Origin of the sequence: Streptomyces sp. NPDC051020 (assembly GCF_040683105.1) — a bacterium.
Lineage (GTDB): Bacteria > Actinomycetota > Actinomycetes > Streptomycetales > Streptomycetaceae > Streptomyces.
Map to the genome: position 1 here is coordinate 26,668 of NZ_JBFBCG010000026.1, position 57,671 is coordinate 84,338.

The window sequence follows — 57,671 nt, forward strand, 5'->3', positions numbered from 1 at the left end:
CTGTGGTCGCGTTCGCTTCGCTTCCGCTGCGGGCAGGTGCCGCCTTCGTTCCTCAGGCGCCCCCTACCCTCCGCTGCAGCTCAGCTCAGCCGCTCGGGCCTGTGGTCGCGTTCGCTTCGCTTCCGCTGCGGGCAGGTGCCGCCTTCGTTCCTCAGGCGCCCCCTACCCTCCGCTGCAGCTCAGCTCAGCCGCTCGATGACCATCGCCATGCCCTGGCCGCCGCCCACGCACATGGTCTCCAGACCGAACTGCTTGTCGTGGAACTGCAGGCTGTTGATCAGCGTGCCGGTGATCCGGGCGCCGGTCATGCCGAAGGGGTGGCCGACGGCGATGGCGCCACCGTTGACGTTGACCTTCTCCAGCGGCAGCCCGAGGTCGCGGTAGGAGGGGATCACCTGGGCGGCGAACGCCTCGTTGATCTCGGCCAGGTCGATGTCGTCGACGGTGAGGCCGGCACGCTTCAGCGCCTGCTTGCTCGCCTCCACCGGTCCGTACCCCATGATCTCGGGGGAGAGACCGGAGACGCCGGTCGAGACGATCCGGGCCAGCGGGGTCAGACCCAGCTCGCGCGCCTTGGTGTCGGACATGATCACGAGCGCGGCGGCACCGTCGTTGAGCGGGCAGCAGTTGCCCGCGGTGACCAGGCCGTCGGGGCGGAAGACCGGCTTCAGACCCTGCACGCCCTCCAGGGTGACGCCCGCGCGCGGGCCGTCGTCCCGCGACACGACGGTGCCGTCGGGGGTCGTCACCGGGGTGATCTCGCGCGCCCAGAAGCCGTTCTTGATGGCTTCCTCGGCGAGGTTCTGCGACCGCACGCCGAACTCGTCCATGTCCTGACGGGTGACGCCCTTGAGTCGGGCCAGGTTCTCGGCGGTCTGCCCCATCGCGATGTACGCGTCCGGGACGAGGCCGTCCTCGCGCGGGTCGTGCCAGCCCGCGCCGGTCTCCTCGGCGCGGGCGGCGGTACGGGCCTCGGCCTCGGCGAAGAGCGGGTTGTGCGTGTCCGGCAGGCTGTCCGAGTTCCCCTTCACGAAGCGGGACACCATCTCGACACCGGCGGAGATGAAGACATCGCCCTCGCCGGCCTTGATGGCGTGCAGCGCCATGCGGCTGGTCTGCAGCGAGGACGAGCAGTAGCGGGTGACCGTACAGCCGGGCAGGTGGTCCATGCCCATCTGCACGGCGATGATGCGGCCCAGGTTGTTGCCCTGTTCGCCGCCGGGGAGGCCGCAGCCGAGCATCAGGTCGTCGATGTCCTTCGGGTCCAGCTCGGGGACCTTGGCCAGCGCGGTCTGGATGATCGTGGCGGTCAGGTCGTCCGCCCGCAGGTCCTTCAGCGACCCCTTGAAGGCCCGGCCGATGGGGGAACGGGCAGCAGAGACGATCACGGCTTCGGGCATCACGCGGCTCCATGAGGGCTGGAAGGCTGTCTGGGCTGAGCAGGACCGAGCGGGAGGCTCGACAGGCTGAGCGGGACTCAGTGGGACTGTCTGGGAAGTTACCCGTACGTATCGCCGAGGTCACCCGGCAGGCTGTGTGATGCGGGCCTCTTTTCTAAGCGACCGCTCAGGCGGTCCGGGGTGCAGGGTCCGTGCCCGCGTCCCCGCCTGCGCGAGGGTCCCTGTCCAACGGCACGTCCGGGCGCTTCCCGTCCAGGTGCTGGATCTCCGGGGGCTGGACCTCCGGCTGCCGGCCGTCCAGGTGCCCTGTATCCGAGTGTCGTACAGCCGGCTCCGGGTGCGGCTCCGTGGCCGCGGGCAGACGCCGGCGCCTGCGGTGCTTGAGGAGAGCCCACGGTGCCCGCGCCCCCGTGACCTCCGTACCGGCCTCCTGGGCCGCCTGGGACGCTGCCTTGGCCACCGGCAGCATGTCCTCACGCCGCGACCCGTCGAGACGGTCGGACTCCGGCCACAGGCCCAGCACGGCGCACAGGGTCGGCAGCAGTGCCATCGCCGCCGTCGCGTACCCCTCGGCCGACGGGTGGTAGTTGTCCGGGCCGAACAGCTCGCGCGGATTCGCCTCGAACTCCGGCCCCAGCAGGTCGCCCAGCGATACCGTTCGCCCGCCCTGCTCCACCGATCCGATCGTCTGTGCCGCCGCCAGCTGACGGCTCGCCCGCCGGGCCAGCCAGCGCAGCGGCTGGTAGACCGGCTCGATCGTGCCCAGATCCGGGCAGGTGCCGACGACCACCTCCGCACCCGCCGTACGCAGCCTGCGCACGGCGGTGGTCAGGTACCGCACCGACTGGGTGGCGGGCATCCGGTGCGTCACATCGTTCGCCCCGATCATGATCACGCAGACGTCCGGCGGACGGGACGTGTCGGCCAGCAAGAGCGAGACCTGCCGCTCCAGATCGTCCGACCGGGCCCCGGGCTGCGCGACGTTCCGCAGATCCACCGGTCGCTCCGACACCGCCGCGAGCCCCGAGGCGAGCAGCGCCCCGGGCGTCTGCCCGGCCCTGCGCACCCCCTGGCCGGCCGCTGTCGAGTCACCGAGCAGCCCGAGCCGCAGCGGCTCCGCAGGCCCGGTGAACGCCACCCCGTACCGTCCGTCCGCACTGGGCGGAACCGGCGCGATGCCGCCTCCCACGTGCCGCTTCGCCAGCTGGACCTCCGCCACCAACACGCCTGCCGCCGCCGCGCCGAGCAGCCCGATGCTGCCGCCGCCGTAGGCCGCGCCCGCCGCGATCCGCCGTGCCACCCTTGCTCTCGACACAGTCCGGTCCACCTCCTCGTTGCCGTACCGCCGTACTTACAGCTAACTGCCCCGTAACGACCGTCGCCCAATCGCTTCGCCCAATCTCACGCCCGTACGCATACCCTGGCCGCACCATCTCGGAGACCCCGGAGTAACACGGTGCAATTTCACGATTCGATGATCAGTCTCGTTGGCAATACCCCGCTGGTGAGGCTGCGCAGTGTCACGGCCGGCATCCAGGCGACGGTGCTGGCCAAGGTCGAGTACTTCAACCCGGGCGGTTCGGTGAAGGACCGGATCGCCCTGCGGATGATCGAGGCCGCGGAGGAGAGCGGCGAGCTGAAGCCCGGCGGCACGATCGTCGAGCCGACGAGCGGCAATACGGGCGTCGGCCTGGCGATCGTCGCCCAGCAGAAGGGCTACAAATGCATCTTCGTCTGCCCGGACAAGGTGTCCACGGACAAGATCAATGTGCTGCGCGCCTACGGCGCGGAGGTCGTCGTCTGCCCGACGGCCGTTGACCCCGAGCACCCGGACTCGTACTACAACGTCTCGGACCGGCTGGTCCGGGAGACGCCGGGTGCCTGGAAGCCCGACCAGTACTCGAACCCGAACAACCCGCGCTCGCACTACGAGACCACCGGCCCCGAACTGTGGGAGCAGACGGACGGCAGGATCACCCACTTCGTGGCGGGCGTGGGAACCGGTGGCACGATCACCGGCACCGGCCGCTATCTGAAGGAGGTCAGCGGCGGCTCGGTCAAGATCGTCGGCGCGGACCCGGAGGGCTCGGTCTACTCCGGCGGTTCCGGTCGTCCGTACCTGGTCGAGGGCGTCGGCGAGGACTTCTGGCCGACCGCGTACGACCGGACGGTCACGGACGAGATCGTCGCCGTGTCCGACAAGGACTCCTTCCAGATGACCCGGCGGCTCGCCAAGGAGGAGGGGCTGCTCGTCGGCGGCTCCTGCGGCATGGCGGTCGTGGCGGCCCTGGAGGTCGCGCGGCGCCTCGGACCGGACGACGTGGTCGTCGTGCTCCTCCCGGACAGCGGCCGCGGCTACCTGAGCAAGATCTTCAACGACGAGTGGATGGCCGACTACGGCTTCCTGGACGACACGGGCACGTCCGCCCGCGTCGGCGACGTGCTCGACTACAAGGACGGTCCGCTGCCGACGCTCGTCCACATGCACCCGGAGGAGACCGTCGGGGAGGCGATCGACGTCCTGCGCGAGTACGGCGTCTCGCAGATGCCGATCGTGAAGCCGGGCGCCGGCCACCCGGACGTGATGGCCGCCGAGGTCATCGGTTCGGTCGTGGAGCGGGAACTGCTGAACGCACTGTTCGCGCAGCGCGCCTCGCTCACCGACCCGCTGGAGAAGCACATGTCGCCGCCGCTGCCGCAGGTCGGCTCCGGCGAACCGGTCGAGGACCTGATGTCGGTGCTCGGCAGCGCGGGCGGTGCCGACGCGGCGATCGTGCTGGTGGAGGGCAAGCCGAAGGGCGTCGTGAGCAGGCAGGACCTGCTGGCGTTCCTGGCGAAGGACGCGGGCCCGAAGCAGTAGGGAGCGATTCGGGGCTTCGCGAAAACGGTACGAGCACGACACGTACGCGCAGCACCGGCTTAACACGGCTCCGGCACAGTGGTGGGTGTCGGCAGGGAAACCCGCCGGCGCCCAAGACGGCGACGCGGACTACGGAGCGGCTCCCGGACCTCCACTGTCGCCAGGACGCGCGCACCCGGCCCTGACCCGGACCCGCGTCCCTCGCGGGGACCGCCGTAGTCCCGCCCCCTGGGAAACCAGGGGTGCGGCGATCCCCGCGACATACCTCTGTGCGCGTCCACCTGTTCGACGCGCTGGGCTCCCTGTCCGGCGACGACATCGCCGCGAGGTGCGTGCCCCAGCCCCGTGACACTGCCCCCAATTGCCGGTCGGTCAGTCCTCCCAGTCGGACTTCGTGCGCTCCTCCGAGCGCCGGAACAACGGCCGGCTGCGGGCGGCCTGGGCGACATTCACCCCGACGATCCCCAGCCAGGCCACGACGAGCCCGTTGATCCCGGCGTTCGTGACCCCGATCGCGGACAGCGGGATGGCCAGGATCAAGGAGATGACCCCGAGCCCGAACCGCTCACCGAAGTTCCCCATCGGCGGCTGTGGCGCCCGGGCCCCCCGGGCGACCACAATCTGCTGTTCGGCGAGATGCCGCCGCACCCGCCGGTCGAGCGTGACGTCGAGACGCTGGTCGACCTTCTCCAGGAACGAGTCGATGAGCGCGGACTCGTACTCCGGCCCCAGTTCACTGCGGGCCTGCAGGGCGGCATTGAGCTCACTCTTGAGCTCCGGGTCGCGGGCTTCCATATATCTACGGTACGAAGCGGAGGGGCCCGGGGCAGTGGGGCTAACCCCCCTCTTTGAAGCGCGGAGCCGCTCAGCAGGTGTGGACGCGGGGCGGGTCGTGGGCGGCGATCGCCGACGCGACGACGACGATCGCGAGCAACGGCACAGTGGCCGGCCGACCGGCCGGGCTCAGGCCGCCGGGACCCGGTCCGTCGGCATGATGGTGGCAGCCGGGACGTGGGTGGTGTCGCGGCGGGCGAGCAGCCAGTACAGCAGGGCCGGTACGAGCAGGCCGATCATCCAGGAGATGTCCGCGCCGCCCAGCGGCTCCACCAGCGGGCCGGTGTAGAAGGTCGTCGCCAGGAAGGGGAGCTGGGCGACGATGCCGACTGCGTAGACCGTCAGTGCGTCCCAGCGCCAGGCGCCGTAGCGGCCGTCCGGGTCGGACAGGGCCGGGATGTCGTAGCGCTCGCGCGATATCAGGTAGTAGTCGACGAGGTTGATCGCCGACCACGGGGTGAAGAAGGTCAGCAGGAACAGCAGGAAGTCCTTGAACGAGGCGAGGAAGGTGTCCTTGCCGAGCAGGGCGACCGCCGTGCCCGCGATCATGATCACGGCGATGTATGCGGAGCGGCCGCGCTGCGACAGCGCCCGCTGCCCGCGGAAGCCGCTGATTCCGGTCACCATCGACATGAAACCGCCGTAGGTGTTCAGCACGTTGATGGTCAGCTTGCCGAGCGCGATCACGAAGTAGAGCAGCGAGGCGATCAGCCCGGTGCCGCCCAGCGAGACGACATAGCTGACCTGGTCGTCGAGGAACGCCTCGCCCGCGGATGCCGCGACCAGCACGCCGAAGGCCATGGACCACTGGGAGCCGAGCGTCGTGCCGGCCAGCGTCCACCAGAAGGTGGCGCGGGAGCTCGTACGGCGCGGCAGGTAGCGCGAGTAGTCGGCGACGTAGGGCCCGAACGCCAGCTGCCAGGACGCCGCGATCGACACCGCGAGCAGGAACATCGGCAGGTCGAAAGCGCGGTCGGCGAGGGCGGCGCCGAGATCGATCCGGTCCAGCAACCGGATACCGAGATAGATGAAGGCCAGCGCGCAGACCACACTGGCGACCCGGCCGAGGACGTGGACGACCCGGTAGCCGATCACCGCCATCAGTGCGGTGATTGCGGCGAAGACGAGGATGCCGGCGGTCTGCCCGAGGTGGGTGAGCTCGCCGACCGCCTGGCCGGCCAGCACGCTGCCGCTGGCGAAGAAGCCGACGTACATCACGACGACCAGGAGCAGCGGCACGACCGCGCCCCGCACCCCGAACTGTGCCCGGCTGGAGATCATCTGGGGCAGACCCAGCCTGGGGCCCTGCGCCGAGTGCAGCGACATCACCGCTCCGCCGAGCAGATTGCCCACCAGCAGGCCGATCAGGGACCAGAAGGCGCCGCCGCCGAAGATGACGGCGAGTGCGCCGCTGACCACCGCGGTGATCTGGAGGTTTGCTCCGAGCCAGAGCGTGAACTGGGAGAACGCGGTGCCGTGCCGTTCGTCGTCCGGAACGACGTCGATCGAGCGGCGCTCGACGAGGGAGTCGGCCATCGGGGATTGCTCCTTTTCTCTTACTTCTCTGCCAGGCCCTGCGCCGCGGCCCAGTCGTGCGCCACGTCCTCCGGGTCCTTCTTGTCCTTGTCCACCAGACGGTTCAGCTCCGTCCACCAGACGGTTCAGCTCCGTGATGTCCTTGGTCGTGAGGGTGGCGCCCATGCGGGCCAGTGCCGTGCGGACCGTGGAGTCCGCCGCGCGGTCCGCGATCAGGGGGACCACGTGCTGGCCGGGGATCAGGTTCTTGGGGTCGGTGAGGACCACTCAGCCCTCGGCGGTGATGTCCGTGTCGGTGGTGAAGAGGTTGGCGACGTCCACATCGCCCTTCTGCAGGGCTCCCTTGCCCCGGCTGCATATAGTCATGCAGAGTTCCCGTTGACTGAATAGGTTGTCAATGCCCTGGGGTAAAACACTGGTGACAAAATCCCGAAAGGCGGGACTGAGTGTCCGGATGAGGAGTGTTCGCGCATGATGTCGTCCCACATGGTGGACTCCTCGCCCTTCGGTGGCTGGGCCGCGGACCACGCCGTCTCCCTCGTCGAGCTCGACGGAGAGACCCTCCCCGTCGCCGATGCCGTCCGGATGGCCCGCGGCGCCGCCCGGCCCGTGCCCTGCGCCGGGGCGATGAAGCGGGTCGACCGGTCCTGGGCGGCCGCCCGGGAACTCGCCGCGACCGGGCGGGTGTACGGGCGATCCACCGGGGTCGGCGCCAATCGCCACGAGGAGGCCCCGACCGAGGCCGCCGACGCGCTCGAACAGGTCCTCGCCATCGAGATCAACGCGGCCGCCGAGAACCCGCTGATCTGCGTGTGCGGCGCCTACCGGCAGATCGTCGCCTGTGAACTCGTCGCCACCGTAAGGGCGTTGCTGCTGCGCGAACTGCGGCCCGATCCCGGCCTGCCGGTCGGTCGGGCGTTCGAGCTGGCCGATTCGCTCCTTGAAGGGGAGCTCGCGGACCGGCCGCTCACCGATGATGTGAAGGCGGCGGCAGGGGAGCTGCTCGACCGCTGCACGGACCTGTGGAACACCGATCTCACCAGCACCAGCACCAGCACTAGGGGGACAGTATGAACGGGAGCAGCCCGGCTGCGCGGTTGCAGCAGCTCTTCGAGGGGCACCGGCTCACGCCCACGCAGCGGCGGATCGCGCACTCGATGGTGCGCAGGGCCGGGGACGTCCCGTTCCTGTCGAGTGTGGAGCTCGCCGAGCTCGCCGGGGTCAGCCAGCCGTCCGTCACCCGGTTCGCCGTCGCGCTCGGGTTCGACGGATATCCGGCGCTGCGCAGGTATCTGCGGGAGGTCGCGCCGGGCGCCGTCGAGGGGGGTGCGGGCACCGCCGCCGACACGTACAACGAGTACCAGCAGGCCGTCCGTGCCGAGATCGAGAACCTGCAACACCTCGCCGAACTCCTCGCCGACCCCACTCCGGTCGAGCGGGCGGGGCGGCTGCTCGCCGCGTCGCGTCCGCTGCCGGTGCTCGGGCTGCGCGCCGCCTCCTCGCAGGCGCGGGGCTTCGGCTACTTCGCCGCCAAGGTCCACCCGGACGTGCGAGTGCTCGACGAGGGCGGCACCATGCTGCACGACCGGATCGACGCCGCGCGCCGGGCGGGGGCGAGCGCGCTGGTCTGCTTCGCGCTGCCGCGCCATCCCAAGGAGGTCGTGGACGCGCTCGCGTACGCCCAGGAGCAGGGATTGGCCGTGGTGTCGGTCGCCGATTCGGCGTTCGCCCCGGTGGCCAAACACAGTGACCTGCTGATTCCCGCGGCCGTCGGCACCGGACTCGCCTTCGACACGGCGTGCGCGCCGATGCTGCTGGGGCGGGTGCTGCTGGAGGCGATGTGCGACGACCTGCCGGACGTGCAGGCGCGGCTGGAGGAGTTCGACGCGCGGGCGGCGGCGCGCGGGCTTTTCGTGGAATGAGGGCGTGACGCACGGGATGTGGCTGCCGGGCTGCCCGGCGGGGTGAGCGCCCGGGGGCTGTCGAGGGCACCCGGGGGATCGGGCGGACGGTCGTGCCGACGCCGGGGCTGAGGCCGGGCGGGCTGTCGTCGGCGTCCGGACCGTGATCGCTTCCGGCACTGGCGGACTCGGAAATTCGCCGGCCGGGAACGGCGCCGCGGAGGCGAGTCCGCCTGCGCCGGGCACGGGGGCGGCCGGGCGGGTGTCCGGTGCTGAGGGAAGTCCGGCGGGTGGTCGGCATTCCTCGCCGATTCTCAGACACCGCTCAGATACGGTCGTTAATCTGCGCCCCGAGAATCAGCATCGATGGCTGTCGAGAGGGGTACGGACGTGGGGCGCGGAGCGCAGTCGCTGGCGAGGGTGGCGGTGATCGTACGGGCCGGAGCCGTACCGCTGTGGTGGTCGGGGCTGCTCGCCGCCGCCGTCAGTGCGCTTGTCCCGGGGCTCACCGGCCGCCGGATCGGACTGCTTGCCGGAGCCGCGCTCTTCCTGATCACCGCGGTTGTGGTGGCGCTCGCGCGCGGGCGCAGGTACGCGGAGCTGGCGAGGGCCGCCACCCGAGCCGGGCGGACGGATTTCCTCCAGGACCGGGCCGTGACCGTACGCAACTGGCGGCGTGGGCACCGGTGGTGGCTGCTGGGCGGGTTTCTCGTGGCGATCGCCGGTGGATTCCTGCTGCCCGGCGCTGGTGGGCTGACGCTTGCGGGTGCGGGGGCCGGCCTCTGGGCCAAGTCCGTCCGGATCGGGCAGCGGGAGCGGAGGGACGACGTCCTGTACTGGGTGCGGACCGACTGGGTGGAGAAGGGGCGGCCGACGGGCAAGCGGGTCGCGGCGTACCGGACGACCGGGCCGGTGGCGGGCGACGCCGCGCCCGGCGGGGCGCGGCGTCGCTGAGCGCGTCCCGCGGAGGTCAGACCTCCAGTTCGGCCTCGATCCGCTTCAGCTGGTGGCGGGCCATTGCCAGGTTGGCGCGGCTGCTGTCCAGCACCAGGTAGAGGAAGAGACCGTTGCTGCCGCGCGCCTTGAGCAGCCGGATCAGGTGGTACTGGGCGCCGAGGGTGATCAGAATGTCCTCGATCTCGTCCTTGATGCCGAGATGTTCCATGGTGCGGAGTTTGGCGCGTACGACATCCGTGTTGCCCGCGGCAGCGACCTCCAGGTTGAAGTCCTTGCCGCCGCCGAGGGTGCCCAGCGCCATGCCGCTGGTGTAGTCGACGAGTGCGACACCGACGGTGCCCTCGATGGACGTCATTGCTTCCTTGAGTGACGCTTCGGTGTTGGCCATGAGTGCTCGTTTCCTTTCCTTGCCGGCCGAGGTGACCAGCTCCGTTTTCTGGCGTTCCTGGTGCTACGTGCGGTGCGGGAGGGGGCCGGGGGGTGGGTCCGTGGGCGCGGGGCATACGGCGGCGGCGCGGGTTGTGCGGTGCGTTTCAGTGCGGTGTCGACCAGTTCGCCGATCCGGGTGCCCGCCCGGCGGCCTTCCAGGTGGAGTCGGCCGACGTTGATCCGGTCCTCGGCCAGGAGTGTGAGGACGGCGGAGGAGCCCGCCGCGTACGTGGCGATGTAGCCGGTCTCGCCACGTACGAGCAGTTCGCGGAAGCCGCCCCGGGCGACCGCGTCCCACCAGCCGTCGCGGTGCAGGGCACCGCTCGCGGTGAGCAGGATGTCGAGGCCGGGTGTCGAGGGGCTCTCGGCGTGCACGACCTGGCCGTCGGCGAGGTACAGCGTGCCGCGGTCGCGCATCAGGGCCCCGGTGGCGCGCTCGGCGGCGAGACGCTGGAGCATGGGGGAGAGGGCGGAGGCTGCTCTCACGGGGAAGGTTCTCTCGGATGAGGTTCTCGCGGGAGGTGTTCTCTCGGGCGCGGCGGCTCTCATGCCAGGACCAGCCGCTCCGCCATCTCGCCCAGCCTCATCCGGGCCAGCGCCAGGTTGCCGTCGGAGCGGTCGAGCCACAGATGCAGGAAGACGCTGCTGTCGAAGGCCGTCTCGACGAATCGGATGATGTGGTAGTCGGCGCGGGTGGTGACGATGACGTCTTCCACCGGCGGCGCGGCGCCCGTCGCGGTAACGTCGTTCCCGCCCGGGCCTGTTAAGGGTTCCGGGACGGAGAGGGTGAACACGGGCTGCTCCGCCGCCATGCGCGCCACCTCGGCCGTCTCGGCGGCGGTCGCCTCGTGATCGCCGTTGGGCGAGTCGCCGATGGTGCCTAGGGCGAGACCGCTCGTCCAGTCGACCACCGCGGCGCCGCGGGCACCGGGCAGCCTCATGACTTCGAGCAGGCACTCGTCGATTCCGGGCACGCGGGCTCCCTCCCGACCTGATGTGCGGCTGTGACCGAGAGGTTACGCAACGTGCCCGCCTCACGTGGGAGTTCTGGCATTTTCCATTGGTACATGCGGAAGGCGATCGGAAACGGTCGGACCCGCTGCCGCCCCTGTCATGTTCTGTCCGCGTTCGGTGCCGCATCCCGTCTTCGGGGGCAGGTCTTTCGGGCGCGCCTGTTGACTACAAGTATTCAGAACAGCAGGATGTGAATAGAAGTAACGCAGTCGCGAGGAGGCATTGCCATGTCAGGACCCCGCCCCGTACGGGCACCGCGCGGTACCGAACTGAGCGCCCTGGGATGGCAGCAGGAAGCCGCCCTCCGCATGCTGCAGAACAATCTCGACCCCGAGGTCGCCGAGCACCCCGACAAGCTCGTCGTCTACGGCGGCACGGGCAAGGCGGCCCGCGACTGGCGTTCGTTCGACGCGATGGTGCGCACGCTGCGGACGCTCAAGCAGGACGAGACGATGCTCGTCCAGTCCGGGCGCCCGGTCGGTGTCATGCAGACCCACGAGTGGGCGCCGCGCGTCCTGATCGCCAACTCCAACCTGGTGGGCGACTGGGCGAACTGGGAGGAGTTCCGCCGCCTGGAGGCGCTCGGGCTCACCATGTACGGCCAGATGACGGCCGGCTCGTGGATCTACATCGGTACGCAGGGCATCCTGCAGGGCACGTACGAGACCTTCGCCGCCGTCGCCGCCAAGAAGTTCAACGGGACGCTGGCCGGGACGATCACTCTGACCGCCGGACTCGGCGGCATGGGCGGCGCCCAGCCGCTCGCCGTGACCATGAACGACGGCGTGGCGATCTGTATCGACTGCGACCCGCGCGCCATCGAGCGCCGCATCGAGCACCGGTACCTCGATGTGCGCGCCGACTCCCTGGAGCACGCGCTCCAGCTCGCCACCGAAGCGCGCGACGCGCGCAAGCCGCTCTCCATCGGTCTGCTCGGCAACGCGGCGGAGCTGCTGCCCCGGATGCTCGCCGAGGGCGCCCCGATCGACATCGTCACCGACCAGACCAGCGCGCACGACCCGCTCGCGTACCTCCCGATCGGCGTCGACTTCGACGACATGGCCTCGTACGCCGCCGAGAAGCCCGCCGACTTCACGCAGCGGGCACGCGAGGCGATGGCCAAGCACGTCGAGGCGATGGTCGGCTTCATGGACGCCGGGGCCGAGGTCTTCGACTACGGCAACTCGATCCGCGGCGAGGCCCAGCTCGCGGGCTACGACCGGGCATTCGACTTCCCCGGGTTCGTCCCCGCGTACATCCGGCCGCTGTTCTGCGAGGGCAAGGGCCCGTTCCGCTGGGCCGCGCTGTCCGGCGAGGCGTCGGACATCCACAAGACCGACAAGGCGATGCTCGAACTCTTCCCGGAGAACGAGTCGCTGCACCGGTGGATCAAGATGGCCGGCGAGCGCGTCCACTTCCAGGGGCTGCCCGCCCGGATCTGCTGGCTCGGCTACGGCGAGCGCGACCGCGCCGGTGAGCGGTTCAACGACATGGTGGCCTCCGGCGAGCTGGCCGCACCGCTGGCGATCGGCCGCGACCACCTGGACTGCGGGTCGGTGGCGTCCCCGTACCGCGAGACCGAGGCGATGCTCGACGGGTCCGACGCGATCGCGGACTGGCCGCTGCTGAACGCCATGGTCAACGTGGCGTCCGGCGCCTCCTGGGTCTCCATCCACCACGGCGGCGGCGTCGGGATGGGGCGTTCCATCCACGCCGGTCAGGTGACCGTGGCCGACGGTACGAAGCTGGCGGGCGAGAAGATCCGCCGGGTGCTGACGAACGACCCGGGGATGGGGGTCATCCGGCACGTCGACGCGGGGTACGACATCGCGGAGTCCGTTGCCGCGGACAAGGGTGTGCGGGTTCCCATGACGGAGGGGCAGTGAGCCTGCCGGGCGGAAGCGGTTCGGTGGGCGCCGAGGGTGTCCCGGCGCCCGCCCTCCCCCATGGTCCGCAGGGACCGGAAGGGGCCGGGCAGCCGTCCTTCCAGGCCATGTGGAAGGAACTTGCCCCCATCGGACGCCACTCCGAGAGCGGTGGGTACCGGCGATACGCCTGGACCGGTGCCGATGCCGACTGCCGGGTCTGGTTCCGGGAGCAGGCCGAATCGCGTGGGCTCGGGTACGAGGTCGACCGGAACGGGAATCAGTGGGCCTGGCTCGGGGATCCGCTCGGTGACGACGCCGTCGTCACCGGGTCGCACCTCGACTCCGTGCCCGACGGCGGTGCGTTCGACGGGCCGCTCGGCGTGGTCTCCTCCTTCGCGGCGTTCGACGAACTCCGCCGCAGAGGAGCCGATTTCACCCGGCCGTTCGCCATCACCAACTTCGGCGACGAGGAAGGGGCCCGGTTCGGGCTCGCCTGCGTCGGGTCCCGGCTCGCCGCCGGGCAGCTGACCGTCGAGAAGGCGCACCGGCTTCGCGACGGCGACGGCATCACACTGCCCCAGGCCATGGAGGCGGCCGGGTACGACCCCGACGCCATCGGCCCGGACCCCGAACGGCTGGCCCGCATCGGCGCGTTCGTCGAGCTCCATGTCGAGCAGGGGCGCTCCCTCGACCTCACCGGCGACCCGGTCGGTATCGCCTCCGCGATCTGGCCGCACGGCCGCTGGCGGTTCGACTTCCGGGGCGAGGCCAACCACGCGGGGACCACCCGGCTCGTCGACCGGCGCGACCCGATGCTCACGTACGCCGAGACCGTGCTGGCCGCCCGCCGCGAGGCGGAGCTCACCGGCGCTCTCGCTACCTTCGGGAAGATCGCCGTCGAGCCGAACGGCGTCAACGCCATCCCCTCCCTCGTCCGTGGCTGGCTCGATTCGCGCGCCGCCGACCAGGACACCCTCGACGCCGTCGTCACCGGCATCGAGCGGGCCGCCCGGGAGCACGCCGAGCGTGCGGGCATCGATCTCGATGTCGTACGGGAGTCCGTCACGCCCGTCGTGGAGTTCCAGCACGCCCTGCGTGACGAACTCGGCAAGATCCTGACCGGCCGGGGCGGCGGCGACGCGGGCCGCGCTGTGCCCGTCCTCGGCACCGGCGCCGGACATGACGCGGGTATTTTGTCCGCTTCGGTCCCTACCGCCATGCTGTTCGTACGGAACCCCACCGGGATCTCGCACTCGCCGGCCGAGTACGCCGCCGAGGACGACTGCACCGCAGGGGTGATCGCACTCGCCGATGTACTGGAAGGCCTCGCGTGCAGCTGACAACGACACCGACGGGCGCGCGGCGCACCGCCACGTTCTGGATGTCCCACGCCTGGCTCGGCACCCATGTCGAGCCGGGCGTGACCCTGGACGTCGCCGACGGGCGGATCGCCGGGATCCGCACCGGCGTCGACGCCCCGCCGCCGGGCGCCACCGTGCTGCGCGGGCTCACGGTGCCCGGTCTCGCCAACACCCACTCGCACGCCTTCCACCGCGCCCTGCGCTCCACCGTCCAGGTCGGCTCCGGCACCTTCTGGACCTGGCGCGAGCTCATGTACCAGGTCGCGTCCCGGCTCACCCCCGATACGTACTACGACCTGGCCCGTGCCGTGTACGCCGAGATGGCGCTGGCAGGCATCACCGCGGTGGGCGAGTTCCACTATCTGCACCACGCGCCGGGCGGAGCCCCGTACGCCAACCCCAACGCGATGGGCGAAGCCCTGATCGCCGCCGCCGACGCGGCCGGGATCCGGATCACCCTGCTGGACACGGCCTATCTCGCCGCCGGATTCGGGCAGCGGGCCGGCCAGTACCGGGAGCCCGACCGGCACCAGCTGCGCTTCTCCGACACCACCGCGGACGCCTGGGCCGAACGCGCCTCCCTGCTCAAGGGCAGCGACCACGCCCTGATCGGCGCGGCCGTCCACTCCGTACGCGCGGTGCCCGCCGGGCAGCTCGCGACCGTGGCGAAGTGGGCCGAGGAGCGGCAGGCGCCCCTCCATGTCCACCTCTCCGAACAGACCGCGGAGAACGACGCCTGCCAGGCCGCCCACGGCTGTTCCCCCACCCGGCTCCTCGCCGACCACGGGGTCCTCGGCCCGCGCACCACCGGCATCCACAACACCCACCTCAGCAGTGAGGACATCGCGCTGCTCGGCGTCTCGGCCACCGGCACCTGCGTGTGCCCCACGACCGAACGCGACCTCGCCGACGGCATCGGACCCGCCGTCGCCCTGCAGCGCGCCGGCTCGCCGCTCTCCCTCGGGAGCGACAGCCACGCCGTGATCGACCTCTTCGAAGAGGCCCGCGCGATGGAGCTCAACGAGCGTCTGCGCACCCATACCCGCGGCCACTGGACGGCGGCCGCACTGCTGCGCGCCGCCACCGTCGACGGGCACGCCGCCCTCGGCCGGTCCGACGCGGGCACCCTGGAACCGGGCGCGCTCGCCGACTTCACCACCGTCGCCCTGGACTCCGTCAGAACAGCGGGACCGGTGCCCCGACTGGCCGCCGAAGCAGTCGTATTCGCCGCCTCCGCAGCCGATGTGCGTCATACGGTCGTGGCAGGCCGGCACATCGTCCGCGACGGGCAGCACACGCTCGTCGAGGACGTCCCCGCAGCACTCGCCTCGGCCATCGCCGTCCTGCACGGCTGACCCCGGACCCTCGCAAGGAGAGCAGTCCCCCGATGACGACGACCGCCATCACCAACATCGCCAGTCTGGTCACCAACGACCCCTCCCTCGGTGACGGTTCCCCCCTGGGCCTGATCCTGGACGCGGCCGTCGTCATCGAGGGCGACCGAGTCGTCTGGACCGGTGAATCAAGCAAAGCACCCGCCACTGACAACGCCATCGACGCGGGCGGCCGCGCGGTGATCCCGGGATTCGTCGACTCCCACTCCCACCTCCTCTTCGCGGGCGACCGCACCGAGGAGTTCAACGCCCGGATGTCCGGCCGCCCCTACTCCGCGGGCGGTATCCGCACCACGGTCGCCGCCACCCGCGCCGCCACCGACGACGAGCTGGACGCCAACGTCGTCCGCTATCTCGCCGAGGCGCTCCGCCAGGGCACCACCACGTTCGAGACCAAGTCCGGCTACGGGCTCACTGTCGAGGACGAGGCCCGCGCCCTGCGCATCGCCGCCCGCCACACCGACGAGGTCACCTACCTCGGCGCCCACGTCGTCCCCCCGGACTACGCCGACGATCCCGCCGGGTACGTCGACCTGGTCACCGGGCCGATGCTCGACGCCTGTGCCCCGTACGCCCGTTGGGTCGACGTGTTCTGCGAGAAGGGTGCGTTCGACGGCGACCAGGCCCGCGCGATCCTGACCGCGGGCATGGCCAAGGGCCTGCACCCCCGGGTCCACGCCAACCAGCTCACCCACGGCCCCGGCGTCCAGCTCGCCGTCGAGCTGGACGCCGCCTCCGCCGACCACTGCACGCACCTCACCGACGCGGACGTCGACGCCCTCGCCCAGGGCAACACCGTCGCCACACTCCTCCCCGGCGCCGAGTTCTCCACCCGCGCGAACTGGCCCGACGCCCGCCGCCTCCTCGACGCGGGCGCCACCGTCGCGCTGTCCACGGACTGCAACCCAGGCTCGTCGTTCACCTCGTCCATGCCCTTCTGTATCGCCCTGGCCGTACGCGACATGGGCATGACTCCGGACGAGGCCCTCTGGTCCGCCACCGCGGGCGGCGCGGCGGCCCTGCGCCGCACGGACATCGGCCGCATCTCCCCGGGCGCCCGCGCGGACCTGGTCCTCCTCGACGCCCCCAGCCATGTCCACCTCGCCTACCGGCCGGGCGTCCCCCTGGTCCAGGCGGTCCGGCAGCGCGGCGAGCGCGTCCTCTGAGCGATATCTCCGGCCGCGCCCCCAAACCGGAAGAACCCGACAGAGCCCGTCAACCATGCGGAAGGACCTGCCCTTTGCCGGGGCAGGTCCTTCCGCACGTGGTCCCGCGAGGGCGCGGGTGAGCTTCTCCAGGAGGCCGGATCATTCCTCCACTGTCAGGCCCTTCCTGAGCTTGACCAGCGTCCGGGAGAGCAGCCGCGAGACATGCATCTGGGAGATGCCGAGTTCGTCGCCGATCTCCGACTGCGTCATATTGGCGACGAAGCGGAGCGAGAGGATCTTCCGGTCGCGACCGGGCAGCGAGGCGATCAGCGGCTTCAGGGACTCGACGTACTCGATGCCTTCGAGTCCGTGGTCCTCGTAGCCGATCCGGTCCGCCAGCGCGCTCTCGGTCTCGTCCTGCTCGGCCTTGGCGTCGAGCGAACTCGCGGTGTACGCGTTGCTCGCGGCCATGCCTTCGACGACCTCGTCGTCGGTGAGTCCGAGGCGGTCGGCGAGTTCGCTCACGGTGGGCGCCCGGTCGAGCTGCTGGGCGAGTTCGTCGCCCGCCTTGGCCAGGTCGAGCCGCAGCTCCTGCAGCCGGCGCGGGACGCGCACGGACCAACTGGTGTCGCGGAAGAATCGCTTGATCTCGCCGATGACGGTCGGCATCGCGAAGGTCGGGAACTCGACGCCCCGGCTCAGCTCGAACCGGTCGATCGCCTTGATCAGGCCGATGGTGCCGACCTGGATGATGTCCTCCATCGGTTCGCTGCGGGAGCGGAACCGTGAGGCGGCGAACTTGACCAGGGCCAGGTTCAGTTCGACGAGTGTGTTGCGCACGTACGCGTACTCGTGGGTGCCCTCTTCGAGGGATTCGAGCCGCGCGAAGAGTGTCTTCGACAGTGCTCTGGCGTCCGTTGCGCCCACTTCGTCGTACGGCGGGATCTCGGGGAGTCCTTCGAGACCGTCGCTGCCCTTGGCGCTGCTGATGTCGCTGATGCTGCTGGTGCTGCGGCGCGGAGCGGGTACGGCGACCGCGGCAGGGGAGTCTGATTCGGTCAGTCCCTGAGGACATGCTGACGTCGCGACGTGGGTACGCGGTTCGTCGAGCCGGGGTGACATGGTCTCCTCCATCGTTCTCGGCATATGGCTGCCGATGCCATGCGTGTTCCTGCGGTGAAGCGGCGCCTCCAAAGCCGGTCGTGTTTCGGGTGTCCCTCTACCCTTACCTGGTCCTGACGTGCGGATACAACCGCCAATTGAGGCTATATGTCCGGTTTGTTGGGGTCTTCGGCTACCGTGTGCCGCACGGAACGCGTAGTGTTTTACGAACGTCAGCGACAGCTACACACGCAACCGCACGCGCCATCGCAGAGGGTGACGCACACGGTGACGCAGGCAGTGACGAACGGCGAAGAGGGACGGGCATGGACCGCCAGACGGTCGGCAGTGCGAACCGGGGTCGACTTCAGGTCGAGGTCCGGACCGAGGGGCGCAGTGAGGTAGTGACGCCGGTGGGTGAGTTGGATCACCACACCGCCGATCTGCTCCGCGAACCCCTCGAGGGTGCGGTCGAGCAAGGGCGGACCCGCCTGGTGGTCGACTGTTCGCGACTCGAATTCTGTGATTCCACCGGGCTCAATGTGCTGCTCGGTGCCCGCCTCAAGGCGGAGGCGGCCGGGGGAGGGGTCCATTTGGCCGGAATGCTGCCGATGGTGGCGAGGGTCTTCGAGATCACCGGGGCCGAGGCGGTCTTCACCGTCCATGACTCCCTCGAATCGGCGCTGGACACCTGATCGTGGCCCGGAGCGCAGCCTCACCCGTCCCGGGTGTCGCCTGCCTCACGCATTCCGCATGGGCGAAGTGGGTGTTGTCACGATACGGCGGGGCAGGAGACATCCCGGCGAACCTCTCGTGACCCGGGTGGCCCGCACACTCTGTATGCGGCCGGTATCCGTATCGGCAGCTGCGGCCGTATCTGTATTTGTAACTGTTCAATGGCGACATGGTGAATCGGTGAGGTGAAGCGCTGATGAGCACCACCCGGCAGCATCCGCCGGGCGACCTCGGCCGGGAGTCGGAGGGCGCGGGCGACGGCGCCGACGCAGCCTCCTCCGGGCCCGTCGACCGGCGGTGGCGCACGCTGCCCCTGCGGGGGGTCAGCGGCATCGTCCCGACAGCCCGCGATTTCGCCCGTCAGGCGCTCCGCGACTGGGGCTGGCTCCCCGCGTCGAGCGCCGACCGGCGCGCAGCCGCCGAGGACGTCCTGCTGGTCGTCTCCGAACTGGTCACGAACGCCTGCCTGCACGCGGAAGGACCCGAGGAGCTTCGCATCGCCTGCACCTCGAAGGTGCTGCGGGTGGAGGTCGTCGATGGCGGTGCGGGACAGCCCGCGCCGCGCACCCCGCACCGGGCGGGCCGGCCCGGCGGACACGGCATGTTCATCGTGCAGCGGCTCTGTCTGGACTGGGGTGTCCAGCGGGTGTCGGGCGAGCCCGGCAAGACCGTATGGGCGGAGCTGGCCGGTCCCGCGTAGTCACCACCCAACCGTCGGGCCGTGTGGCCCCCTTCTTGCCCCGAAGAGCGCGCCGGATCGGCGCGCTCTTTGTCTTCCCTCCATACGGCCCCAGGCGTACCTTGAGCGCCCAATCTGATGTGTCGTCAGTAACTTGCGTCGGAGCGATGCGGCGCGCGGCGACTTCCGGCATGAGGGGAACTGAGGTGCCGTACCCGAAGCGAACAGCTCTCGCGCTGGCGTCCGCGCTGGCCGGCTCGGTGGTGCTGCTGGCCGCGCCCGCCGCCCACGCCACGGTCGTGGACGTCGACTACAAGTGCAAGACGCCGATCGGCGACAAGAACGCGGTGTCGCCCATCGACATCAAGGGCGTGAAGAGCGGCAGCAGTTACACGCTCACGATGTCCTTCCAGAAGGGCGTCTCGTCCAGCCCCGTCGAGCTGGGCAAGGGCGCCATGAAGCCCAGCGCGGTCATCCGGCTGAGTGGCGCCGAATCGGGTCAGGTCCAGGTCTCGGGACCGGCGAACGCCGAGGCGATCCCCGCGAACACCCCGATCAAGATCAGCGACCTGTCGGGTACGTACACCCCGAAGAAGGGCGGCAAGGTCGGCTTCACCGCCGGAGTGCTCACCATCAAGGCGCTCGGTACGACCACGACCTGCACTCCGGGCAACAGTCCGAAGCCGTCGCTCGAACTCGATGTGACGGCGGCGGGCGGCTCGAAGGACACCCCGGAGACCACCCTGCCGAAGACCGGACCGCTCGACTCGGCGATGGCGCTCGGGACGCTCGGCGGCACGGTACTGCTGACCGGTGCGGCCGGGGTGCTGTGGCTGACCCGGCGCGGACAGCGGGCCGCGGTCTGAGCTCCACGGAGCCGCCGCGCACCGTCCGTACGTACACGCCCGTTCTGTACGCACCAGGGAGCCTGCCCCTATGCCGCCGTTGACCGGTCACGCCGCCCGAGCCGTTCTCGCAGCGCTGCTGTGTGCTTGTGCCTGCGCCTTCTCCGCGACCCCGGCAACTGCCGCCGACCGGAGCGGCGCCGATTGGGCGGCGCGGCCCGCGGCGGGCGGTGGGACGCGGAGCGGCGGGGACGGCGGCAGACCGTACTTCTATCTGGAGGGACTGCCCGGCACTGTGCTGCAGGACCGACTCTCCGTCACCAACCCGGGCACCGCCCCGGTCACCGTGCGACTGCGCGGGGCGGATGCGTACAACGCCGAGGGCGGTGACTCCGCCGCACGCGGAACGAACGACTCCACCGGGACCGGCGCCTGGCTGCGGCTCGCCGCGGACCGCGTGACCGTGCCCGCCCGTACCCGCGCCGACGTGCCGTTCTCCGTCACTGTCCCGGCAGGTGCGTCGCCGGGCGACCACCCGGGGGCGATCGTCGCCGAGAGCTCCGGGCGCTCGGTGGGCGTACGCGTCCATCTGCGGGTCAGCGGGCCCACGCTGACCGCGCTGACCGTCGAGGAGGTCAGCGTGTCCGGGCGGACCATCCACTACACCCTGGTCAACCGGGGCAACGCGGCCCTCGCCCCACGCCTCGCCGTCAGCGCGGACGGGGTCTTCGGCACCCTGCTGCGGCGCGAGGCGCGGAACCTGCCGGTGGACCTGCTGCCCGGACAGCGGGTGAGACTCACCGAACCGTGGCGGGACGCCCCCGCCCTCGATTCCGCCACCGTCCGGCTCCGCGTCACCGCCGCGGGCGGAGCGCACAGCGAGGCGACCGCCCCGGCGGTCTTCGTCCCCTGGGCGCCGGTGACCGGCGGCGCCCTGCTGGTTCTGGCCGCGGCCGCCGCAGGCGCCTACGCGTACCGGCTCCGGCGCCGGCCACCGGGCGACGACGGCCCGGACCATGGCGACGCAGCTCGAACCCCGGCAGAGAGAAGGCACGTGGTGAAGGCGGGAGCGGAATCGTGAGACGACAGACCGGACCGGCGTCCCTCCGGCGTGGCAGCCACCAGTGGGCCGCCGCGTTACTCGTCGCGCTGCTGCCCGCCCTGCTGCTCCTGCCCGCGCCCGGCGCCCGCGCGGCGGACGGAAAGCCCGCAGTCACCCTCTCCGAGAAGCAGGCGGGCAAGGGCGGCGACATGACCGTCAAGGGCACCGGATGGCGGCCGAACACCCTGTTGATGATGCTGATCTGCGGGCAGTCCGCGCCCGCCACGGGCGTCATCGGCGGCACCAACTCCTGTGCCAACGCCGACGGACGCGCCGTCACCACCGACGCCAAGGGTGCCTTCAGCAAGAAGATGCCGGTCTCCGAACCGCCCAAGCCGTGCCCCTGCGTGGTGCATGTCGCGACGGTCACCGGGGAACAGGCAGCCGCCGACGCCGGGTTCGTCGTCGCCGGACACCCCGTCGCCCCGCTGCCGGAACAGACGGACGGCGGAAAGCTCGCGGTCCTCGCCACCACCCGGCTGGAGGGCGACAGCGGAATCCTCACCTGGTTCGGCGCCCCGCCCTCCCGGCAACTCGTCTTCACCGTGGGCAACCTCGGCTCGGCGCCGGTCAAGGACCCGGTCTTCCGGGTCGGCACCGCGCACGGCGTCTTCGCCCCGCAGTGGGAGGAGCGGCAGTGGCGCGGCACCATCGCGCCCGGCCGCAAGGCACAGATCGAACTGCCGGTCGAACTGACGGCGGGCGCCCACGGCGACTACCGGATCTCCCTGCGGTACGGGACGAAAACGCTGGCCGAACAGCCGTGGGGGGTGGGCCGTCCCTGGGGCGTCACGCTCTTCTGGATCCTGCTCTGCGTCGTCGTACCGGCCGCGGTGTTCCGTATCGGCATGGCGATCGTCGACAAGGTGCGGCCCCGCGCCGCATACGCCCCGGCCCGCGCCGGTCGTCATCGCCATCCGCTGCCGGCCGGCGTGGCGGCGAAGCTCCCGAGGCTGCGCCGGGGACCGCGCACCCCGGCAACCCCCTCGACAGCGTCCACGGCAGGGCCTGCCCCGGGCGCGACCTCCACGGCCGCGCTGCCGTGGTTCACACCGGATTCCGCACCGTCAGAGAACAGACCCACGACGAAGGGACATTCGTGAGCACGCAACGGAGGATGCGCGCGGCCGGAGTCGCGCTGATGCTCGGCGGCGCGGGGATCCTGCTGGCCGCGAGCCCAGCCCTGGCTGCCGACGTCTCGTACAAGACGGAGTGCATACCGCCGTCCATCTCCGGACTGCCTCCTGTGCAGGGCACGACCGAGGTGCAGCTGACCGCACCCGCCGAGGCAAAGGTCGGGGACAGCGTCGAGGTGGTGTGGAAGACGGTCCAGGCCGCTTCCAGGAACCCCGACGTCCTGGACCTGGAGAAGGACACGGTCAAGCCGACCGGCACCATCGAGGTCGGCGGTGCGGCCACGGGAACGCTGCAGATGGAAGGGCCACGGCAGAACCCGCCGATCCCCAGGAACAGCGCCATGGTGCTGCCCGACATGAAGGGCACGCTGAAGCTGGAGAAGGCCGGTGAGATCACGCTGACGCCGGGCGCGTACACCATCAACGTGTCGAAACCGATCTCCACCGACACCAAGTGCTCCCCGAAGGAGGCCGTTCAGCCGGGCGCGACGATCAAGGTCACGGACAGCGGCGGTACGACAGCGGGGGGTACGACCACCGGCACGACAGCGGGTGGCACGACCACCGGCTCCACCGCGGCGGGCGGCACGACGGCGGGCGGCACGACAGCGGGCGGCACGACGGCGGCAGGGGGAACGACGGCCGGCGGAACGGACACCGGAGGCGCTGACTCCGGCGGCACCACCGCCGGGTCGAGCGGCGGCGGCAGCGGTCAGACCGACTTCGAGGGCAAGGAGGTGTCTGTCGCGTACGCCTGCAAGACCCCGCTCGGCGACAAGAACGCCACCTCCCCGGTGAAGATCGACGCGAAGAAGAACGGCGGCAGCTTCGACCTCACGGTGAAGTTCAGCACGTCGGTCATGGACAGCCCCGCCGACATTCCGGCCGATTCGGTGAAGCCCTCCATGGAGGTCAAGCTCGGCGGAGCCGACAAGGGCACGGTCCATGTCGAGGGCCCCACCAACAAGGAGCCCATCAAGTCCGGCACACCGATCGGGATCCCCGATCTCACGGGTACGTACAAGCCGGGCGCGAGCGGTAGGTCCACCCTCAGTCCGGGCGTGCTGACCGTGAAGGCGCTCGGCACGACGACGACCTGCACCCCGCCCGCCGGTGTCGCGGTCTCCCTGGAGCTGGACACCTCGTCCCAGCCCGGCGGCGCCGTGGGCGGCTCGGGCACGGGGGGCGCCACGACCGGCGGCGGTACGGACTCCGGAGGCGGACTGGCCGAGACCGGGGCCGAGGACAACGGCACTCTGCGCGCACTCGGCCTGGTCGCCGGTACGGCGATCCTGCTGGGCGGCGCCGTGTTCACGTTCACCCCGTGGCGCAGGCTGCGCGGCACCCGGTGAGCTGAGCCGCCGGAAACGCGAAGGGCCGCTGCACCGGCGATCCGGTGCAGCGGCCCTTCAGTGCTTCAGTCTTCAGCGCCTCAGTGCACGTCGCCCATGAGCTGCTTGACCTTGTTGCGGTACATGAAGATCGCGACACCCGCGGCTGCCGCGAGGGCGGCCTCCAGAGCGACGATACCGGTGCCGTTCAGGCTGACACCCGCGATGGAGAGCAGACCTGTGGTGCAGTCACCGGCGGTGACGGCCAGGAACCAGACACCCATCATCTGGCTCGCGTACTTGGCCGGAGCCATCTTCGTGGTGACGGAGAGACCGACCGGGGACAGCGTCAGTTCGGCGACGGTCTGCATGAAGTAGATCGCGACCAGCCACATCGCGGCGGCCTTGTGACCGTCCGTGGCGATCGTCAGCGGCATCAGGAAGAGGAAGAACGACGCACCGACCAGCACCAGACCGGAGCTGAACTTCACGATCGTGCTCGGCTCCTTGCCACGCCGGTTCAGCGCCAGCCAGAAGGCGGCGAAGACCGGGGCCAGCGCCATGATCAGGACCGGGTTGACCGACTGGTACCAGGAGACCGGGAAGTCCCACCCGAGGATGCTGTTGTCGGCCGAGGTGTCGGCGAAGATCGCCAGGGTCGAACCGCCCTGGTCGTAGATCATCCAGAACATGGCGGCGGCGACGAAGAACCAGATGTAGCCGGACATCTTCGACTGCTCGGCGGCGCTGAGCTCCGTGTCGCGCTTGATGCGCGTCAGGACCATCACCGGAATGACCAGACCCGCGATCGTGATCGGGACCAGGATCCAGTTGAGCGTGTAGACGCCGGTGACAACCGTCACGATGTAGAAGACGGCCGCGACGGCCAGCCAGATCATGCCCTTGCGCAGCGTGGCGGCGCGCTCGGCGGCCGACAGCGGCTTCGGGACGACGAGGCTGCGCTCGTTCAGGTGGCGGGTGCCGAACAGGTACTGAGCGAGGCCCAGCCCCATGCCGACCGCGGCGAGCGCGAAGCCCAGGTGCCAGTTGACGCTCTCACCGATGGTGCCGATGACCAGCGGGGCGGCGAAGGCGCCCACGTTGATGCCCATGTAGAAGACCGTGAAGCCACCGTCGCGGCGCGGGTCGTCCGGTCCGTCGTAGAGGTGGCCGACCATCGTGGAGATGTTGGACTTCAGCAGACCGGAGCCGATGGCGACCAGTCCGAGACCGGCGAAGAAGGTGCCCTGTGAGGGCAGCGCCAGCGTGAGATGGCCGATCATGATGACCGTGCCGGCGACGGCGACCGTCTTGCGGGGGCCCCAGACACGGTCGCCGAACCAGCCGCCGGGCATCGCGAGCAGGTACACCAGCGACACGTAGACCGAGTAGATCGCCGTGGCCGTGGCGGGGTTCATGTGAAGCCCGTCGGGAGCGATCAGGTAGAGGGGGAGCAGGGCCCTCATGCCGTAGTAGCTGAAGCGCTCCCACATCTCGGTCATGAAGAGAGTGGCCAGGCCGCGGGGGTGGCCGAAGAAGGTCTTCTCGGAGCCGGCTGTGCCGGCGGAGTCCTTCGTCAGGCTGGACGCCATGGTCGATCCTTGCTTGCTCGGGACGCGACGCCTCGTGAGCGTGACGCGCCCGGTGGGGGGAGGCCGGCACCGACGCGTCACATGTCCCATCCCTCACGCCTGGAAGGGATTTGCTCCGGACTCCGCACGGTGTACGGAGCGGGTACCGGAGTCGGGGACCAGCTGCATCGGGATCCACGCCCGGCGCACATCCTTGCGCTCCGGGCCCGGCCACAGGTCATTCACTGAAGTCAGGGCTGGTGGGTACCAGCCCGTGCACAAAAGAGACCCTTGGCGCTTAAAGCTGCCCAAAGGTCTTTGAGTAGTGCAACAGGCGTTGAGTCACCATACGACACCACGGTGGTCGATATGGAAGGACTTGAGACATGGATCACAGGTTCAGGTGCAACCAAATCGTATATTCCAAGGCGGCTCCCCGAATTGGGACGCAGACCTACAGGCCTTGTGGATCACCTCCCGGTGGCAGCCCCATGCGGACTACCATCACTCCATGACCCGTGTACTGCTCGCCGAGGACGACGCTTCCATCTCGGAGCCGCTGGCTCGCGCCCTGCGTCGGGAGGGTTACGAGGTCGAGGTCCGCGAAGACGGTCCGACCGCTCTCGACGCCGGCCTCCAGGGCGGTATCGACCTGGTCGTGCTCGACCTGGGCCTGCCCGGGATGGACGGCCTCGAAGTAGCCCGACGGCTCCGCGCCGAGGGCCACGCCGTGCCGATCCTGGTGCTCACCGCCCGCGCCGACGAGGTGGACACCGTCGTCGGCTTGGACGCCGGAGCCGACGACTACGTCACCAAGCCGTTCCGCCTGGCCGAACTCCTCGCCCGGGTCCGGGCGCTGCTCCGGCGCGGCATCACCGAACCGGCCCCGCAGCCCGCCACGCACGGGGTGCGGATCGACGTCGAATCGCACCGGGCCTGGATGGGCGACGAGGAGCTCCAGCTCACCGCGAAGGAGTTCGACCTGCTGCGGGTCCTGGTCCGCGACGCCGGCCGGGTCGTCACCCGCGACCAGTTGATGCGCGAGGTCTGGGACACCACCTGGTGGTCCTCCACGAAGACGCTCGACATGCACATCTCCTGGCTCCGCAAGAAGCTCGGCGACGACGCGGCCAACCCTCGCTACATCGCCACCGTCCGGGGCGTCGGCTTCCGGTTCGAGAAGAGCTGACGTACTGAAACAGCCATGCGCCGCCGACTGATCAACTCCACGCTTGCCGTGGTGCTCGTGGTGATCGCCGTCTTCGGCGTCTCCCTCGTCATCGTCGAGACCCGCACCATCAGCCACAGCGCCCAGGAGAGTGTCGACTCCGAGGCGCTGCGGCTGATCAGCGTGGTCGAGGGCCGGCTCCTCGGGGCGGAACGGATCAATCCCCGGGTGCTGGCCGAACAGGTCGACCCCAGCCGGTACGCCCGGATCGAGATCCCCGGCCGCACCCCCATCGCGGTGGGCACGCGTCCCACCGGCAGTGTGATCAGAAGTACGGCGAAGGGGGAGCAGGGCGAGAAGGTCACCGTCGAGGAGTCCCGCTCCGCCGTCACCCGCGAGGTCGGGCGCACGCTCCTGATCATCGGTGCGGTGGCGCTGCTCGCGATCGTCTCCGCGGTGCTCCTCGCCGTACGCCAGGCCAACAAACTGACCTCGCCGCTCACCGACCTCGCCGAGACTGCGGAACGCCTGGGCTCCGGTGACCCGCGGCCGCGCCACAAGCGGTACGGGGTGCCGGAGCTGGACCGGGTCGCGGACGTCCTCGACTCCTCCGCCGAACGGATCGCCCGGATGCTGACCGCGGAACGCCGGCTCGCAGCCGATGCCTCCCACCAGCTCCGCACGCCGCTGACCGCGCTCTCCATGCGGATCGAGGAGATCTCCGTCACCGACGACCCGGACATAGTGAAAGAGGAGGCGAACATCGCCCTCACTCAGGTCGAGCGCCTCACCGACGTGGTGGAGCGGCTGCTGACCAACGCCCGCGACCCGCGCACCGGCTCGGCGGTCGTCTTCGACCTCGACGAGGTCGTCAAGCAGCAGATCGAGGAGTGGCGCCCCGCCTACCGCGGCGAGGGCCGCGCCATCGTCCGCTCCGGCAAACAGGGCCTGCGGGCCGTCGGCACGCCGGGCGCGGTCGCCCAGGTGCTGGCCGCACTGATCGAGAACTCACTGATGCACGGCGGTGGCACGGTGGCCCTGCGCACCCGGGTCACCGGCAACCAGGCGGTCATCGAGGTGACGGACGAGGGCCTCGGCGTCCCGCCCGATCTGGGCGCCAGGATCTTCGAGAGGACGATCAGCGGCCGCAACTCGACGGGAATCGGCCTCGCGGTCGCCCGTGACCTGGCCGAGGCGGACGGCGGTCGCCTGGAACTGCTCCAGCAGCAACCGGCGGTCTTCGCCCTGTTCCTGAGCCGGGTGGCCCGGAACCGCGAGGAACCGGAACGACCGGTCCGCTGACCCGGGCCCGCCGAGGCGAGACCGAGGGCGAAGCGGCAATCGGACGCCCCCGGTGCCTCAAGGTCGTACGGGCTCCGCCGGCACCCGCTCCACGGCCCCGCGCCCCTGTGCCACCACGGCTACACCGTCTTTGGCAGGCAGTGCCTTGAACACCCAGCTCCGGTAGGACCAGAACCGGAACAGCGTCGCGATCCCGATTCCGAGGATCTTGAAGACGTTGCTCTGGACCGGGCCGTCCCACCCGAACCCGTACGTCGCTGCGTACAGCACACCGTTCTCGATTGCCGCACCCACCGCGCTGAACAGCAGGAACAGCGTCAGTTCCCGGGTCCGCCCGGTCTTGTCACGGTCCCGGTACGTCCAGTAGCGGAAGCCCACGTAGTTGAAGAGGATGGCGATGAACGTGGCCAGCAGACTGGCCCGCACCACTTGAAGGTCCGTGGTGTGCCACAGCAGGTTGGACACCGCCACATTGACCAGCAGACCCATCGCACCGACCGCGCCGAACTTGGCGACCTCCCGGGCCAGCGCATCCAGCCGGGTCCGTAGTACGCCCCGTTCGTTCATGTGATGACTCAGCCCCGTCCGTGGATTCGGTCAACCCGGCCATGCTATCCAGGCCTCCTGGGAGATTCCTGTGAGCTTCCATAGAGGCGTGGCGCGCCTCTGACACGAAGCCTCCGGCCGCTGCCCCCAGGGGCATCGTCCGGCGGCCCCCGGGACGCCCGATACTCTGGAGGCGTGACGTTCCCGGTAGTCGGCATGGTCGGCGGCGGTCAGCTCGCCCGTATGACCCACGAGGCGGGCATCCCCCTCGGCATCAAATTCAAGCTCCTCAGTGACACCCCTCAGGACTCGGCGGCCCAGGTGGTGAGCGAAGTCGTCATCGGCGACTATCGCGACCTGGACACGCTGCGCGCCTTCGCACGCGGTTGTGACGTGCTCACCTTCGATCACGAGCACGTCCCGACCGAGCATCTGCGGGCCCTGGAGGCGGACGGCATTCCCGTACGCCCCGGCCGTGACGCGCTGGTGCACGCCCAGGACAAGGGGGTGATGCGCGCGAAGCTCAGCGAGATCGGCGCGCCCTGCCCCCGCCACCGCATCGTGACGGACCCGGCGGACACCGCAGCGTTCGCGGCCGAGGTCGGTGGGTTCCCCGTCGTCCTGAAGACGGTCCGCGGCGGCTACGACGGCAAGGGCGTCTGGGTGGTCCGCTCCGAGGCGGACGCGGCGGACCCGTTCCGGGCGGGTGTCCCGGTCCTCGCCGAGGAGAAGGTCGACTTCGTACGGGAGCTGGCGGCCAACATCGTCCGCTCGCCGCACGGCCAGGCAGTCGCCTACCCGGTCGTCGAGTCGATCCAGGTCGACGGTGTCTGCGACACGGTCATCGCCCCGGCCCCCGAGCTGAGCGAGCAGCTCGCCGGCGAGGCCCAGCAGCTGGCCCTGCGGATCGCCGCCGAGCTCGGTGTCGTCGGCCACCTTGCCGTCGAACTCTTCGAGACCCGCAATGACGACGGGACCCCCGGCATTCTCGTCAACGAGCTCGCGATGCGCCCGCACAATTCCGGGCACTGGACCCAGGACGGCGCGATCACCTCGCAGTTCGCCAACCACGTCCGGGCCGTTCTCGACCTGCCGCTCGGCGACCCGCGCCCGCGCGCCACCTGGACGGTCATGTGCAACGTCCTGGGCGGCGACTACCCGGACATGTACCAGGCGTACCTGCACTGCATGGCCCGCGACCCGCAGCTCAAGATCCACATGTACGGCAAGGACGTGAAGCCCGGCCGCAAGGTCGGACACGTCAACACCTACGGCGACGACCTGGCGGATGTGCGTGAGCGCGCCCGGCACGCGGCCGACTACCTGCGAGGAACGATCACCGAATGACTTCCCCCGCCTCCGCCGCGCCGGTCGTCGGCATCGTCATGGGTTCGGACTCCGACTGGCCCGTCATGGAAGCAGCGGCCAAGGCCCTCGACGAGTTCGAGATCCCGTACGAGGTCGACGTCGTCTCCGCCCACCGCATGCCGCACGAAATGATCGCGTACGGGGAGAACGCCGCGGACCGAGGCCTCAAGGCGATCATCGCGGGTGCGGGCGGCGCAGCCCACCTGCCCGGCATGCTCGCGTCGGTCACCCCGCTGCCCGTCATCGGCGTCCCGGTTCCGCTGAAGTACCTGGACGGCATGGACAGCCTGCTGTCCATCGTGCAGATGCCGGCCGGTGTGCCCGTCGCGACCGTCTCGGTCGGCGGTGCGCGCAACGCGGGTCTGCTCGCCGCCCGTATCCTCGCCGCCCACGACAGCGAGCTGCTGGCCCGCATGCGGGAGTTCCAGCAGGAGCTGAACGACCAGGCGACCGAGAAGGGCAAGCGGCTGCGCAGCAAGGTCGAGGGCAGCGACTCCTTCGGCTTCGGCAAGTAGACACAGCGGACAACGAGCGGAAGCGGGCGACCATGGCGGATCAGATCACGGACCGGATCACGGACCACTCCGGGGACCACCTCGCACAGGCTGCGGAACTCCTCACCGAGTACCCGGTCGTCGACGGTCACAACGATCTGCCCTGGGCACTTCGCGAACAGGTCGGGTACGACCTGGACGCCCGCGACATCGCCACCGACCAGTCCGCCCATCTCCACACCGACATCGGGCGGCTGCGCGCCGGTGGCGTCGGCGCGCAGTTCTGGTCCGTCTACGTACGGTCCGACATGGCGGGCGAGGACGCTGTCAGCGCCACCCTCGAACAGATCGACGTGGTCACCGAGCTGCTGGACCGCTACCCCGCGGACCTGCGGCGCGCCCTGACCGCCGACGACATGGAGACGGCCCGCACCGAGGGCCGGATCGCCTCCCTGATGGGAGCCGAGGGCGGCCACTCCATCAACAACTCGCTGGGCACCCTGCGCGCCCTGCACGCCCTCGGTGTCCGCTACATGACGCTCACCCACAACGACAACATCGCGTGGGCGGACTCGGCGACGGACGAGCCCGGCGTCGGCGGTCTCTCGCCGTTCGGCCATGAGGTGGTACGGGAGATGAACCGCACCGGCATGCTGGTCGACCTCTCCCATGTGGCGGCCACGACGATGCGGGACGCGCTCGCCACCTCCACCGCGCCGGTGATGTTCTCGCACTCCTCGTCACGGGCGGTCTGCGACCACCCGCGCAACATCCCCGACGACGTCCTCGCGCAGCTTCCGGCCAACGGCGGGATCGCCATGGCGACCTTCGTACCGAAGTTCGTCCTGCCGGAAGCCGTCGAGTGGACCCGTGCGGCGGACCAGAACATGCGCGACCACGGTCTGCACCACCTCGACACCACCGCGCAGGCCATGAAGATCCACGCGGAGTTCGAGGCCGCCCACCCGCGCCCGATGGCCACCGTGGCGACGATCGCCGACCATCTCGACCACATGCGTGAGGTCGCCGGGATCGACCACATCGGTATCGGCGGCGACTACGACGGCACCGCGTTCCTCCCCGCAGGTCTGGAGGACGTCTCGGGCTACCCGAACCTGATCGCGGAACTGCTGGGCCGCGGCTGGTCCGCCGCCGACCTCGCCAAGCTCACCTGGCGCAACGCGGTACGGGTGCTGCGCGACGCCGAGGCCGTCGCCCGCGACCTGCGGGCGCGACGCGGCCCGTCCCACGCCACGATCGAGGCATTCGACGCCCCGGCGTCCTGACGTCCCACGGGACGGGAGGGCGCTCCTCCCGTCCCCCGAACGCAGGGGCGGACTCACCCGCTTCGGCCATCCCACTGTGCGGCCCACGCGCTCACCGACCACCCGTCGAACGTCCCCGACGACGTGCTGCGGATGCCGCGCTCCGACAACGGCCTCTTAGCCGCGGACCAGGTCGCCCGCGAGGGGACAGCCTCTCGGGTCAGGCGCGGGGCCGGCCCATCGCCCGGTACGACCAGCCCGCCTCGCGCCACAGCGTGCTGTCCAGCGCGTTGCGGCCGTCGAGAATGATCCGGTGTGCGGCGACCTCGCCCAGCGCCGCCGGGTCCAGCTCGCGGAACTCGCGCCACTCCGTCAGGTGCAGCACCACGTCCGCGCCGCGCACCGCGTCCAACGCCGACTCGGCGTACCCGAGCGTCGGGAAGAGCCGCCGGGCGTTGTCCATGCCCTTCGGGTCGTAGACGGTGACCTGGCCGCCCTGGAGGTGTATCTGCCCGGCCACGTTCAGGGCCGGTGAGTCGCGTACGTCGTCGGAGTCCGGCTTGAACGTCGCACCCAGCACGGCCACCCGCTTGCCGAGGAACGTCTCCCCGCCCACGGCCTCCAGGGCCAGCTCCACCATGTGACCGCGGCGCCGCATGTTGATCGAGTCGACCTCACGGAGGAAGGTCAGCGCCTGGTCCGCGCCCAGCTCACCGGCGCGCGCCATGAAGGCCCGGATGTCCTTCGGCAGACACCCGCCGCCGAAGCCGATCCCGGCCCGCAGGAACTTGGCTCCGATCCGCTCGTCATGCCCGATCGCCTCGGCCAGCTTCGCCACATCGCCGTCGGCGGCCTCGCAGACCTCCGCCATGGCGTTGATGAACGAGATCTTGGTCGCCAGGAACGAGTTCGCCGAGGTCTTCACCAGTTCCGCGGTCGGGAAGTCCGTCACCACGAACGGCGACCCCTCCGCGACCGGCACCGCGTACACCTCGCGCAGCACCTTCTCGGACCGCTCGCTCGCCACCCCGACGACGATCCGGTCCGGGTGCAGGGTGTCCTTCACGGCGAAGCCTTCGCGCAGGAACTCCGGGTTCCAGGCCAGCTCCGCATCGGTCCCCACCGGCGCCAGCTCGGCCAGCCGCGCCGCGAGCCGGGCCGCGGAGCCCACCGGCACGGTCGACTTGCCGACGACCAGGGCGGGCCGGGTGAGCTGCGGCGCCAGCGACTCGAAGGCGGCATCCACGTACGACATGTCGCAGGCGTACTCGCCGTGCTTCTGCGGCGTGTTCACGCAGACGAAGTGCACATCACCGAAGGCACCGACCTCTTCCCACGAGGTGGTGAACCGCAGCCGTCCGGTGGATCCCTCGATGCCCGCGACGTGCTTGTGGAGCAGCTCCTCCAGGCCCGGCTCGTACATCGGGACCCGTCCGCTGCTGAGCATCTCGATCTTCTCGGGCACGACATCGAGCCCGAGCACTTCGAAGCCGAGTTCCGCCATGGCCGCGGCGTGGGTGGCGCCGAGGTAGCCGGTGCCGATCACAGTGATTCTGAGGGCCATGGAGTGCTCCAGAGAGATGCGGACAGACATGCGGTGAACGAGCATAGTCGTGCCTCTGAAGGCCGGGTTTTACGGGCTCGGGGGGACCCCTGTCGCGAAGCTCACGTGCAGCTCGCATAGGCCATTGCGAGCCAGGCACCTAAAATTCGGTTACTTAACGGTAGTTAGCATCCCTGGGGAGTGAGAGTCTTGGCGGGTTCCACCGATTTCGACCTGTACCGTCCGGCCGAGGAGCACGACATGCTCCGCGAGACGGTTCGTGCGCTCGCCGAGGCGAAGATCGCCCCGTTCGCTGCGGCGGTCGACGAGGAGGCCCGCTTCCCGCAGGAGGCGCTGGACGCCCTGGTCGCCTCCGAGTTGCAGGCCGTGCACGTCCCCGAGGAGTACGGCGGCGCCGGTGCGGACGCCCTCGCCACCGTGATCGTGATCGAGGAGGTGGCCCGCGTCTGCGCCTCCTCCTCCCTGATCCCGGCCGTGAACAAGCTGGGCTCGCTCCCGCTGATCCTCTCCGGCTCCGAGGCGCTGAAGAAGAAGTACCTGGGCCCGCTCGCCAAGGGCGACGCGATGTTCTCGTACTGCCTCTCCGAGCCCGACGCGGGCTCCGACGCCGCCGGCATGAAGACCAAGGCCGTCCGCGACGGCGACTTCTGGGTCCTCAACGGCGTGAAGCGCTGGATCACCAACGCGGGCGTCTCCGAGTACTACACGGTGATGGCCGTCACCGACCCGACCAAGCGCTCCAAGGGCATCTCGGCGTTCGTCGTCGAGAAGTCGGACGAGGGCGTCTCCTTCGGCGCCCCGGAGAAGAAGCTCGGCATCAAGGGCTCCCCGACTCGCGAGGTCTACTTCGACAACGTCCGGATACCGGCCGACCGCATGATCGGCGAGGAGGGCACCGGCTTCGCGACGGCGATGAAGACCCTGGACCACACCCGCATCACGATCGCGGCCCAGGCCCTCGGCATCGCGCAGGGCGCCCTCGACTACGCCAAGGGCTACGTCCAGGAGCGCAAGCAGTTCGGCAAGCCGATCGCCGACTTCCAGGGCATCCAGTTCATGCTCGCCGACATGGCGATGAAGCTGGAGGCGGCCCGCCAGCTCACCTACTCCGCCGCCGCCAAGTCCGAGCGCCTCGACAGCGACCTCACCTTCTTCGGCGCCGCGGCCAAGTGCTTCGCCTCCGACGTCGCGATGGAGATCACCACGGACGCGGTCCAGCTGCTCGGCGGCTACGGCTACACGCGGGACTACCCGGTGGAGCGGATGATGCGCGACGCCAAGATCACCCAGATTTATGAAGGCACGAATCAGGTCCAGCGGATCGTCATGGCAAGGAACCTGCCGTAGCGGTTCGGCTTCAGCGGTGCGGGACGGCCCCCGGCGTCAGGCGAATTCGCCTCATGCCGGGGGCCGTTTCCGAGGGCTGCCAGGAATTCTCGCGGCCGTGCGGTGCTGTTCGGCTGCGGCACCGGCGGGATTCGAACCCGCGGACAGGGAGGGGCAGGGTCCGCCCCGAACCCCGTCAGCCGGCGTGACGGGCCGAGGGGCGTAGGCGCGCCCCTTTCGGCGGCGTACCTTCCCTGTCCATGAACGGCATCGCATGAAGAGGGGCCCGGACGGAGAACCGTCCGGGCCCTGTCTTCGCCTGCCGTCAGTTACCGGAGACGGTGACCTTCTCGTCGTTGTTGAGCTGCTCCACCAGTTGCTTGACCTTGGCCTTGTCCCACACCAGGTTCCCGCCCGTGGAGCCGGAGATCGGCATGTTCATGGACGTGCCGTCACCGCCCGTGACGCCCTTCATCGCGAAGAACATGTTGCCCAGGTCCCACAGCGACATGTCCTTGTCGACGATCAGCGTGTCGAGACCGGCGCCCATCGTCGGGTACAGCTTGAACGGGTTGAGGATCGTGGACGGCGTCGCCGTCTGGCTCGCCAGCGCCGCGAGGAACTTCTGCTGGTTCTTCGTACGGTCCAGGTCGCTGCCCGCGAAGGCGTACCGGGTCCGCACGAAGGCGAGGGACTGCTCGCCGTTGAGGGTCTGCTTGCCGGCCTGGAAGTCGGCGCCGGAGTTCTTGTCCTTGAACGCCTTGGGGATGTCGAGCTCCACCCCGCCGATCGCGTCCACGATCTTGGCGAAGCCGCCGAAGCCGATCTCGACGTAGTGGTCGATGTGCAGCCCGGTGTTGAACTCGACCGTGCGGACGAGCAGTTCGGGCCCATCCATGGCGTACGCGGCGTTCAGCTTGGTGAAGCGGCCACGGCCCGGGTAGAGCTTGCCGGAGTCGGAGCCCTTGAACGAGGGGATCTCGACGTTCGAGTCACGCGGCAGCGAAACCAGCGTCGGGCCGTTCGAGCCGTCGTGCAGGATCATCATCGAGTCGGTCCGCTTGCCCTCGGCCGAGCCCGTGTGGAGCCTCTTCTTGTCCTCGGACGTCATGCCCGCGCGGCTGTCGGAGCCGACGATCAGATAGTTGGTGCCGTCACCCTCGTGCGGTCGCTCGATCACCTTGGAGAGGTCGACCTCACGCTTGAGCTTGGAGTCGGCCCAGAAGTACGTGCCGATGGAGACGGCCAGCACCACGACCACGAGGGTCAGGGCGCCTATCTTTATCCGGCGTCGCCAGTCCGGCGCGGGCCTCCCCTGGACGTAACCGCCGTCACCCCGGCCGCCGCCGTGACCGTAGCCACCGCCGTTGCCGCCGCCGTAGACCTGTCCCGTGTTGTAACCGCCGCCGTACCCTGCGCCGTCGTCATAGCCGCCGGAGTACTGGGGTGCCTCGGGCTGACGCTGTCGCGGTGCCATCGGTCGCTGCTGCGGCGGCGCGGGACGCTGCTGAGGCGGCGCGGGGCGCCGCTGGACGTGCGGCATGACGCGGGCGCCCTCGGGCTGGGCGCTGTCACTGCCCCACCCGTAGCGGTCGTTGCGGTCGTCGTCGGTCCATCCACCGGGCCTGTCGCTCATGCGGTCCAGTGTGCAGTCCGGGCGTGCCGGGATTACAGGGGGTGTGAGATATCGGGCCTGGGCTGTTGCGAAGCTGATGCAATGCCCGCGGCCCAGGTCCCCCCGCATAAGGTAGACGGTATGACAGATCAGGCCCCACGCCCGGAGGGCGACATTCCCGGCAAGCCGACTGCGGCATCCCGGACCACCCTCAGCCACATCATGACCGGCAGTGACACCAATCTGCTGGGTACGGTGCACGGCGGTGTGATCATGAAGCTGGTCGACGACGCGGCGGGCGCCGTGGCCGGTCGGCACTCCGGCGGACCCGCGGTCACGGCTTCGATGGACGAGATGGTCTTCCTGGAGCCGGTACGCGTCGGTGACCTTGTTCACGTCCGTGCCCAGGTGAACTGGACCGGCCATTCCTCGATGGAGGTCGGCGTCCGGGTCATGGCCGAGCGGTGGAACGAATCGACCCCGGCCCAGCAGGTCGGCACCGCGTATCTGGTGTTCGCGGCGGTCGACGGGGACGGCAAGCCGCGCGCCGTACCGCAGGTGATCCCCGAGACGGAGCGCGACAAGCGGCGCTACCAGGAGGCGCAGATCCGGCGCACGCACCGGCTGGCCCGGCGCCGTGCGATCAAGGAACTGCGCGAGAAGCGCGCGGCGGACGGCATCGAGGACTGACGGCGGGGCGTCCTCCCCGGACCTCCGGGGAGGACGCCCCGCCCCGGAGCTCCGCCCACGGGGCGCATCGCTACGGGCACACCACCTGGTCGCCCGTGACCGCGGCGAACGCGCCCCGGCGCGTGTCCTCGGCCCGTACCCGCCCGACCTTGCCGAAGTCCGCTCCCGTCGTCACCTTCATCGTCGCGCCCTGCCCCTTGACTGCCCGCAACTCGGCCCCCGGCAGCGCCGCAGCCAGCGACTTCGCCGACCGGTCCCACCTCGGGTCGTACTCGACCAGGGTGTGTTTCAGTTCCTGCGGTGCCCCGTTGAGCGGGGCCCGCGTCGTACGGAACCCGGTGGCGCGCAGGGCGTCGTCGGCCGTCCTGCCGAGGCCGTCCATCGGGGTCCCGTTGTAGACCTGGACCCGAATCTGCTGGGGCGCGACATCGACGGTCTTCGCAGCCGCCTGCTCCGGCCGCTTCACCGCGAGGGGCTTGTCGTCACGCAGCGCCTGGAAAAGCTTGGTCGACTTCTTCGGATCCCACTTGACCGTCGAGCCGATGCCCTTGACCGGATAGGAGGGATCGCTGACCGGTACGGAGGTGAACTCGGACGACGCCGCAGTGAAGCCGCGCATCGCCTGGCCGAGTTCCAGGATCTGCTCCGTGCCGAACCCCTCGTCGGCCCGGACCGAGTGGAGCATCGTCGAGGCGATGTCCCGGAACTTCACCGGGTTCAGCAGCACACCGCTGCTGGTCGTCTGCTTGATCAGCGAGGCGAGGAACCTCTGCTGGCGCTGCATCCGGCCCAGGTCCGCGGCCCCGTCGACATGGCGCGAGCGCACGTACTGGAGCGCCTGCCCGCCGTTCAGCCAGTGGGTGCCCGCGGCGAGATCGAGACCGGTGTACGAGTCCTTCATCGGCCGGGCGGTGCAGATCTGCACCCCGCCCAGGGTGTCGACCGTCTTCATGAAGCTGGTGAAGTCGACCTCGAGATAGTGGTCGATCTTGATACCGGTCATGTCCTCGACGGTGCGCACGGTCAGACTCGGCCCGCCCTCGGCGTAGGCGGCGTTCAGCTTCAGCGGGTGGGCGGCGTGCTCGGTGCCGGTGTTCCGGTCGCGGTGTTCCGGGATCTCGGCGTAGCTGTCGCGCGGAAGGGAGACGACGCTCGCGCGTTCCTTGTCCGCCGACAGATGCACCAGCATGATCGTGTCGGTGCAGTAGCAGGGAGCACCGCCCAGCCGGTACTTCTTCCTGTCGTCCTTGCTGATGCTGTTGCGGCCGTCGGTGCCGACGAGCAGCAGATTCGTGCCGGTCCCGGCCCGCGGCCGGTTCTTCATGTCCTTGAACGGGTCGATGCGGTCGATCCCGGTCTCCAGATTGGTCACCACCGCGTGACCGATCCCGCCGGCGCCGAGCACCAGCACGGACAGACTGGTCGCGACCCGCATGCCCCAGCGGGGCTTCTCGTCCTGCTTTCTCGACCTGAGCTGCGGGGGAGCGGCGCGGGGGCGCGGCGGACGGGGGGAGCGGTGCGGTGTGGGCACAGGGGGACCTCCGCGGTGCAAGGGGGATCGTTCGCACAGTAGGCCCGTACGATCTCCATACCGGGAAGCGACCTTGCGGCGCGCGCCAGGGTCCCCCATTCGCGGTAACGTGGCGGCCGAAACGCCGCCTCCTGGGGTGAGAACCCCCGGCGCCCCCGAGGACCCCCCGAGGACCACATGTCTGCCGCGCAGTACCCCGCCGTCTCTGTGATCATGCCGGTGCTCAATGAGGAACGCCATCTCAGGAACTCCGTCCGGCACATCCTGGAGCAGGAGTACGCCGGCGAGATGGAGGTCGTGATCGCGCTCGGCCCGTCCATGGACCGTACGGACGAGATCGCCGCCGAGCTGGTACGGGAGGACTCCCGGGTCCACACCGTGCCGAACCCGACCGGCCGCACCCCAGCAGCGCTCAACGCCGCGATCAAGGCTTCCTCGCACCCCATCGTGGTGCGGGTCGACGGCCACGGCATGCTCTCGCCGAACTACATCGCGACCGCGGTCCGCCTTCTGGAGGAGACCGGCGCGCAGAACGTCGGCGGCATCATGCACGCCGAGGGCGAGAACGCCTGGGAGGACGCCGTCGCCGCGGCCATGACATCGAAGATCGGCGTCGGCAACGCGGCCTTCCACACCGGCGGCCAGGCGGGCCCGGCCGAGACCGTCTACCTCGGCGTGTTCCGCCGCGAGGCCCTGGAGAAGGCGGACGGGTACAACGTGGAGTTCATCCGCGCCCAGGACTGGGAGCTGAACTTCCGGATCCGCGAGGCGGGCGGACTGATCTGGTTCTCGCCGGAGCTGAAGGTGCAGTACCGGCCGCGGCCCTCGGTGAAGGCGCTGGCCAAGCAGTACAAGGACTACGGCCGCTGGCGCCATGTCGTCGCCCGCTACCACTCCGGCTCGATCAACCTGCGCTACCTCGCCCCGCCGACCGCCGTCTGCGCGATCGCGGCGGGCCTCGTGGTCGGTGCGGCCGTCACCCCGTGGGCGTTCATCGTCCCGGCCGGCTATGTCGCCGCCATCGTCGCCGGGTCCCTCCCGGCGGGCAAGGGCCTGTCGCTGAAGGCGCGGGCCCAGATCCCGGTGGCGCTGGCCACCATGCACATGTCCTGGGGCTACGGCTTCCTGACCAGCCCGCGCGCGCTGGCGAAGAAGGTCATTGCCGGCCGGCGCCCGGCTGTCACCGCATAACCGCCGACGCGGTGTGGGGCCCTCCGGTGCTCCGGAGGGCCCCCGCCGTGCGTTGTGCCCGGTCCCGGGCTACCAGCCGAATCCCGGCTGGATGGCCATGCAGGCCGTTTCGTCGTCGCCGTTGAGGGCGCGGGCACTCTCCGGAGTCTTCTCCTCGGCGCTCGGCGCGGAATAGTCCCCGTCCTCGCGCCAGTCGGCCCCCACGGTCAGCGTGATGCCGGAGACCGCGGTCGACTTCTTCACCGCCGTCAGCGGAATACCGAGCGCCTTGGCCACGGCCTGGGCATTGCCCTCCATGTCCACGCTGGGGAAGAGCACCCCGGTCCGTGCCGCCGCGTCGGTGTTCTGCGTGTCGATCGCGGCCTGGGTGAAGCCCTTCCCGGCGAGCAGTCCCTTGACCGCCGAGGCACGGCCCTTGACCGGGTACTCGGTGTCGGTGCGGGTTCCGTTGCGGATGCTGACCGGGATCTCGGCGACTGGTGCCGTGGGCTTCTTGGCGGCCGACGCCGTGCGCTTGGACGCCTTGCCGTCGAGCGGGATGTCGTCGCGGACCATCTGGAACAGCTGGTCCGCCTCGACGGGCATGGGGAGCACGCGGCCGTTGTTCACACCCGTGCCGTAGACGTTCGGCATCGTCGTCATCGTGATGCGCTTGGTGGGGGCCTTCTTGAGCTCGCCCGCGAGGTCGTACAGCTTCTTGACCGAGTCGAGGCCCTTGTCGACCGTCAGCGCGTTGGTCGCCGCCTCAGCGAGGCCCATCAGCTTGCCCGGGTCGGTGAGCTTGGTGCCCTTGCGCAGCTCGCGGACCATCGAGTTCATGTACATGTGCTGGGCGTGCGTACGGCCGAGATCGGTGCCGTCCTCGAAGCCGTAGCGAGTCCGCAGCCACTGGAGGGCCTGTTTGCCCTTGACCTTTGTGGTGCCTTCCTCCAACTTCAGCCCGGAGCCCTTGCCGTCCCTCGTGTGGGAGTAGACGTTGCCCCTGACGCAGACCGGGACGCCGCCGATCGCATCGGCCATCGAGACCACACCGGAGAAGTCGATCATCATGAAGTGGTCGATGGTGATGCCGGTGAGCTCGTACCAGGCCGCCACCGTGCAGCCGGGACCGCCGCGGCTGAGCGTCTGGTTGGTCATCGCCACGCCCGTGGTCGCCGGGTAGACGTGCCCCGTCTTCGGATCGGTGCACTTCGGGATCTTCAGCAGTGTGTCGCGCGGCATGCTGACCACCGCCATGTTGCTGCGGTCGGCGGAGAGATGGAGCAGCATCTGTACGTCGGCCAGGGGCGGCCCCCCGAAGGTGTCCTTGGCCCCGCCGAGCTTCTGGTTCTCCTTGGAGTCCCGCGCGTCCGAACCGATGAGCAGGATGTTCAGCGGGGTCTGACCGGCGGCATTGGCCTTGTGGTCGGCCATCTTCTTGTCGCCGAGCGTCAGGTCCGCCTTCTTGAGGTTCCCGTTGAGGTGCTCGATATAGAGGTATCCGGCGACGGCGCCGCCGATTATGACGAGCGAGAGAACCGAGGCGACCCAGCGCAGTACGCGGCGCTTGCCCTTCTTGCCGTGCCGCTTCGCCCCGCCCTTCCGATGGCCGCCGTCCGCCGGGACGCGCCGACGGCCGTCCGCGCCGGAGTCCGGGCCCTTCTCCGGGGGATCCTCGTAGAGCCCGTCGTCCCGGCCGAGTTGACCGGCGTGCCGGACGCGTGGTCGCGTCCCCTCCCCGGGTGTGCTGCTCCGTCCCACCTGGACCCCCCTGCTGCTCAGACTCTTGGAATGGCGCAGTGACCCGGTGTCACTTCGCGCACTCTGCCTTGGCGGCGTTTGCTAGCGGTATGTCTGCCGGCGCCTTTGCCGGTCCGGTGATGGGTACACCTGCGCCCTTGAAGTCCGCGCCCAGGGTCAAGACCATCGCCTGGAGTCCCTCCGCGTCGGTGGTGCCCTTCTTCAGGGCCGAGCCGGGCAGCCCCATCATGGCGGCGAGTGCGCGGGCCTGGTCCGCCTGGTTGGGGGCGTACTCGAGCGTCGTCTTGGAGATCTTCGCCGGGGCGTTGGCCTTGTTGGTGGACTTGAGCACACCCTGGTTGTTCTGCAGCCACGTGACCGTCTCCTGCGCGGCACCCGCCCGGTCGCCGCCGTTGAGGACATCGACGCGAACGTCGGCGGCTGCGGCCTTGGTGCCCTTGAGGAGCGCGTCCTGCTTGCTCCTGGCGGCGTTCTTCTGCTTCTTCACCTCGGTCAGCGAGGTGTCCTCGCGCATCATCGCGAACAGAGGGTCGGACTTGGCGGTGTTGAGCACCACCGTGGCGTGGACCTTCTCGGCCGGGTTGTCTATCACCGGGACCGTTACGAAGGTGATGTTCTTGGTGTCGACCTTGCTGAGCTCCGTGGCCAGCGACACCAGCTTTTTCCCCGAGCCGATGGGTTTGTCCACGGTGAGCGCCTTGGTCGCCGCGTTCGCGAGCTTGTACAGCTTGGTCGGGCTGGTCAGGGTGTCGTCCGACTTCATCTGCCGGATCATCGAGCCGATGAACTGCTGCTGCACCTTGATCCGGTCGAGGTCGCTCTGGTTACCGAAGCTGTGCCGGGTGCGGACGAACGCGAGCGCGTCCTCGCCCTGGATCTTGCTCTCACCTTCGGGCAGGTCGAGGTGCGACTTGGGGTCCTTGACCGGGTGGGCCAGACAGACCTTGACGCCGCCGACCGCCGTGGACAGCTCCTTCACCGCGTTGAAGTCGACCATCATGAAGTGGTCGACCTTCAGCTTGGTGATCTCCTCGACGGTACGCATGGTGCAGCCCGGGTCGCGCCCGTCCTGGCCGAGGCTGACGTTGAACCGGATGTTCTGCGTCCCCGGAATGATCTTCTTCGTGCCGTCCGGCAGCGTGGTTTCGCAGTCCGGGATGTCGGTGATCAGGTCGCGGGGGATGCTCAGCGCCGTCGCGTTGGTCCGGTCCTTGGAGACGTGGAAGAGGATGTTGGTGTCGGCGTGGCCGGTGCTGCCCTTGTCGCCGTACCCCTCATTGCCCTTACCGGTCCGCTTGTCGGTGCCGATGATCAGGATGTTGACCGGGGCGTTGGCGGTGACGACGTCCTTGTTGCCGGCGTCGCCGACGTCGACGCTGCTCAGGTTGCCGTTGAAGTGCTGGTACAGCGCGTAGCCGCCTACGGACAGGCCGACCAGTACGAAGGCCATCACGCCGCCCGTCCAGATGAGCGCCTTCTTGCGGCGGGACTTGGGCTGCTTGCGCTTGCGCCGGCCCGCGGTGTCCGGACCCGAACCTTCCGGCCCGCGCGGACCATTGGCCGTACGACGGCCACGCTGTGCCGGCACCTCGCGGCGTGGCCCGTCGCCCCGGCCGCCGCCGTCACGCGGACCATTTCCGCGTTCGCCACCGCCCTCACGAACCGCACCTGCACGCCTGGAACCACGTTGCCCCGGTGCGGTCGGCCTGCGGCTCGAATCCCCTCCGGATTGATTCAGTCGCAATTCGTAATCGCCGGTCTGCGGGTTGAGGACCCACTGGTCTGCGGGGTCGATTTCGTCCGCCCGCCCACGGCTTTGCGCATCCACGGTTGTTTGAGTCCTCCGTCGGTGCCACGCGAGGCGCCTCCCCCGACAAGGCGCTCGATCTTTCGCTCCAGCAGTGCGCGGCCTGACGGCCGGAAGCACCGGATCGCGTCACACTATCCGCCAAGTTCGGCGTCGAGCGACGGGCGTGACAAATTCCACGGACCTTACAACCGGTCATTCTGCTCATTGCACGCCGATCGTCGACAACTCCTTGGCCATTGCTTTACTGCTTACACAGATCCGCGGCCGCGTTGTTGCCCGAATAGGTGGGTGTGGGCGTCGGGTTCGGGGACTCCGAGGCGTGCCCGGTCCCGTTCTTTCTGCGTGTCAGCTCGTCCGCCGGGACCACCGTGACAGGGGCGTCCTGGCGCAGTTGCCCGAAGAGTTTGGCCGCGTCGGGCTGGACGAGTTCGTCCCGGTTCGGGTCGGCGGCGTACGGCTGTCGTGGCACGGTCAGGAACTGCACCCTGTCCGTCGGTACGTCGCGCACGCCGCGCACCAGCGCGTACAGGTCCTTGAGGCTGCCCAGGCCGGGGTCCGTGGTCAGCGACTTGGTGGCCGCGTCCAGCACGGGATAGAGGCGGGTCGGGTTGAGAAGGACGCCATTGCTCTGCACCTTGTTCACCAGCGCGCCGAGGAAACGTTGCTGGCGGTCCATCCGGTCGGTGTCGCTCCCGTCGCCGAGGGACTTGCGGGCCCGTACGTAACCCAGTGCCTCCTCGCCGTCGAGCTTCTGGCGTCCCGCGCGCAGCTTCACGTGCGCGTCGGGGTCGTCGATCGGCTCCTTGAGACAGACCTCGACACCGTCCACCGCGTCGACCATGTCCTTGAAGCCGTTGAAGTCGATGACCATGTAGTGGTCCATGCGGATTCCGGTCATCAGCTCGACCGTACGGATCGTGCAGGCAGTGCCGCCGAACTCGAAGGCCCAGTTGAACTGGGCGAATTGCTTGGTGGTCCGCTTTCCGTCCGATGTGCGGCAGCTGGGGATCTCCGCCATCAGATCGCGCGGGAGGGACATCGCGGTGACGCTCTTCCGGTTCGCGGGGAGGTGCAGCAGGATCGTGGTGTCCGAGCGCTGGCTGCCGCCGTAGGAGCGACCGTACGTGCCGTTGTCACCAGCGCGGCTGTCGGAGCCGATGAGCAGGATGTTCTGCGCCTCGTGCACGACGGACGGCGGGCGCTCCTTCTCGTACGCGCGCAGTTCGGCGGCCGCCGCCGTGTCCGTCCTGATGTTGCTGTCGAGCTTCCGGTACAGCCACCAGCCGACGCCGGCGGCCACCAGGACGAGGAACGAGGCGGCGAGCGCGGCCCAGCGCAGCCAGTGGTGCCTGCGCCGGGCGGGGGCGGCCCCGTCCCGCCACCGCACGCGGGAGGCTTCCCCGTCCGGCCCGTCCTGCGACGTGTCCTGCGACTCGCCCCTCGACGTGTCCTCGTCCTTGTCCGCGGCCGAGTGGTCGGGGTCCGGTGGCGTGCCGGCACTTTCGGTCACGTCTGCGTCCATCCTTCACGTTCGGCAGCGCGCTAGGCCGCCGGTCGCAGGAGTAGACGGCTGAACCCCACGCTTGGTTGTGCCCAGGGCCTGTACCGCTGATCATGTACCGGAGTTGAGGCGCAGGCTCGGGGGCTCGGCCCGCTGTGGGCCGTACGAGTGCCCTCAGGGTGCCGGTCGTACCGCGGTGTTGGTCACCCGCTCACTCTCGATGCGCTTGGCGAGCCCGTCCTCGTCCAGCCGGTCCACGTGCCGGCACAGAACCACCGAGCCACCGGTGGCCAGCGGCGCGTACAACCCGGCGCTGAGCCCTTCCCAGGTGTCGTAGGTGTGCCCCGTCAGCAGCCGCGACCCGGGCGTCAGACCCAGCTCCGCACCGTCCTCGCGGGCGCGCGCGACCAGTTGCGCCGACGTCAGCGCGACACCGCCGACGGTCAGCGCCGGCGCGTCCGGGTCCACCGGTGCGAACGGCGCGAACCGGTCACCCTGGCCCGGCACCTCCACGGCATAGTCCGCGAAGCCCTCGGGCGGCTGCGGGAACCGGCCGCCCAGCGGACGCAGGGCCAGCGCGACGCGCTCGCCGCGGCAGGCGCGCGCCGCGTCCAGCGTGTCCGGACCGGTCACGACGAGGTCGGCGGCGGCGGGATCGCCCTGCACATCGGCGACGACGCCGACCGAGGAACAGGCGAGCAGCCAGACCGCGGACTGCCAGTGCGCGGGCAGCAGGAGCGCGAGCCGGTCGCCGGGTTCCGCGGTCAGGTCGCCCTGCAGCAGATTGGCTGTCTTGGCCACCCAATTGGCGAAGGTGGCCACCGACAGTTCGACCCGTTCTCCGGTGGCGTCGTCGTAGAAAGTGACCATGGGGCGGGCCGGGTCCGCGGCGAGCGCGGAACGCAGCAGGTCGGCAGGGGTGCGGTCGCTGGCTTTCATCCGCGCAAGGGTACGCGGCCGCGCCGGACGCGACCGGGTGACACAGGTGTCGCATACACCGGTTCGGCAGACGGCTCGTCAATTGCGCGGAGATATCCCAGTAGCCGGAGTTGTCGCAGTGTGCCCAAGATCGTTCGTATGCGTGCCTTCATTGCATCCGCCATTGGTGTCACCTGCTCGGCAGTCCTCGTCCTGCCGCTCGCCGCGCCCGCGGGCGCCGCCTCCGACACCACCGTCACCGCAGAGACCGAGGCCGCCGACCCCGTCGAGGTGCCCGGGTCGACCCAGTCCCTGCCACTCACTGCGCTGCCCACCACGTCCACGCGGGCGACCGGCGCCCCCACCGATGCCGCCGCCACCGCCGAACAGGGCCTGCCCCGGCGCGACGTCCGCCCCTTCTCCCTGGTCGGTGTCGTCTGGGACGACGCCGACGTGGAACTCAACGGCACCGTCCAGGTCCGCACCCGCGCCACCGGCACCACCCAATGGTCGCACTGGCAGGAGCTGGAGACCCACAACGCCGAGCACGGCGCCGACCCCGGCACCGCCGAACGCGACTCCGGAACCGTCCGCGGCTCCACCGCTCCGCTCTGGGTCGGCGACTCCGACGGCGTCGAGGTCCGGGTGAGCCCCGAAGTGACCGACGTACGGGACCGGGACAGCGGCGCCAGTGTTCCGCTGCCCGACGGGTTGCGGCTCGAACTCGTCGACCCGGGCAAGGACCCTCAGCAACTCCCCGCAGCCGGCCCGGGAGCCGCAGCCGGCGGCGGGGACAGTCGTGCCCCGTCCTCCGAAGCACTGGTTCTCCCCGCGCTGAGCAAAGCGGAGACCGAGGCGGAGAGCGAGGCCGAGGACGGCGTCGCCCCGGGCACCAAGCCGTACATCGGCCCCCGCCCGACCATCATCACCCGCAAGGGCTGGGGCGCCGACGAGAAGCTCCGCGAGAGCACCTTCGTGTACACAAAGTCCGTCAAGGCCGCCTTCATCCACCACACCGCCACGGGCAACAGCTACACGTGTGCGCAAGCGGCCTCGGTTCTTCGTGGTATCTACCGCTACCACGTCGAGAGCAGCGGCTGGCGCGACATCGGCTACAACTTCGCCGTCGACAAGTGCGGAACCATCTACGAAGGACGCGCCGGAGGCGTGACGAAGCCCGTCCAGGGCGCGCACACTCTCGGTTTCAACGCCGACAGCATGGGCATTGCGGTGCTCGGAACCTTCACCACGTCAAGGCCGCCCACCGCAGTGGTGAACGCCGTCGCCGAGCTCACCGCCTGGAAGCTCGGCCTGTTCGGCGCCGACCCCAGTGGCAGCACCACGCTCGTCTCCGGCGGCGGCAACCGGTTCAAGAAGGGGACGAAGGTCAAACTCAAGGTCATCTCCGGCCACCGGGACGGCTTCGTCACCGAATGCCCGGGGGAACGCCTTTACGAGAAGCTCGGCACGGCCCGGACCACCGCCGCCCGTCTGCAAGGCCGCTGACGACCCGCTGCTGCGGGGCTGCCGGACGGTGATGAACCGCCCGGTCTGCATAAACTGGCCAGCCAAAACCAGGCTCGGCCCCAGCAGGAAGCAGAGACGTGCCGTGACAGAGGCAAAAGAAGCGATTCTCCTGGTCGGTGGCAAGGGCACCCGACTGCGCCCGCTCACGGTGCACACTCCCAAGCCCATGGTTCCGGCGGCCGGTGTCCCGTTCCTCATGCACCAACTGGCGCGGGCGCGGGCCGCCGGGGTCGAGCACATCGTGCTCGCGACCTCGTACCTGGCGGAGGTCTTCGAGCCGTACTTCGGCGACGGCTCGTCGCTCGGCCTGCACATCGAGTACGTCACCGAACGCGAACCGCTCGGCACCGGCGGAGCCATCCGCAACGTGGCGTCCCGCCTCACCTCGGGCCCGGACGAACCCGTGCTGATCTTCAACGGCGACATCCTCACCGGCCTCGACATCCGGGCACTGGTCACCTCGCACGCCACCTCCGGCGCGGATGTCTCGCTCCACCTCACCCGGGTCGAGGACCCCCGCGCCTTCGGACTCGTACCGACGGACTCCACGGGCAGGGTGACCGCGTTCCTGGAGAAGCCGCAGACGCCCGAGGAGATCGTCACCGACCAGATCAACGCGGGGGCGTACATCTTCCGCCGCTCGGTCATCGACACGATCCCGGCCGGCCGGCCGGTCTCCGTGGAGCGCGAGACCTTCCCCGGACTGCTCGTCTCCGGCGCGCACCTCCAGGGCATGGTCGACTCCACGTACTGGCTGGACCTCGGCACGCCGCAGGCATTCGTACGCGGCTCCGCCGATCTGGTCCTCGGCCGCGCCCCGTCCCCGGCCGTCCCCGGCCGGTGCGGCGATCGGCTCGTCCTGCCGACCGCATCCGTCGCCGCCGACGCCAAACTCACCGGCGGTACGGTCATCGGCGAGGACGTCCTGATCGGTGAGGGCACCCGGATCGACGGCTCCGCGGTACTGGCCGGAGCGGTCGTCGAACCCGGCGCCGTGATCACGGACTCCCTGGTCGGAGCGGGTGCCCGGATCGGCAGCCGTACGGTCCTGGTGGGCGCCGTCATCGGCGACGGCGCCCACGTCGGCGCCGACAACGAACTGCGTGACGGCGTCCGTGTCTGGTGCGGTGCGGTCCTGCCGGACGCGTCGGTCCGTTTCTCGTCGGACGAATGACGGGCGCGCTGCGGCGCGTACCCTCGAGAGGCATCCCCGACGACCGAGGACCTCACCCGTGGCAGGACGATTCGCTCCCCGCAGCGCCCCGCGCACGCCCGTCCCACGCCAGGTGCCGACCGGTCCGGCACCGGAGGCACTGACCCGGGACTGGACCCCGCCGGGCCCGCTCGACCTGCGCCTCGTCCTCGGCCCGCTGCGCCGCGGCCCCGCCGACCCCACGTTCCGCATCGACCGGGACGGCTCGGTCTGGCGGGCCACCCGCACCCCGGCAGGCCCCGGCACGCTCCACATCACCGACCGGGGCGGCCGGATCGAGGCGACGGCCTGGGGCCCCGGCGCGTCCTGGCTGCTGGACCAGCTCCCGGCCCTGCTCGGCGCGGACGACGACCCGGAAGCATTCAGGCCCCGCCACCGCCTGGTCGCCGCAGCCCGGCACCGCCGCCCCGGACTGCGCCTGCTGCGCACCGGTCTGGTGCTGGAGTCGCTGATTCCGTCGATCCTGGAACAGAAGGTCACTACCGACGAGGCCTACCGTGCCTGGCGCCTCCTGGTCCGTACGTACGGCACTCCGGCCCCCGGTCCGGCAGCGGCCCTGTTCGGCACGCACGGCCTGCACGTCATGCCGGACCCGCGCACCTGGTCGCTGATCCCGTCCTGGGAATGGCATCGTGCAGGCGTCGACGCCAAGCGCTCGGCCACGATCCTGCGTGCGGTACGAGTCGCCCGCCGCCTGGAGGAAGCGGCGACGATGCCCCTTCCCGAGGCCACTGCCCGCCTGGAACTGATCCCCGGCATCGGCCCCTGGACCTCGGCGGAAACCCTTCAACGAGCCAACGGTGCACCCGACGCGGTCACCGTGGGCGACCTCCACCTCCCCGGCATCATCGGGCACGCCCTGGCAGGCAACAGAAACGCCGACGACGAGGAAATGCTGACGCTCCTCACCCCCTACGAGGGCCAGCGCCACCGAGCCACACGCCTCATCCTGCTCTCGGGCCACACCCCGCCGCGCAGAGCTCCGCGCATGACAAGAGGCGACATCGCCCGCCTCTGAGACCCCCTCAGACACCGGCTCGGCCTCGCAGTCCACGACCAGCCGCGTCACATGCGAGTTCGTCGGGCGATCGAGGACGAACCGAGCCCGCAGGTCGCGACCAGCCGTGTCGCATGCGAGCCCGTCCGGCGAGCGAGGGCGAACGGGCTCCGGAACCGCCCCTGGCCCCCGGGCCAGGGGCGAGCAGGGGAAATCCCACCCCGGCCCACCTCACCGCACCGCGACAAACCCCTCCGCACCCCGCTCCGCCCGGGCCACCGGCGCAACCGCCGGACGCCCGACCGCCACCGCACCCAACGGATCCCACTCCGTCGGCAGATCCAGCACCTCACGCACCACATCGCGGCAGAACATCGTCGACGACACCCACGCCGACCCGAGCTGCTCACCGGCCAGCGCCACCAGGAAGTTCTGAACGCCCGCGCCCGCCGCGACCACGAACATCTCGCGCTCCGCAGCATCCCGTCGCGCGTCCCCGTACGTATGGGCGCCATCCATCACCAGGCACGGCACCGCCAGATACGGCGCCCGGCGCAGCACATCGCCCCGCCGCACCCGCTTGGCGATCGACTCCTCGCTCTTGCCGTCGCGGCGCAGATCCGCGATCCACGCATCCCGCATCGCGTCGAGCAGCCGGGTCCGCGACTCCTCGGACTCCAGGAGTACGAACCGCCACGGTGTCGTGTGATGCGGCGCCGGCGCCGTCACCGCCGCGGCCACGGCACGCCGTACCGCTGCCGGGTCCACCGGCTCGTCCGTGAACTCCCTGACCGTACGCCGCAGCGTCACCGCTTCCCGCACCGCCTCGGACGTCCCGAGCCGGAACATGTCCTCGGCGGCCACCCGCACCATCGCGCGGGCCCCGGCCTCGGGGTCCGCCGGGTCCACCACATGCGAGAGTCCCCGCACGATCGCGACCGGCAGCCCCTCCGCCTTGCCCTTGACCAGATCACCGGCCGAGGCGAGCTCGTCCGCGGTGGCGACCACGGTGGCGCTCAGCGGATTGCCGTGCGCATCCGTCCCACCTCGCAGATCGTCCAGCACCCGGACCCCGGCCGCCCCGATGGCGACATCGGTCAGACCGTTGCGCCACGGCCGCCCGAAGGTGTCCGTGATCAGGACCCCGACCTCGACGCCGAGGGCGTCCCGCAGCCCGTCCCGGATCGTCCGCGCGGAGGCGTCCGGGTCCTCGGGGAGCAGGAGCACCGTCCCGGCGGGGGTGTTCGAGGCGTCGACCCCGGCCGCGGCCATGACCAGTCCCTGCCGGTTCTCGACGATCCGCAGCGTGCCGCGGCGCGCCACCACCCGTACGGTCTCGGCGTCGATCGCCGCCTCCCGGTCGGTGGCTTCGGCGATCCGGCCCTCCGCCTTGGAGACGATCTTCGAGGTGACGAGCAGGACGTCACCGTCAGCCAGCCCCGGCTCGGTGGCGGCGATCAGCTTCGCGAGATTGTCACCGGCCCGTACCTCGGGCATCCCGGGCAGCGCCCACACCCGGTACGAGGGCGTGTCACCGGCGGCCGCGCCGCTCACGCCCGTACCTCCTCGGCCAGCGCCAGTGCCTGCCGCGCCATCTCGGCGGTCGCGTTCACGTCCGTCATCATCAACGGCACGGCGCGGCAGCGGATACCCGCGGACTCCACCTCGTCGACCGTGCCGGCGTCCACCGTGTCGACGAGCCAGCCGTCGAGCAGTCCGGAGCCGTAGTGCCGGGCGACGGCGGCTGCTGTGGACTCGACGCCGACCGCGGCGAGCACCTTGTCCGCCATGCCGCGTACCGGCGCGTCCCCGACGATGGGGGAGAGGCCGACGACCGGCACCCCGGCCTCGGCGATCGCCTCCCGGATCCCGGGCACGGCGAGGATGGTGCCGACCGAGACGACGGGGTTGGACGGCGGGAAGAGGATGACGTCGGCGTCGGCGACGGCCTCCAGGACGCCGGGCGCCGGCTTCGCCTGCTCGGCACCGACCGGCACGATCGCCTGCGCCTGGACCGAGGCGCGCAGCTTCACCCAGTACTCCTGGAAGTGGATCGCCTTCCGCTCGCCGTCGATGTCGACGGCGACATGCGTCTCGATCCGGTCGTCGGACATCGGCAGCAGCCGGACCCCGGGCTTCCAGCGTGCGCAGAGCGCCTCGGTGACGGCGCTCAACGGATAGCCGGCGCCCAGCATCTGCGTACGGACGATGTGGGTCGCGAAGTCACGGTCGCCGAGCCCGAACCATTCGGGTCCCACCCCGTACGCCGCGAGTTCCTCCTTGACGTGGAAGCTCTCGTCGGTACGGCCCCAGCCCTGCTCCTCGTTGATGCCACCGCCGAGGGTGTACATCACGGTGTCGAGATCGGGGCAGACCTTGAGTCCGAACAGATGGATGTCGTCACCGGTATTGCCGATCACCGTGATGTCCGCGTCGGGCGCGGCCTGCTTGAGGCCACGCAGAAAACGAGCACCACCGATACCACCGGCCAGAACCACAATGCGCATACAGACCAGTCTGTCAGGCGCAGCCTGATCGTTGTGGGGGTGGTGGTGGGTGACGGGTGGGACTGTCAGGCGCAGCCTGATCGTTGTGGGGGTGGTGGTGGGTGACGGGTGGGACTGTCAGACGTGTACGGCGTCGGCGGTTGCCGAGGCGCACCGCGCCGCGTGCATGGGCATCTCGGTGAGCCCCGGGTAGTAGATGTGCAGGCTGACGGCCGGTTCGAGGGAGTCATTGACCACTTCGTGGACGTATCCGGGCGCGAACACGCGCTGCGCGCCGGGGTCCAGCGACCGCATGCCGCGCTCCGTACGCTCGGTCAATTCGCCTTCCAGGACGGTCAGTACGCCGGACGACGGCCCGTGGTGGTGCAGTCCGCTGCCCTGACCGGGGACCCAGCTGAGCAGCCACACCTCGTAACCGAGTGGGGTCTCCCGTGTTCGAGCGGAGCCGAGAGCTTGGGGAACGGTGCGGAGCCGGTGGTACCAGCGCGTGGTCGCGTCGTACTGGACGAGCGGCGCCCACTGCGAGCGGTCGGCGGCGATGCTGCGGGCGAGCCCGACGAACTCGGCCACCGTGGACGGGTGCTGGCGGGCAGGGCGGAGGAGGTGCTGGACCTCAAGGATGTCGCCGGCGATCTGGAGGTCGCTGTCGCTGTTCATGGGTGCGGTGGTTCCTCGGCAAGTGAGTGCAGGGCAAGAGTGCAGATGCAGAGATCCAGGGGTGTCGCGAGGACCGGGGACCGGGGAGGGGCCGGGCGGCCGCCGGGCGGGAAGCCGTTCGACGGGGTGTCCGGAGAAGGCCGAGGTCCGGAGAAGAGCTGCGACTGGCTGGAGCGCGAAGGCCTCAACAGCTGAGACAGCTGGAACAGCAACAGCGAGCCTGGACAGCGGTGCGGAACCCACGGAGGTGGGTCACACGCATCACTGAGGTCGCTGGCATGACAGCCAGGGAACCGAGCAAAGCTCCCGTTGTCAACCTGATGCCCGATTTGGCGGTAATGTTTCACCTCATCCGGTTACTCCGGCCGGAGAAAGGTTTGCGCACCCGCCGTGCCGGAGATGTGGCGCAACAACGGCGCCCTCAAACGTCGTAGCGGCCTCGTGATCCGACTGTGATCTTGATCGCTTCGGTGATCGAATCGAAACATGGCCGCCCTGCCGGGAGTCTGACTCTGTGACGGATGGGGGCGTGGCGAAGCCCATGGCATATGTCAGGTTTTTGGTGATTTGCACACTTTCCGCATAGGCTTGGTTCCGCAGAGTGAATACCGGGCCCAATAGCAGATCTCCGCTTGACTGGCTCGGATCCACACACTTGTAATTTCACTCGTGTCGTTCGGCCGAATCGATAACGGCTGCATCGCGGGGACGCAAGAGACAGACGAGGGGCGCACATGACCGAGCTGTTCCAGCAACTGCTGGTCGAGGACGCGGACGAGGAACTCGGCTGGCAGGAGCGCGCACTGTGCGCCCAGACCGATCCCGAGTCCTTCTTCCCCGAGAAGGGCGGATCGACCCGCGAGGCCAAGAAGGTCTGCCTCGCCTGTGAAGTCCGGTCCGAATGCCTCGAGTACGCCCTTTCCAATGACGAGCGGTTCGGTATCTGGGGCGGCCTTTCCGAACGGGAGCGGCGACGCCTGAAGAAGGCCGCGGTCTGACCGCGAGGCCCGCGAAGCAACAGACCGACGGATTCACTGGAACTTCCGGCCGCCCGAGCGCCACCGACCACGCTCCGGACCTCGGCCCCGATGGCCCGCCGCCTGCACCCTGCCCGCAGGCGGCGGGCCATCGACGTGTCCGCACACCCCCATACCACTGCCGGCGCGGCCGTTCCGCCCGTCGCCCTCCGAGCGCCCCCGTTCAACCGCTCGGCGCCACCCCGGTCATCCGTACCGTTAGTGTGGGGCCCCGTCCGAGACGCGCCAACGCCCCGACGGAGCGCGCGTGTACACCGATGCAGCCCCCGGGGGGACGCCCCCCGGACCCGGCCGGAGGGCCCGTACCTCGATGTCCGTGCACAGCCAATCGACGGCGCCGTACGCGGCCGCCGCCGCCCCAGAGTTCCCCCGGCACGTCGTCACCGCCGTGCTCGTCGCCCACGACGGCGCACGCTGGCTGCCCACCGTGCTGGCCGGGCTGCTCGGGCAGGAACGTCCCGTACAGCAGGTCGTCGCCGCCGACACCGGCTCCGCCGACGACTCCGCGCGGCTGGTCACCGAGGCGCTCGGCGCCGAGCGCGTCCTGCACCTCGCACGCCGTACGAGCTTCGGTACGGCCGTCGACGAGGCGGTCCGCACGGCCGATGAACTCACCCCCGACGACCTGCCGTACCTGAAGCGTCCCAGTTCCTGGGACCCGGTCACCAGGAGCTGGCGCGACGACGCGTACGACCTGCCCGAACTGCCGCACGGCGAACCGGTGCAGTGGCTCTGGCTGCTCCACGACGACTGCGCACCCGAGCCCGACGCGCTCGCCGAGCTGCTGCGCGTCGTCGAGACCGACCACCACGCAGCGATCGTCGGCCCCAAACTCCGCGGCTGGTACGACCGCAAGCAGCTCCTCGAAGTCGGCGTCTCCATCGCCAACAGCGGACGCCGCTGGACCGGACTCGACCGTCGCGAGCAGGACCAGGGCCAGCACGACCAGGTCCGTACCGTGCTTTCCGTCTCCTCCGCCGGCATGCTGATCCGCCGTGACATCTGGGAGGAACTGGGCGGGTTCGACGCCAGGCTCCCGCTGATGCGTGACGACGTCGATCTCTGCTGGCGCGCGCATGCCGCCGGACACCGCGTCCTCGTCGCCCCCGACGCCGTCCTGCGGCATGCCGAAGCATCCGCCCGGGAACGCCGCCCCATCGACTGCGCCGGACGCTCCGTCGCCTCCCCGCACCGTGTCGACAAGGCCGGCGCCGTCTACACGATGCTCGTCAACGCCCGTGGCAAACAGCTGCCCTGGGTGCTGCTCCGGCTCGTGCTCGGCACCCTGCTCCGCACCCTCGCCTACCTGGTCGGCAAGGTGCCCGGTCAGGCACTCGACGAGGTCGCCGGACTGTTCGGCACCCTGCTGCGCCCCGGCAGGATCCTCGCGGCCCGCCGCAGGCGCGGCAAGGGCGTCGTGGACATGACCGAGCTGCGGGGGCTCTTCCCGCCGCCCGGTGCGACCGTCCGCGCCACCGTCGAGCAGGTCGCCGGAAACTTCGGCAGCGGATCCGACGCCGATTCCGGCGGCTCACGGCACGGCGCCGTCGAGTCCGGACCGGGCGGTGACGACGCCGACTTCCTGGAGATCGAGCAGTTCGCCCGGTTGAAGCGGATCGGCCGTAAGCCCGGCCCGGTCCTCTTCGCCGTCCTGCTCCTCGTCTCCCTCGTCGCCTGCCGCGGCCTCCTCGGCGGCGGCGCACTGGCGGGCGGCGCGCTGCTGCCCGCACCCGCGGACGTCTCCGACCTGTGGGGGCGGTACGCGGACGGCTGGCACCCGGTCGGCACCGGCGGCACCCAGACCGCACCGCCCTACCTCGCCGTGATCTCCGCCCTGTCCGCGCTGTTCCTCGGCTCGACCGGCTTCGCGCTCACGCTGCTGCTCGTCTGTTCGGTCCCGCTCGCCGGACTCACCGCGTACTTCGCCTCCCGCCCGCTGCTCGAATCACGACTGCTGCGGGCCTGGGCGAGCGTCGCGTACGCCTTCCTGCCCGCCGCGACCGGCGCCCTCGCGACCGGCCGCCTCGGCACCGCCGTACTGGCGATCCTGCTTCCGCTGATCACCCGCGCCGCCGTCTCCGCGTGGGGGATGCGCGGCCACGGGGACACCCGCGGCAGCTGGCGCGCCACCTGGGCGTACACCCTGCTCCTCACCCTCGCGATGGCCTTCACGCCCATCGTCTGGCCGCTCGCTGTCGTCCTCGGCATCGGCGTCCTCGTACTGCGCCGCCACGACATCACCGCCTACGGGCTCCGCTTCCTCGCCACGATCGGCACCCCGCTGCTGGTCCTCGCGCCGTGGTCGCTGTCGCTGCTCAGCAGCCCCTCGTCGTTCCTGAACGAGGCGGGGCTGGACTTCGGTACGGGTACGGCCTCCGCACTCGACCTGCTCGGGATCAGTCCTGGCGGCCCCAAGGCCGCGGGCGGCGTGCTGCTGCTCGGCATCGTGCTCGCGGCGCTGGCCGCGCTGCTGCGCGGGGAGCGGCAGTTCGCGATCCGCGCCGCCTGGGCCGTCGCCCTCGTCGCCCTGGTCTTCGCCGGGCTCGCCAACGGCTCCGGCTGGGCCGGGCCCGCCACCCTCGTCTACGGCATCGCGCTGATCACCGCCGCGCTCGTCGGCGCGGACGGTGCCCGGGTACGGGTCGCCGAGCTCAGCTTCGGCTGGCGCCAGCCGGTCGCCGCCCTGATCGCCCTCGCGGCGGTGCTGGCCCCGGTGCTGGCCGCCGTCGGCTGGATGATCGGCGGCGCCGCGGGCCCGCTGGAGCGCCGTGACCCGGTGCAGGTCCCCGCGTTCGTCGCAGAGGAGAGCAGCACCCGCGACCAGCCCCGCACCCTGGTCCTCGGCGGCAGCTCGCCCGCCTCCGTCGCGTACACCCTGGTCCGCGGCTCCGGCGCGCGGCTCGGCGACGCGGAACTGACCGAGTCGGGCGGCTCCAACAGCCACCTGGACAAGGTGGTCGCCAACCTGGTCGCGGGCTCGGGTGCCGACCAGGGCGGTCAGCTCAGCGGCTTCGCGATCCGTTACGTACTCGTACGGGACGGCGCGCCGCGCGAGATGAGCCGGGTGCTCGACGCGACCCCGGGTCTGAGCCGGCTGAGCCAGCTCGACGGCAGCGCGCTGTGGCGAGTGGACCGTCAGGTCGCCCGCATCATGATCGTCCCGTCCGGTGCCGGCAGCGAGCAGTTGCCCGTCGGCTCGGGGCCGGTCGAGGCGCACTCCAAGATTCCCGCGGGCGGCTCCGGCCGCGTCCTGCGGATCGCCGACGTCGCGGATCCCGGCTGGAAGGCCACGCTGAACGGCCGGGCCCTGACCGCCAAGACCGTGGACGGCTGGGCGCAGGGCTTCGAGCTGCCCGCCGAGGGCGGCACGCTGGACCTCACATACGAGACGCCGATCACCCACACCGCGTGGATCTGGACCCAGGGCGCGCTCGGCGTGGTCCTGCTGGTCCTGGCCCTGCCGGGCCGCCGACGGGAGATCGACGACGACCTGCCCGAGGCGGACCTGACGGTGCCGGCCGAGCCGGTCGCCGGCGAGGGGCGCCGGGCGCGCAGGCTGCGTGCCGCCGCTGAGGCTGAGGCTGAGGCGGCATCCGAGGACGCCGAGCCGACGCCGGACGAGGCTGGGCAGAACATCCCCGCGCAGCAGTCGGCCGACCCGTACGCCGAGCCGTCCGAAGCGCCGGACCCGTACGGCGAGCAGTCCGCGGCGCAGGACCCGTACGCCCAGCCCGACGACGACGGCCACTACGCCCCCGTACCGCAGCAACAGCAGTACGGCGAGTGGGACACCCAGCAGTACCAGGGCGCCGATTACACCCAATACCAGGGCGAGCAGCAGCAGGCCGCCGCCGATCCCTACCAGCAGGGCACCACCCCGGTGTACGACCCGTACGGCTACCAGCAGCAGTACGACCAGAACCAAGGTCAGTACAACCAGGAACAGGGCCAGTACAACCAGGAACAGGGCCAGTACGACCAGGGCCAGGGCGCGTACGACCAGGGCCAGTACAACCAGTACGCCCCGCAGCCCCCGTACGACCCACAAGCCTCCTACACCGCACAGCCCCCGTACGACCCGCAGAACCCCGACGAGAACCCCGCCCCGGCCCGGAACCCGTGGCCGACCGGTAACGCATCGCGAGGCGAGTCCGAGTGAAGTCCACCAGCCTGTCCCTCATCGCGGGCACCGTAGCCCTCGCCGCCGTCACCGGGTTCGCCGCGCTCACCGCGCCGGGCGACGTGGTTGCAGGCGAGGCGAAAGCCGCCGCACGGCTGCCGGTGGAGCGGTCCAGTCTGCTCTGCCCGACGCCCGGCCTCTCGGACCTCGCGGAGACGACGTACACGTCCTTCACCCCGGCGGCTGGCAGCGGCGGAGCGGCAGGCACCGCCGAACTGATGCCGTCCGTCTCCGCCACGGCGGGCGCGGGCGACGACACCACCGCCGAGACGGAGGGGAAGAAGGACAAGAGCGAGAAGGCGGTCTCCGGCAAGTCGGTCGT

The 57,671-nt window shown here is 70.2% G+C and carries 48 protein-coding genes and 1 pseudogene (1 of these 49 running past the window's edge); 28 read left to right on the top strand and 21 right to left on the bottom strand.

Annotation, left to right across the window (positions count from 1 at the left end; translation table 11 throughout):
- Positions 1-179: 179 nt before the first annotated feature.
- Positions 180-1,400 (bottom strand): acetyl-CoA C-acetyltransferase, encoded by a 1,221-nt coding sequence (locus AB0N06_RS16430; RefSeq protein ID WP_366135359.1) that lies wholly within the window; start codon positions 1,398-1,400, stop codon positions 180-182.
- Between the two features lie 166 nt (positions 1,401-1,566).
- On the bottom strand, positions 1,567-2,700 hold the full coding sequence (locus AB0N06_RS16435; protein ID WP_366135411.1) for an SGNH/GDSL hydrolase family protein: 1,134 nt from the start codon (positions 2,698-2,700) through the stop codon (positions 1,567-1,569).
- A gap of 156 nt (positions 2,701-2,856) precedes the next feature.
- Between AB0N06_RS16435 and AB0N06_RS16440 the strand changes: the two genes are divergently transcribed.
- Entirely contained in the window at positions 2,857-4,260 is a 1,404-nt protein-coding gene (locus AB0N06_RS16440; RefSeq protein WP_366135360.1) for a cystathionine beta-synthase, read from the top strand.
- A 372-nt stretch (positions 4,261-4,632) separates the two neighbouring features.
- Here the strand turns inward: AB0N06_RS16440 and AB0N06_RS16445 are convergent, their stop codons facing one another.
- The 3 genes and pseudogenes from AB0N06_RS16445 to AB0N06_RS16455 form a co-directional block, all read right to left on the bottom strand.
- Entirely contained in the window at positions 4,633-5,055 is a 423-nt protein-coding gene (locus tag AB0N06_RS16445) for a hypothetical protein (protein ID WP_366135361.1), read from the bottom strand.
- Positions 5,056-5,223: 168 nt separating this feature from the next.
- Complete coding sequence (locus tag AB0N06_RS16450; protein ID WP_366135362.1) at positions 5,224-6,630, bottom strand: cytosine permease; 1,407 nt, start codon at positions 6,628-6,630, stop codon at positions 5,224-5,226.
- Between the two features lie 20 nt (positions 6,631-6,650).
- Positions 6,651-6,975: pseudogene (locus tag AB0N06_RS16455) on the bottom strand (glycine betaine ABC transporter substrate-binding protein); the annotation flags it as partial.
- Positions 6,976-7,101: 126 nt separating this feature from the next.
- On the opposite strand from AB0N06_RS16455, the gene AB0N06_RS16460 reads away from it, so the two are divergent.
- From AB0N06_RS16460 to AB0N06_RS16470, 3 genes are all read left to right on the top strand, one after another.
- Entirely contained in the window at positions 7,102-7,704 is a 603-nt protein-coding gene (locus tag AB0N06_RS16460; protein ID WP_366135363.1) for a hypothetical protein, read from the top strand.
- On the top strand, positions 7,701-8,552 hold the full coding sequence (locus AB0N06_RS16465; RefSeq protein WP_366135364.1) for a MurR/RpiR family transcriptional regulator: 852 nt from the start codon (positions 7,701-7,703) through the stop codon (positions 8,550-8,552). The genes AB0N06_RS16460 and AB0N06_RS16465 overlap by 4 nt, the downstream gene beginning before the upstream one ends.
- A gap of 345 nt (positions 8,553-8,897) precedes the next feature.
- Positions 8,898-9,485, top strand: coding sequence for a hypothetical protein (locus AB0N06_RS16470; RefSeq protein WP_366135365.1), 588 nt, complete (start codon positions 8,898-8,900; stop codon positions 9,483-9,485).
- A 16-nt stretch (positions 9,486-9,501) separates the two neighbouring features.
- Here AB0N06_RS16470 and AB0N06_RS16475 read toward each other — a convergent pair whose 3' ends face one another.
- Genes AB0N06_RS16475 through AB0N06_RS16485 form a run of 3 tightly spaced genes read right to left on the bottom strand, consistent with a single transcriptional unit; the run spans position 9,502 to position 10,891 of the window.
- The gene (locus AB0N06_RS16475; protein ID WP_366135366.1) at positions 9,502-9,876 is read right to left on the bottom strand and encodes a hypothetical protein; all 375 of its coding nucleotides are present in this window, start codon (positions 9,874-9,876) and stop codon (positions 9,502-9,504) included.
- Complete coding sequence (locus AB0N06_RS16480) at positions 9,840-10,403, bottom strand: hypothetical protein (RefSeq protein WP_366135367.1); 564 nt, start codon at positions 10,401-10,403, stop codon at positions 9,840-9,842. The genes AB0N06_RS16475 and AB0N06_RS16480 overlap by 37 nt, the downstream gene beginning before the upstream one ends.
- A gap of 59 nt (positions 10,404-10,462) precedes the next feature.
- Positions 10,463-10,891, bottom strand: coding sequence for a hypothetical protein (locus tag AB0N06_RS16485; RefSeq protein ID WP_366135368.1), 429 nt, complete (start codon positions 10,889-10,891; stop codon positions 10,463-10,465).
- A 267-nt stretch (positions 10,892-11,158) separates the two neighbouring features.
- Here AB0N06_RS16485 and hutU point away from each other — a divergent pair, with 267 nt between their 5' ends.
- The 4 genes from hutU to hutI all read left to right on the top strand — a co-directional run bounded on the left by hutU (position 11,159) and on the right by hutI (position 16,720).
- Positions 11,159-12,817, top strand: a complete 1,659-nt coding sequence (hutU, locus tag AB0N06_RS16490) for a urocanate hydratase (RefSeq protein ID WP_366135369.1) — start codon at positions 11,159-11,161, stop codon at positions 12,815-12,817.
- Positions 12,818-12,924: 107 nt separating this feature from the next.
- Positions 12,925-14,139 (top strand): allantoate amidohydrolase, encoded by a 1,215-nt coding sequence (locus AB0N06_RS16495; protein WP_366135412.1) that lies wholly within the window; start codon positions 12,925-12,927, stop codon positions 14,137-14,139.
- A complete protein-coding gene (locus AB0N06_RS16500) occupies positions 14,130-15,515 on the top strand; it encodes a formimidoylglutamate deiminase (protein WP_366135370.1) in 1,386 nt (461 codons plus the stop codon). Before AB0N06_RS16495 ends, AB0N06_RS16500 begins: the two co-directional genes overlap by 10 nt.
- A 32-nt stretch (positions 15,516-15,547) precedes the next feature.
- Entirely contained in the window at positions 15,548-16,720 is a 1,173-nt protein-coding gene (gene hutI / locus AB0N06_RS16505) for an imidazolonepropionase (RefSeq protein ID WP_366135371.1), read from the top strand.
- 141 nt (positions 16,721-16,861) lie between these two features.
- Here hutI and AB0N06_RS16510 read toward each other — a convergent pair whose 3' ends face one another.
- A complete protein-coding gene (locus AB0N06_RS16510) occupies positions 16,862-17,824 on the bottom strand; it encodes an RNA polymerase sigma factor SigF (protein ID WP_366135372.1) in 963 nt (320 codons plus the stop codon).
- A 305-nt stretch (positions 17,825-18,129) separates the two neighbouring features.
- Here AB0N06_RS16510 and AB0N06_RS16515 point away from each other — a divergent pair, with 305 nt between their 5' ends.
- The 6 genes from AB0N06_RS16515 (at position 18,130) to AB0N06_RS16540 (ending at position 23,652) form a co-directional block, all read left to right on the top strand.
- Positions 18,130-18,498 (top strand): STAS domain-containing protein, encoded by a 369-nt coding sequence (locus tag AB0N06_RS16515; protein ID WP_366135373.1) that lies wholly within the window; start codon positions 18,130-18,132, stop codon positions 18,496-18,498.
- Positions 18,499-18,734: 236 nt separating this feature from the next.
- A complete protein-coding gene (locus AB0N06_RS16520) occupies positions 18,735-19,238 on the top strand; it encodes an ATP-binding protein (RefSeq protein ID WP_366135374.1) in 504 nt (167 codons plus the stop codon).
- A 185-nt stretch (positions 19,239-19,423) separates the two neighbouring features.
- The gene (locus tag AB0N06_RS16525; protein WP_366135413.1) at positions 19,424-20,083 is read left to right on the top strand and encodes a peptidase; all 660 of its coding nucleotides are present in this window, start codon (positions 19,424-19,426) and stop codon (positions 20,081-20,083) included.
- A 70-nt stretch (positions 20,084-20,153) separates the two neighbouring features.
- Complete coding sequence (locus AB0N06_RS16530; protein ID WP_366135375.1) at positions 20,154-21,143, top strand: hypothetical protein; 990 nt, start codon at positions 20,154-20,156, stop codon at positions 21,141-21,143.
- A complete protein-coding gene (locus tag AB0N06_RS16535; RefSeq protein ID WP_366135376.1) occupies positions 21,140-22,267 on the top strand; it encodes a hypothetical protein in 1,128 nt (375 codons plus the stop codon). Before AB0N06_RS16530 ends, AB0N06_RS16535 begins: the two co-directional genes overlap by 4 nt.
- A 14-nt stretch (positions 22,268-22,281) precedes the next feature.
- Positions 22,282-23,652, top strand: coding sequence for a hypothetical protein (locus tag AB0N06_RS16540; protein ID WP_366135414.1), 1,371 nt, complete (start codon positions 22,282-22,284; stop codon positions 23,650-23,652).
- 80 nt (positions 23,653-23,732) lie between these two features.
- Here the strand turns inward: AB0N06_RS16540 and AB0N06_RS16545 are convergent, their stop codons facing one another.
- On the bottom strand, positions 23,733-25,223 hold the full coding sequence (locus AB0N06_RS16545; protein WP_366135378.1) for an oligopeptide:H+ symporter: 1,491 nt from the start codon (positions 25,221-25,223) through the stop codon (positions 23,733-23,735).
- 490 nt (positions 25,224-25,713) lie between these two features.
- On the opposite strand from AB0N06_RS16545, the gene AB0N06_RS16550 reads away from it, so the two are divergent.
- Positions 25,714-26,391: a response regulator transcription factor gene (locus AB0N06_RS16550; RefSeq protein WP_366135379.1), complete on the top strand. Its 678-nt coding sequence runs from the start codon at positions 25,714-25,716 to the stop codon at positions 26,389-26,391.
- Between the two features lie 15 nt (positions 26,392-26,406).
- Positions 26,407-27,672, top strand: a complete 1,266-nt coding sequence (locus AB0N06_RS16555; RefSeq protein ID WP_366135380.1) for an ATP-binding protein — start codon at positions 26,407-26,409, stop codon at positions 27,670-27,672.
- 57 nt (positions 27,673-27,729) lie between these two features.
- Here the strand turns inward: AB0N06_RS16555 and AB0N06_RS16560 are convergent, their stop codons facing one another.
- Positions 27,730-28,239 (bottom strand): GtrA family protein, encoded by a 510-nt coding sequence (locus AB0N06_RS16560; RefSeq protein ID WP_366135381.1) that lies wholly within the window; start codon positions 28,237-28,239, stop codon positions 27,730-27,732.
- Positions 28,240-28,359: 120 nt separating this feature from the next.
- On the opposite strand from AB0N06_RS16560, the gene AB0N06_RS16565 reads away from it, so the two are divergent.
- Genes AB0N06_RS16565 through AB0N06_RS16575 form a run of 3 tightly spaced genes read left to right on the top strand, consistent with a single transcriptional unit; the run spans position 28,360 to position 31,366 of the window.
- Complete coding sequence (locus AB0N06_RS16565; protein WP_366135415.1) at positions 28,360-29,565, top strand: 5-(carboxyamino)imidazole ribonucleotide synthase; 1,206 nt, start codon at positions 28,360-28,362, stop codon at positions 29,563-29,565.
- Positions 29,562-30,101, top strand: coding sequence for a 5-(carboxyamino)imidazole ribonucleotide mutase (gene purE, locus AB0N06_RS16570; protein WP_266984915.1), 540 nt, complete (start codon positions 29,562-29,564; stop codon positions 30,099-30,101). Before AB0N06_RS16565 ends, purE begins: the two co-directional genes overlap by 4 nt.
- Before the next feature lie 32 nt (positions 30,102-30,133).
- Positions 30,134-31,366, top strand: a complete 1,233-nt coding sequence (locus AB0N06_RS16575) for a dipeptidase (RefSeq protein WP_366135382.1) — start codon at positions 30,134-30,136, stop codon at positions 31,364-31,366.
- Positions 31,367-31,565: 199 nt separating this feature from the next.
- Here the strand turns inward: AB0N06_RS16575 and AB0N06_RS16580 are convergent, their stop codons facing one another.
- Positions 31,566-32,909, bottom strand: a complete 1,344-nt coding sequence (locus AB0N06_RS16580; RefSeq protein ID WP_366135416.1) for a UDP-glucose/GDP-mannose dehydrogenase family protein — start codon at positions 32,907-32,909, stop codon at positions 31,566-31,568.
- A 189-nt stretch (positions 32,910-33,098) separates the two neighbouring features.
- Here AB0N06_RS16580 and AB0N06_RS16585 point away from each other — a divergent pair, with 189 nt between their 5' ends.
- Entirely contained in the window at positions 33,099-34,256 is a 1,158-nt protein-coding gene (locus AB0N06_RS16585; RefSeq protein WP_366135383.1) for an acyl-CoA dehydrogenase, read from the top strand.
- A 304-nt stretch (positions 34,257-34,560) separates the two neighbouring features.
- On the opposite strand, the gene AB0N06_RS16590 is transcribed toward AB0N06_RS16585, so the two are convergent.
- On the bottom strand, positions 34,561-35,871 hold the full coding sequence (locus tag AB0N06_RS16590; RefSeq protein WP_366135384.1) for an LCP family protein: 1,311 nt from the start codon (positions 35,869-35,871) through the stop codon (positions 34,561-34,563).
- Between the two features lie 120 nt (positions 35,872-35,991).
- On the opposite strand from AB0N06_RS16590, the gene AB0N06_RS16595 reads away from it, so the two are divergent.
- The gene (locus AB0N06_RS16595; protein ID WP_366135385.1) at positions 35,992-36,540 is read left to right on the top strand and encodes an acyl-CoA thioesterase; all 549 of its coding nucleotides are present in this window, start codon (positions 35,992-35,994) and stop codon (positions 36,538-36,540) included.
- Between the two features lie 70 nt (positions 36,541-36,610).
- Here the strand turns inward: AB0N06_RS16595 and AB0N06_RS16600 are convergent, their stop codons facing one another.
- The gene (locus AB0N06_RS16600; protein WP_366135386.1) at positions 36,611-37,975 is read right to left on the bottom strand and encodes an LCP family protein; all 1,365 of its coding nucleotides are present in this window, start codon (positions 37,973-37,975) and stop codon (positions 36,611-36,613) included.
- 273 nt (positions 37,976-38,248) lie between these two features.
- On the opposite strand from AB0N06_RS16600, the gene AB0N06_RS16605 reads away from it, so the two are divergent.
- A complete protein-coding gene (locus tag AB0N06_RS16605; RefSeq protein WP_366135387.1) occupies positions 38,249-39,262 on the top strand; it encodes a glycosyltransferase family 2 protein in 1,014 nt (337 codons plus the stop codon).
- A gap of 69 nt (positions 39,263-39,331) precedes the next feature.
- Here AB0N06_RS16605 and AB0N06_RS16610 read toward each other — a convergent pair whose 3' ends face one another.
- The 4 genes from AB0N06_RS16610 to AB0N06_RS16625 form a co-directional block, all read right to left on the bottom strand.
- Positions 39,332-41,002, bottom strand: coding sequence for an LCP family protein (locus AB0N06_RS16610; RefSeq protein ID WP_366135388.1), 1,671 nt, complete (start codon positions 41,000-41,002; stop codon positions 39,332-39,334).
- 49 nt (positions 41,003-41,051) lie between these two features.
- A complete protein-coding gene (locus AB0N06_RS16615) occupies positions 41,052-42,830 on the bottom strand; it encodes an LCP family protein (RefSeq protein WP_366135389.1) in 1,779 nt (592 codons plus the stop codon).
- A gap of 223 nt (positions 42,831-43,053) precedes the next feature.
- Positions 43,054-44,322 carry an LCP family protein gene (locus AB0N06_RS16620; RefSeq protein ID WP_366135390.1) on the bottom strand — a complete coding sequence of 423 codons (1,269 nt, stop codon included), beginning with the start codon at positions 44,320-44,322 and terminating at the stop codon, positions 43,054-43,056.
- A 165-nt stretch (positions 44,323-44,487) separates the two neighbouring features.
- Positions 44,488-45,252 (bottom strand): TIGR03089 family protein, encoded by a 765-nt coding sequence (locus tag AB0N06_RS16625; protein ID WP_366135391.1) that lies wholly within the window; start codon positions 45,250-45,252, stop codon positions 44,488-44,490.
- Positions 45,253-45,390: 138 nt separating this feature from the next.
- Between AB0N06_RS16625 and AB0N06_RS16630 the strand changes: the two genes are divergently transcribed.
- The 3 genes from AB0N06_RS16630 to AB0N06_RS16640 all read left to right on the top strand — a co-directional run bounded on the left by AB0N06_RS16630 (position 45,391) and on the right by AB0N06_RS16640 (position 48,989).
- Positions 45,391-46,737 carry a peptidoglycan recognition protein gene (locus AB0N06_RS16630; RefSeq protein ID WP_366135392.1) on the top strand — a complete coding sequence of 449 codons (1,347 nt, stop codon included), beginning with the start codon at positions 45,391-45,393 and terminating at the stop codon, positions 46,735-46,737.
- Between the two features lie 103 nt (positions 46,738-46,840).
- On the top strand, positions 46,841-47,932 hold the full coding sequence (locus AB0N06_RS16635) for an NDP-sugar synthase (protein ID WP_366135393.1): 1,092 nt from the start codon (positions 46,841-46,843) through the stop codon (positions 47,930-47,932).
- Positions 47,933-47,990: 58 nt separating this feature from the next.
- The gene (locus AB0N06_RS16640; RefSeq protein ID WP_366135395.1) at positions 47,991-48,989 is read left to right on the top strand and encodes a DNA-3-methyladenine glycosylase 2 family protein; all 999 of its coding nucleotides are present in this window, start codon (positions 47,991-47,993) and stop codon (positions 48,987-48,989) included.
- Between the two features lie 210 nt (positions 48,990-49,199).
- Here AB0N06_RS16640 and AB0N06_RS16645 read toward each other — a convergent pair whose 3' ends face one another.
- From AB0N06_RS16645 to AB0N06_RS16655, 3 genes are all read right to left on the bottom strand, one after another.
- Positions 49,200-50,522, bottom strand: a complete 1,323-nt coding sequence (locus AB0N06_RS16645) for a coenzyme F420-0:L-glutamate ligase (protein ID WP_366135396.1) — start codon at positions 50,520-50,522, stop codon at positions 49,200-49,202.
- Positions 50,519-51,475 (bottom strand): 2-phospho-L-lactate transferase, encoded by a 957-nt coding sequence (gene cofD, locus AB0N06_RS16650; RefSeq protein ID WP_366135397.1) that lies wholly within the window; start codon positions 51,473-51,475, stop codon positions 50,519-50,521. The genes AB0N06_RS16645 and cofD overlap by 4 nt, the downstream gene beginning before the upstream one ends.
- Positions 51,476-51,592: 117 nt before the next feature.
- A complete protein-coding gene (locus tag AB0N06_RS16655; RefSeq protein WP_366135398.1) occupies positions 51,593-52,132 on the bottom strand; it encodes a cysteine dioxygenase family protein in 540 nt (179 codons plus the stop codon).
- A 734-nt stretch (positions 52,133-52,866) separates the two neighbouring features.
- Between AB0N06_RS16655 and AB0N06_RS16660 the strand changes: the two genes are divergently transcribed.
- From AB0N06_RS16660 to AB0N06_RS16670, 3 genes are all read left to right on the top strand, one after another.
- Entirely contained in the window at positions 52,867-53,130 is a 264-nt protein-coding gene (locus AB0N06_RS16660; protein ID WP_030927001.1) for a WhiB family transcriptional regulator, read from the top strand.
- A gap of 349 nt (positions 53,131-53,479) precedes the next feature.
- Entirely contained in the window at positions 53,480-57,328 is a 3,849-nt protein-coding gene (locus AB0N06_RS16665) for a glycosyltransferase (protein ID WP_366135399.1), read from the top strand.
- A protein-coding gene (locus AB0N06_RS16670; RefSeq protein WP_366135400.1) for a DUF5719 family protein crosses the window boundary here: on the top strand, positions 57,325-57,671 show its 5' portion. The gene runs 1,186 nt beyond the window's last position; 347 of the gene's 1,533 nt are visible here — the first part of the coding sequence; its start codon is at positions 57,325-57,327; its stop codon lies off the right edge, out of view. Before AB0N06_RS16665 ends, AB0N06_RS16670 begins: the two co-directional genes overlap by 4 nt.

Coding starts and splice junctions, on each gene's coding strand:
- AB0N06_RS16430 (WP_366135359.1), bottom strand. CDS start 1,400: ATGCCCGAAGCCGTGATCGTCTCTGCTGCCCGTTCCCCCATCGGCCGG.
- AB0N06_RS16445 (WP_366135361.1), bottom strand. CDS start 5,055: ATGGAAGCCCGCGACCCGGAGCTCAAGAGTGAGCTCAATGCCGCCCTG.
- AB0N06_RS16450 (WP_366135362.1), bottom strand. CDS start 6,630: ATGGCCGACTCCCTCGTCGAGCGCCGCTCGATCGACGTCGTTCCGGAC.
- AB0N06_RS16460 (WP_366135363.1), top strand. CDS start 7,102: ATGATGTCGTCCCACATGGTGGACTCCTCGCCCTTCGGTGGCTGGGCC.
- AB0N06_RS16465 (WP_366135364.1), top strand. CDS start 7,701: ATGAACGGGAGCAGCCCGGCTGCGCGGTTGCAGCAGCTCTTCGAGGGG.
- AB0N06_RS16470 (WP_366135365.1), top strand. CDS start 8,898: ATGGCTGTCGAGAGGGGTACGGACGTGGGGCGCGGAGCGCAGTCGCTG.
- AB0N06_RS16475 (WP_366135366.1), bottom strand. CDS start 9,876: ATGGCCAACACCGAAGCGTCACTCAAGGAAGCAATGACGTCCATCGAG.
- hutU (WP_366135369.1), top strand. CDS start 11,159: ATGTCAGGACCCCGCCCCGTACGGGCACCGCGCGGTACCGAACTGAGC.
- AB0N06_RS16495 (WP_366135412.1), top strand. CDS start 12,925: ATGTGGAAGGAACTTGCCCCCATCGGACGCCACTCCGAGAGCGGTGGG.
- hutI (WP_366135371.1), top strand. CDS start 15,548: ATGACGACGACCGCCATCACCAACATCGCCAGTCTGGTCACCAACGAC.
- AB0N06_RS16510 (WP_366135372.1), bottom strand. CDS start 17,824: ATGTCACCCCGGCTCGACGAACCGCGTACCCACGTCGCGACGTCAGCA.
- AB0N06_RS16515 (WP_366135373.1), top strand. CDS start 18,130: ATGGACCGCCAGACGGTCGGCAGTGCGAACCGGGGTCGACTTCAGGTC.
- AB0N06_RS16520 (WP_366135374.1), top strand. CDS start 18,735: ATGAGCACCACCCGGCAGCATCCGCCGGGCGACCTCGGCCGGGAGTCG.
- AB0N06_RS16530 (WP_366135375.1), top strand. CDS start 20,154: ATGCCGCCGTTGACCGGTCACGCCGCCCGAGCCGTTCTCGCAGCGCTG.
- AB0N06_RS16540 (WP_366135414.1), top strand. CDS start 22,282: ATGCGCGCGGCCGGAGTCGCGCTGATGCTCGGCGGCGCGGGGATCCTG.
- AB0N06_RS16545 (WP_366135378.1), bottom strand. CDS start 25,223: ATGGCGTCCAGCCTGACGAAGGACTCCGCCGGCACAGCCGGCTCCGAG.
- AB0N06_RS16550 (WP_366135379.1), top strand. CDS start 25,714: ATGACCCGTGTACTGCTCGCCGAGGACGACGCTTCCATCTCGGAGCCG.
- AB0N06_RS16555 (WP_366135380.1), top strand. CDS start 26,407: ATGCGCCGCCGACTGATCAACTCCACGCTTGCCGTGGTGCTCGTGGTG.
- AB0N06_RS16560 (WP_366135381.1), bottom strand. CDS start 28,239: ATGAACGAACGGGGCGTACTACGGACCCGGCTGGATGCGCTGGCCCGG.
- purE (WP_266984915.1), top strand. CDS start 29,562: ATGACTTCCCCCGCCTCCGCCGCGCCGGTCGTCGGCATCGTCATGGGT.
- AB0N06_RS16575 (WP_366135382.1), top strand. CDS start 30,134: ATGGCGGATCAGATCACGGACCGGATCACGGACCACTCCGGGGACCAC.
- AB0N06_RS16580 (WP_366135416.1), bottom strand. CDS start 32,909: ATGGCCCTCAGAATCACTGTGATCGGCACCGGCTACCTCGGCGCCACC.
- AB0N06_RS16590 (WP_366135384.1), bottom strand. CDS start 35,871: ATGAGCGACAGGCCCGGTGGATGGACCGACGACGACCGCAACGACCGC.
- AB0N06_RS16595 (WP_366135385.1), top strand. CDS start 35,992: ATGACAGATCAGGCCCCACGCCCGGAGGGCGACATTCCCGGCAAGCCG.
- AB0N06_RS16600 (WP_366135386.1), bottom strand. CDS start 37,975: ATGCGGGTCGCGACCAGTCTGTCCGTGCTGGTGCTCGGCGCCGGCGGG.
- AB0N06_RS16605 (WP_366135387.1), top strand. CDS start 38,249: ATGTCTGCCGCGCAGTACCCCGCCGTCTCTGTGATCATGCCGGTGCTC.
- AB0N06_RS16625 (WP_366135391.1), bottom strand. CDS start 45,252: ATGAAAGCCAGCGACCGCACCCCTGCCGACCTGCTGCGTTCCGCGCTC.
- AB0N06_RS16630 (WP_366135392.1), top strand. CDS start 45,391: ATGCGTGCCTTCATTGCATCCGCCATTGGTGTCACCTGCTCGGCAGTC.
- cofD (WP_366135397.1), bottom strand. CDS start 51,475: ATGCGCATTGTGGTTCTGGCCGGTGGTATCGGTGGTGCTCGTTTTCTG.
- AB0N06_RS16655 (WP_366135398.1), bottom strand. CDS start 52,132: ATGAACAGCGACAGCGACCTCCAGATCGCCGGCGACATCCTTGAGGTC.
- AB0N06_RS16660 (WP_030927001.1), top strand. CDS start 52,867: ATGACCGAGCTGTTCCAGCAACTGCTGGTCGAGGACGCGGACGAGGAA.
- AB0N06_RS16665 (WP_366135399.1), top strand. CDS start 53,480: ATGTCCGTGCACAGCCAATCGACGGCGCCGTACGCGGCCGCCGCCGCC.